Genomic DNA, 56,621 nt, shown 5'->3' with positions numbered 1-56,621 from the left:
TGGACGTTCAGATGCCGCGCCTGGACGGGGTGTCGGCGACCCGGCGGGTGGTCGAGGAGGGGCTCGCGGACGTCCTCGTACTGACCACCTTCGACCTCGACGAGTATGTGTTCGGCGCGCTGCGGGCGGGCGCGGCCGGGTTTCTGCTGAAGAACACGGAGGCGCGGGACCTGATCGAGGCGGTCCGTACGGTGGCCGCCGGCGAGGGCATCGTCGCGCCGGCCGTCACCCGCCGGCTGATCGCCGAGTTCGCGGCCGGTTCGGTACGGCCGTCGAAGGCCGATCCGGCGGTGCTGGAGGGTCTGACCCGCCGGGAGCGGGAGGTGCTCTCCTGTCTCGGTGAGGGGCTGTCCAACGCGGCGATCGCCGAGCGGCTGGACATGGCGGAGGCGACGGTGAAGACGCACGTCAGCCGGTTGCTGGGGAAGCTGGGGCTGCGCAGCCGGGTGCAAGCGGCGGTGCTGGCGCAGGACTTGGGGATCTAGCCGCACCACGGTCTGCGTGGTCCAGACCTATTGACCCATGGTCCAGACCTTTCTATTCTCGCCGCACCGTGGGCTGAAGGCTCAGTCATGCCCACGACACCCCACACCTCACAGAGGGAGGCGCAGCATGCGCTTCAGACACAAAGTGGCGGCCGGACTCGCCGCGCTGGCGCTTCCGTTGGCGGGACTGGTCGGGCTCGCGAGCCAGGCACAGGCCGCGACGAGCGCCACCGCCACCTACACCAAGGCATCGGACTGGGGCACCGGCTTCGAGGGCCGGTGGACGGTCAAGAACACCGGCACCACCACCATCAGCTCCTGGACGGTCGAGTGGGACTTCCCCTCCGGCACGTCCGTGACCTCCGCCTGGGACGCCGACGTCACCTCCTCCGGCACCCACTGGACCGCGAAGAACAAGTCCTGGAACGGCAGCCTCGCCCCCGGCGCCTCCGTCTCCTTCGGCTTCAACGGCGCCGGCACCGGCTCCCCCGCGAACTGCAAGCTCAACGGCGGCAGCTGCGACGGCACCACCGTCCCCGGTGACACGGCCCCGTCCGCGCCGGGCACCCCGACCGCCTCCAACATCACCGACACCTCGGTACGGCTGAGCTGGTCGGCCGCCACCGACGACAAGGGCATCAAGAACTACGACGTGCTGCGCGACGGCGCCAGGGTCGCCACCGTCACCACGACCTCGTACACCGACAGCGGACTGACCGCCGGCACCGACTACTCCTACTCCGTCCGGGCCCGCGACACCGCCGACCAGACCGGCCCGGCCAGCGGCGCGGTCTCCGTGCGCACCACCGGCGGCAGCACCGAACCCCCGACCCCCGGCAGCAAGGTCAAGCTCGGCTACTTCACCGAGTGGGGCGTCTACGGCCGCAACTACCACGTCAAGAACCTGGTGACCTCGGGCTCCGCCGCCAAGATCACCCACATCAACTACGCCTTCGGCAACGTCAAGAACGGCCAGTGCGTCCTCGACGACGCCTACGCGGCCACCGACAAGGCGTACACCGCCGACCAGTCCGTCAGCGGCGTCGCCGACACCTGGGACCAGCCGCTGCGCGGCAACTTCAACCAGCTGCGCCAGCTGAAGGCCAAGTACCCGCACATCAAGGTGCTGTGGTCGTTCGGCGGCTGGACCTACTCCGGCGGCTTCGGCCAGGCCGCGCAGAACGCGACCGCCTTCGCCAAGTCCTGCAAGGCCCTGGTGGAGGACCCGCGCTGGGCCGATGTCTTCGACGGCATCGACATCGACTGGGAGTACCCGAACGCCTGCGGGCTGACCTGCGACACGTCCGGCTTCGCCGCGTTCCGTACGCTGTCCCAGGCACTGCGTGCCGAGTTCGGGGCGAACTACCTGGTCACCGCCGCCATCACCGCCGACGCCTCGGCCGGCGGCAAGATCGACGCGGCCGACTACGGCGCGGCCGCGCGGTACCTCGACTGGTACAACGTGATGACGTACGACTACTTCGGCGCCTGGGACAGGACCGGACCGACCGCTCCGCACTCGCCGCTGACGTCGTACGCCGGCATCCCGAAGGACGGCTTCAACTCGGCCGCCGCCATCGCCAAGCTCAAGGCGAAGGGCGTCCCGGCGCCCAAGCTGCTCCTCGGCATCGGCTTCTACGGCCGCGGCTGGACCGGCGTCACCCAGTCCGCACCGGGCGGCTCGGCGACGGGGGCCGCGCCCGGCACGTACGAGGCGGGGATCGAGGACTACAAGGTCCTGAAGACCGCGTGCCCGGCGACCGGGACCGTCGGTGGTACCGCCTACGCACACTGCGGCAGCAACTGGTGGTCCTACGACACGCCCTCGACCATCGCCGGGAAGATGAGCTGGGCCAAGAACCAGGGTCTCGGCGGAGCGTTCTTCTGGGAGTTCAGCGGTGACACCGCGAATGGTGAGCTGGTCACGGCCATCAACAGCGGGCTGAACTGATTGTCCGCAGTATCGCGCCGCGGCGGGCCTTCGGGTTCGTTCGCGGCGCGGTCGTGCTTCGGGTGCGGTTGCGTTGTGGCTGGTCGCGCAGTTCCCCGCGCCCCTTGGGTTGGCAGACTCACGCCACGTTGACACGCTGGCCGGGGGGCGCTGCCTCCAGCCACGCGAGGAAACCTGTCAGCGCGTCTTCGCTCATCGCCAGCTCCAGGCGGGTGCCCCGGTGCAGGCAGGTCAGAATGACCGCGTCCGAGAGGAGAGCCAGCTCCTCCTCGCCCTCGGGGAGGCGGCGGCCGGCCACCTCGATCGAGTCGCGCTGGAGGATGCGGCGGGGGCGGGGGGCGTAGGAGAAGACGCGGAACCACTCGATGCGGTCACCGTTGTAGCGGGCGACGCCGTAGCTCCAGCCCTTGCCGCTGGTGTCGGGGTTCTCCGGCACGTCCCAGCGCAGGGAACAGTCGAAGGTGCCGCCCGAGCGCTGGATGAGTCTGCGGCGCAGGCCGAACACGAACAGCCCGAGCACCACCAGGGCCACGACGATTCCGCACACAGTCAGAGCGAGGACCATCGACACCGACCTCCTCGTCTCCTAGATCGCGGAACAGGTAACGGAACGTAAAAAACACCCGGATTCACCTCAGCCGCGGCTGGATCCGGATCGCTCCGGTTCCAGCCGCGGCTGAGTTGCGTCATCGCGTGGCGAGCTGTGGTCAGCGCACCGTCGCCGCCCGCAGGCGGACCTCGGCACGGCGCAGGGCGTGCGCGTCCTCGTCCGCCTTCGCACGCTCAAGCGCCCGCTCCGCGCGCTGGACGTCGATCTCCTCCGACAGCTCGGCGATCTCGGCCAGCAGCGACAGCTTGTTGTCCGCGAACGAGATGAAACCGCCGTGCACCGCGGCGACGACCGTTCCACCTTCACTCGTACGGATGGTCACCGGGCCCGACTCCAGCACACCGAGCAGCGGCTGGTGACCGGGCATGACGCCGATGTCGCCGGACGTGGTGCGCGCGACGACCAGGGTGGCCTCGCCGGACCAGACCTGGCGGTCGGCGGCGACCAGCTCGACGTGCAGCTCAGCAGCCAAGGGTGGCTCCTCGGGTCACCACCCGGCTCTTTCTCGCCGGGTGTCAGTTACAAGTCTAATGGGCGTGACAGAGGGGGCGGGACGACCCCGCCCCCTCATATGTCACACGAGCACCGGGGTCAGGAGACGCCCAGTTCCTTCGCGTTCTTCTTGAGGTCCTCAAGACCACCGCACATGAAGAACGCCTGCTCCGGGAAGTGGTCGAACTCGCCGTCGCAGATCGCGTTGAACGCGGCGATCGACTCGTCCAGCGGCACGTCCGAACCGTCCACGCCGGTGAACTGCTTGGCGACGTGGGTGTTCTGGGACAGGAAGCGCTCCACGCGACGGGCACGGTGGACGACGAGCTTGTCCTCCTCGCCGAGCTCGTCGATACCGAGGATCGCGATGATGTCCTGGAGGTCCTTGTACTTCTGCAGGATCGTCTTGACGCGCATGGCGGCGTCGTAGTGGTCCTGCGCGATGTAGCGCGGGTCCAGGATGCGGGACGTGGAGTCCAGCGGGTCCACGGCCGGGTAGATGCCCTTCTCGGAGATCGGACGGGACAGAACCGTCGTCGCGTCGAGGTGGGCGAAGGTGGTGGCCGGGGCCGGGTCGGTCAGGTCGTCGGCGGGGACGTAGATCGCCTGCATCGAGGTGATCGAGTGACCGCGGGTCGAGGTGATGCGCTCCTGGAGGAGACCCATCTCGTCGGCCAGGTTCGGCTGGTAGCCCACGGCGGAGGGCATACGGCCGAGCAGGGTCGACACCTCGGAACCGGCCTGGGTGAAGCGGAAGATGTTGTCGATGAAGAACAGCACGTCCTGCTTCTGGACGTCGCGGAAGTACTCCGCCATCGTCAGACCGGCCAGGGCCACGCGCAGACGGGTGCCCGGGGGCTCGTCCATCTGACCGAAGACCAGCGCGGTCTTGTCGATGACGCCGGAGTCCGACATCTCCTCGATGAGGTCGTTGCCCTCACGGGTGCGCTCACCGACACCGGCGAACACCGACACACCGTCGTGGTTGTTGGCGACGCGGTAGATCATCTCCTGGATGAGCACCGTCTTGCCGACGCCGGCGCCGCCGAACAGACCGATCTTGCCGCCCTTGACGTACGGGGTCAGCAGGTCGATGACCTTGACGCCGGTCTCGAACATCTCGGTCTTCGACTCGAGCTCGTCGAAGTTCGGCGCCTTGCGGTGGATGGACCAGCGCTCGCCGTCGTAGGACTCGTCGACGTTCAGCACCTCACCGAGGGTGTTGAACACCTTGCCCTTGGTGAAGTCGCCGACCGGGACGGTGATGCCCGTGCCGGTGTCGGTGACCGGGGCCTGGCGGACCAGACCGTCGGTGGGCTGCATGGAGATGGTGCGGACCAGGCCGTCACCCAGGTGCTGGGCGACCTCCAGGGTCAGCGTCTTCTTCTCGCCCGCGTTGGCCGGGTCGGAGACCTCGACGTGGAGGGCGTTGTAGATGTCCGGCATCGCGTCGACGGGGAACTCCACGTCGACGACCGGGCCGATGACCCGCGCGACGCGGCCAGTGGCCACGCCAGCAGGAGCGGTCGGCTCAACAGTGGTGGTCATTAGTTGTCACTCCCCGCGGTCGCGTCGGCCAGGGCGCTCGCGCCACCGACGATCTCGCTGATTTCCTGGGTGATTTCGGCCTGGCGGGCCGCGTTGGCAAGCCGGGAGAGCGTCTCGATGAGCTCTCCGGCGTTGTCGGTGGCCGACTTCATCGCGCGCCGCGTGGCGGCGTGCTTGGAGGCGGCCGACTGGAGCAGCGCGTTGTAGATCCGGCTCTCCACGTAGCGCGGCAGCAGGGCGTCGAGGACGTCCTCCGCCGAGGGCTCGAAGTCGTACAGCGGCAGAATCTCGCCCTTCGGCGTCGCCTCCGCCGCGACCTCGTCGAGGCTGAGCGGCAGCAGGCGGTCGTCGAGCGCCTGCTGCGTCATCATCGAGACGAACTCGGTGAAGACGATGTGGAGCTCGTCCACGCCGCCGTCGGCCGTGTCCTTCTCGATGGCCTCGATCAGCGGTGCCGCGACCTTCTTGGCGTCCGCGTACGTCGGCTCGTCCGTGAAGCCCGTCCACGACTCCGCGACCTTGCGCTCACGGAAGTTGTAGTGGGCCAGCCCGCGCCGGCCGACGATGTACGTGTCGACCTGCTTGCCCTCGCGCTCGAGGCGCGCGGTGAGCTGCTCCGCCGCCTTGATGGCGTTGGAGTTGAAGGCACCGGCGAGGCCACGGTCGCTCGTCAGGAGCAGCACCGCGGACCGCGTGACCGTCTCGGCCTGCGTGGTCAGCGGGTGCCTGGTGTTCGAGCCGGTACCCACCGCCGTGACCGCGCGGGTGAGCTCGGTCGCGTACGGCGTGGAGGCCGCCACCTTGCGCTGCGCCTTGACGACGCGCGAGGCGGCGATCATCTCCATCGCCTTGGTGATCTTCTTGGTCGCGGTGACGGATCGGATGCGACGCTTGTAGACCCGGAGCTGGGCTCCCATGAGTCAGGTCCCTTCCTTACGTCACTTGGAGACGCTGACGGCCGTGTCCTCGCCGAGCAGCTTGCCGTCCGAGGTCTCGAACTGCTTCTTGAACTCGGCGATGGCGTCGGCGATCGCCTGGATGGTGTCGTCCGACATCTTCGCGCCCTCCTTGATGGAGGTCATCAGGCCCTGCTCCTTGCGGTGCAGGTACTCGAGGAGCTCCTTCTCGAAGCGGCGGATGTCCGCGACCGGGACCTCGTCCATCTTGCCGTTGGTGCCGGCCCAGATGGAGACGACCTGGTCCTCGGTGGCCATCGGCTGGTACTGGGCCTGCTTCAGCAGCTCGACCATGCGCGAACCGCGCTCCAGCTGCGCCTTCGACGCGGCGTCCAGGTCGGAACCGAAGGCGGCGAACGCCTCCAGCTCACGGAACTGGGCGAGGTCGACGCGGAGCCGGCCGGAGACCTGGCGCATCGCCTTGTGCTGCGCGGAACCACCGACTCGGGAGACGGAGATACCGACGTTCAGCGCGGGACGCTGACCGGCGTTGAACAGGTCCGACTCCAGGAAGCACTGGCCGTCGGTGATGGAGATGACGTTGGTCGGGATGAACGCCGAGACGTCGTTGGCCTTGGTCTCGACGATCGGCAGACCGGTCATCGAGCCGGCGCCCATGTCGTCGGAGAGCTTGGCGCAGCGCTCCAGCAGACGGGAGTGCAGGTAGAAGACGTCACCCGGGTACGCCTCGCGGCCCGGCGGGCGGCGCAGCAGCAGGGAGACGGCGCGGTAGGCGTCGGCCTGCTTCGACAGGTCGTCGAAGATGATCAGGACGTGCTTGCCCTCGTACATCCACTGCTGGCCGATGGCCGAGCCGGTGTAGGGGGCGAGGTACTTGAAGCCGGCCGGGTCGGACGCCGGGGCGGCGACGATGGTCGTGTACTCCAGCGCGCCGTTCTCCTCCAGCGCGCGGCGGACCGACGCGATGGTGGAGCCCTTCTGGCCGATGGCGACGTAGATGCAGCGGACCTGCTTCTTGGGGTCGCCCGAGCGCCAGTTGTCGCGCTGGTTGATGATCGTGTCGACGGCCAGGGCGGTCTTGCCGGTCTGGCGGTCACCGATGATCAGCTGGCGCTGACCACGGCCGATCGGGGTCATCGCGTCGACGGCCTTGTAGCCGGTCTCCATCGGCTCGTGCACCGACTTGCGCTGCATGACCGTGGGGGCCTGCAGTTCGAGGGCGCGGCGGCCGGACGTCTCGATCTCGCCGAGGCCGTCGATCGGGTTGCCGAGCGGGTCGACGACGCGGCCGAGGTAGCCCTCGCCGACGGCCACGGAGAGGACCTCGCCGGTACGGGTGACCGGCTGACCCTCCTCGATGCCGCTGAACTCACCGAGGACGATGGCGCCGATCTCGCGCTCTTCCAGGTTGAGCGCGAGGCCGAGGGTGCCGTCCTCGAACTTCAGCAGTTCGTTGGCCATGGCCGAGGGCAGGCCCTCGACCTTCGCGATGCCGTCGCCGGCAAGGGTGACCGTACCGACCTCCTCGCGCGAGGCCGCGTCCGGCTTGTACGACTGGACGAAGGTCTCCAGTGCGTCCCGGATCTCCTCCGGCCGGATCGTGAGCTCCGCCATCTGGGTTCCCTGCTCTCCTTGTTGGGCCCGAAGTTTCACTTGGGGGGATGGGGGACTCCCCCCAATGAGAGGTGAATCCTCTGCACGGCCCAACCAGGGCCGTAAGTACGTTCTGTGGAATTGCTGCTAGCTCGCCATGCGGCGGGCGGCGTCCTCGATGCGGTCCGCGAGAGAGCCGTTGATGACCTCGTCGCCGACCTGCACCCGGATCCCGCCGACGACCGCGGGGTCGACGTCGAGGTTGAGGTGCATCGTGTGGCCGTACAGCTTGGCCAGGGCGGCGCCCAGGCGCTGCTTCTGTACGTCGCTCAGCGGCACCGCCGAGGTGACGACGGCCACGATGCGGTCGCGGCGCTCGGCGGCGAGCTTGGACAGGGAGTCCAGGCCCGCTTCCAGGCTACGACCCCGCGGCGCGGTCACAAGACGCGTCACCAGTCGTCCGGTGGCCGCGTCGGCCCGGCCGCCGAGCAGGCTGGCAAGCAGCTCGCCCTTGGCCGAGACGGTGGCCTTCCGGTCGGTCAGCGCGGCGCGCAGCTCGGTGTTCGAGGAGACGATGCGTCCGAAGCGGAACAGCTCGTCCTCGACGTTGTCGAGCGTGCCGGCCTGCTGGGCGGCGGTGAGGTCCGCGGTGTTCGCCAGCTCCTCCAGCGCGTCCACCAGGTCGCGCGACTGCGACCAGCGGGAGCGCACCATGCCGGCCACCAGGTCGGCGGCGGGGCCGCTGATCTGGCTGCCGAGCAGGCGCTGGGCCAGGTCGGCCTTGGCCTCGCCGGCCTGCGCCGGGTCGGTGAGGACCCGACGCAGCGACACCTCGCGGTCGAGCAGCGCGGTGACGGCCGCCAGCTCGTCGGCGAGCTGCGCCGCGTCCACGGACGTGGAGTCCGTCAGCGCGTCGAGACGCTCCCGTGCGGCTGCCAGGGCCTCGCGGCTCGCTCCGTGCGGCGATGTCATCGGGTTGCCTCGGCCTTCTCCTCGAGCTCGTCGAGGAAGCGGTCGATGACACGGCTCTGCCGGGCGTGGTCCTCCAGGGACTCGCCGACGAGCTTGCCGGCCAGCTCGGTCGCGAGCGTGCCGACGTCCTGGCGGAGCGCCTGCGCGGCGGCCTTGCGGTCGGCCTCGATCTGGGCGTGACCGGCGGCGACGATCTCCTCACGCTGCCGCTGGCCCTCCGCGCGCATCTCGGCGATGAGCGTGGCGCCCTGCTCCTGCGCCTCCTGGCGCAGACGCGCGGCCTCGTGCCGGGCCTCGGCGAGCTGAGCCTTGTACTGCTCGAGCACGCTCTGGGCCTCGGTCTGGGCGGCCTCGGCCTTCTCGATACCGCCCTCGATGGCCTCGCGGCGCTCTTCCAGAACCTTGTTGATGTTCGGGAGGAGCTTCTTGGCGAGGAAGCCGAAGACGATGACGAAGGCGAGCAGGCCGATGACAAGCTCAGGGATCGGCGGGACGAGAGGGTTCTCCCCCTCGCTCGCCGCGATGAGCAGCTGGCTCATGTGAGTGCCTTTCGTCTAGTCGGCTGGACTGGTGTCGCTGATCAGTAGCCGTAGACGAACGGCATGACCAGACCGATGAGGGCGAGCGCCTCACAGAAGGCGAAGCCGAGGATCTGGTTGGCACGGATCAGGCCGGCGGCCTCGGGCTGACGGGCCAGAGCCTGGGTGCCGTTACCGAAGATGATGCCGACGCCGACACCCGGGCCGATCGCGGCGAGGCCGTAACCGATGGAGCCGAGGGAGCCTTCAACAGCAGCAAGGGTCTGCATGCCAGTTCTTCCTTTTCTTTACGGACCGGTGGGGGTTGGCCACCGGACGAGTGGAGGTCTTGAGGGGGCGTGGCTCAGTGGTGCTCGGCCATGGCGCCCTGGATGTAGGTGCACGTCAGCAGAACGAAGACGTACGCCTGCAGGGCCTGGATGAACAGCTCGAAGGCGGTCATCACGATGACCATCACGAACGAGACGCCCGCGTAGGCGATGCCGAGGCCGTTCAGCATGTACCAGCTGGCGATGGTGAAGAGGACCAGCAGGGTGTGACCGGCGAACATGTTCGCGAAGAGTCGCACGGCGTGGGTGAACGGGCGGATCAGCAGGTTCGAGAAGAGCTCGATCAGCATGGCCAGCGGGAGGACGGCGCCGAGCGACTTGTCGTAGCCGGTGACGTTCTTCCAGAAGCCGACGAAGCCCTGCCGCTTGAAGGTCAGCGTCACCCAGGTGACGTAGACGATCAGAGCCAGGACCAGCGGGTACGAGATGATCGAGGTGACCGGGAACTGGGCGACCGGGATGATCGACCAGAGGTTCATCATCCAGACGAAGAAGAAGAGCGAGACGATGAGCGGGACGTACTTCTCGCCTTCCTTCTTGCCGATGGTCTCGTAGACGACGCCGCGGCGGATGAAGTCGTAGCCCGCCTCGGCCACCATCTGGAGCTTGCCCGGGACGACCTGCGGCCTGCGGAAGGCGGCCCAGAAGAAGCCGACGATGATGATCGAGCCGAGCAGCGCCAGCAGCATCGTCTTGTTGAAGTACAGGTTGCTGTCTCCGTCGCCCCACAGGGGCTGGAACAGGAACGAGTGCAGGCCCGGCGAGACCTCGGCGAAGCCACACCCGTCGAAGAGGTGGCAGTCGGTCTCGAAGGCGAGCACCTGCGTCGGGTCAGCACTCACCGCGGGCTCCTTCAGCGTGGCGCATAGGTACGGCAACCTCGTTGTGTCGGCGCGGCACGAGGCCGCGGTTCGGCACGGGACTGGTGTTACGGATGTGGGGGCGGCTGGGGGGCATCAAGCCTCGCGATCGAGCAGGCGTCAGCTCGGATGCCCGCGCCCGCGATGCCGCAGTTGGCACCGGACGATAGCAGGAGTTCTCAGGCGTCTTTATCCCGGCCCTACCTCTCACGACGAGTGCCCCGATTTATCGGGTTCGACGTAGAGGATCTTGGCCTTCATGTGCGCCCGCGTCTGCGCGGCGATCCAGACCAGGGTGCCGGCGAGCAGGGTGATGGCGAAGGCCCTCGGGTGGAACAGCGTGGTGTTCTTGAACGCGGCCAGGAAGACGAACAGCAGAAGAATCTGTGCCGCGTAGAGCATCAGCCCCATCGCCTGGAACAGATGGGGAAGCGATTTGGCGGTGCGCTGCAGGACGAAGAGACCGATCCCCATGAAGAGGATCACGATCACCGTCGCGACGACGGCCCCGATCGCCCCTTTGCCTCCCACGACCACACCGCTGACGACGGCGGCGATCGCGCCGGCGGCAGCTGTGGGCACAGCGGCCTGGGCAAGCATCCGGACGTCGTTGGACGGCATGGCGGCAACTCCGCTTTCAAAGGGGGGCAGGGGTGTCGTCATGGACGAGCGTAGTCCCCGGCGGAGGGGGTCGATACCTCACACCGACGGACCGTCGCACTACGGCCCTTCGGCCTTCCCCGGGGTTCTCGTGAACCGTATCACAAACTATTTGATGAGGTCTTTACCTGATGGGTGTGCTCGCTGTCACACGCGAGAGTGAGACTGCGCGTCTGAGCGAGAACCGCACCCTCTTGTCTGGTATTGGGGGTGTTCGTTCCCTCACGACTTGGTAATGCTCTAGTCAGATTCTTACCTAGGGCCGCGTGAGACGGCGGTCGCGCCATTGACGCCGGACACCCCGGCCGCCCCTGCCGCACCGGCGGCCACCGGAGTACGCGGCTCCTCCTCGGCCGCGGCCGGCTCCGCCGCCTCCACGACCGGCTTGCGCCGCCGGTAGCGCGGCGGCACGAAGGACTGCGCCCACAGCGGGGCACGCGGCGTGAACCGCGGCAGCAGAAGCAGCACCAGGCCGATCGCGCTGAGGAACACGATGCCGAGGACGATCCACATCGACGCCGAGTTGACCGAGTAGGCCAGCGCGCCGAACGCGATCAGCGCCGACCAGAAGTACATGATCAGCACCGCGCGGCTGTGCGAGTGGCCGATCTCCAGCAGCCGGTGGTGCAGATGACCCCGGTCCGCCGCGAACGGCGACTGACCGCGCCAGGTGCGCCGTACGATCGCCAGGATCAGGTCGGCCGCCGGGATCGCGATGATGGTCAGCGGCATCAGCAGCGGGATGTAGACCGGCACCATCTGGTGCACGGAGTTGCGCTCGGACCCGGCGAACAGGTTCATCAGGTCCGGGTCGATCTGCCCGGTGACCGAGATCGCGCCGGCCGCCAGCACCAGCCCGATCAGCATCGACCCCGAGTCGCCCATGAAGATCCGCGCCGGGTGCATGTTGTGCGGCAGGAAGCCCAGGCACATGCCCATCAGGATGGCGGCGAACAGCGTCGCGGGGGCGGCCGCCTCGATGGTGTAGCCGTACCAGATCCGGTAGGCGTACATGAAGAACGCCGCGGACGCGATGCACACCATGCCGGCCGCCAGACCGTCGAGGCCGTCCACGAAGTTCACCGCGTTGATCGTGATCACGACCAGCGCCACCGTCAGCAGCGTGCCCTGCCACTGGGTCAGCGCGACCGTGCCCACACCAGGGATGGGCAGCCACAGGATCGTCAGACCCTGGACGACCATCACGCCCGCGGCGATCATCTGCGCGCCCAGCTTGATCAGCGCGTCGATCTCGAACTTGTCGTCGAGGACGCCGATCAGCCAGATCAGGGCGGCCCCGGAGAGCAGCGCGCGCGGCTCGTTCGACTGCTCGAAGACCCCCTTGAGGTTGGTCAGATGGCTGGCCATCAGCAGGCCCGCGCACAGCCCGAAGAACATCGCGATCCCGCCCAGGCGCGGAGTGGGTTCCCGGTGCACGTCACGTGCCCGGATCTCCGGCATCGCCCCGGCCACGATCGCGAACTTCCGTACCGGCCCTGTCAGCAGATACGTCACCGCGGCCGTGATGCAGAGCGTCAGCAGGTATTCACGCACGGGCTTCCCCACAGGTCTCGCTGGCCATCTCAGCCCCACACCCTAGCGACGGGCGCATATGGTTGGGGACTTCCGGGTAGCCAGGATGGTTGCACGAGTGGCTGTGCGTCCGGTGGTACGGGCGTGCGCGTACCCCGGTTCAGCCGGGATACGGCGGAAATGCCGCCGTGAGATCGCGCACGTCCTCGCGGGCCCGCTTGGCCTCGGTCTTCTCCCGCAGCACCTCCGCCATCAGGGTCGCGATCCGCGCCATCTCCTCCTCCCCCATGCCCTGCGTGGTCACCGCCGCGGTGCCCAGCCGCAGGCCGCGGGCGTCGCCGTACGGCAGGGCGCAGCAGTCCAGTACGATCCCGGCGGCCGCCAGCCGGCCGCGCGCGGTGCGGCCGTCGACGCCCAGCGGGGCGGGGTCGGCGGTGATCAGATGGGTGTCCGTGCCGCCCGTGACGACGGCCATCCCCTCGGCGGCGAGCCCGTCCGCCAGAGCCCTCGCGTTGGCGACCACCTGATGGGCGTACGCGGCGAACGCCGGTGTTGCCGCCTCCCCGAACGCGACCGCCTTCGCGGCGATGGTGTGCATCTGCGCGCCGCCCTGGGTGAACGGGAAGACGGCCCGGTCGACGCGCTCGCCCAGCTCCGCGCCGCACAGCAGCATCCCGCCGCGCGGGCCGCGCAGCACCTTGTGGGTCGTCGCGCACACGATGTCGGCGTACGGCACCGGGCTGGGCGCCGCTCCCCCGGCGACCAGGCCGATGGGGTGGGCGGCGTCGGCGATCAGATAGGCGCCCACCTCGTCGGCCACGTCACGGAAATACCCGTAGTCGATGTGGCGCGGGTAGGCGATCGACCCGCAGACGATCGCCTTCGGCTGGTGCATCCGGGCCAGGGTGCGCACCTGCTCGTAGTCGATCAGCCCGGTCTCCGCGTCCACCCCGTAGGGGACGAAGTCGAACCAGCGCCCGGAGAAGTTCGCGGGCGAGCCGTGGGTGAGGTGGCCTCCGTGGGGCAGTCCGAGGGCCAGCACGGTGTCTCCTGGCCGCAGCAGCGCCGCGTACGCCGCCAGCACCGCCGACGAACCCGAGTGGGACTGCACGTTGGCGTGCTCGGCCCCGAACAGCGCCTTCGCCCTGTCCACGGCGATCCGCTCCGCGACATCGGCGATCTCGCACCCGCCGTGGTGCCGGGCCCCCGGATACCCCTCCGCGTACTTGTTCGCCAGCGGCGACCCCAGCGCGGCCAGCACTGCCTGCGAGGTGAAGTTCTCGGCCGCGATCAGCTGCAGCGTCCTCGCCTGCCGCGTCCGCTCCGCCAGCAGAATCTCGGCCATCTCGGGATCCTGCCGCTGCAGGACCCCGACCTCCTGGATATGACTGACCGTCATGATGCACTCCGGACGCGTCGACGCTGACGTACGTCCAATGTAGGCGGATTGCCCGGATACCGCCCCAGTTTGAGGTCCACCTGGCTGTGCGCAGTCGCCGCCCCGACCCCACCCGCCCCTGGCTGTGGACAATCGCCGCCCCCACCCCACCCGACCCACCAGGCTGTGGGCAGTCGTTCCGCAGGGCGGAACGGGTGGGCACAGCCCTCAGCGCCGGGCGCCGTACCGGCAGACCCCGGCAGTCACCCGGTCCGGGCCGGCACCCCGGTCAGCGCGGTCACCACCGGATCCAGCGCCTGGTGTATCTCGTCCCCGATGGACCGAAAGAAGGTCAGCGGCGCCCCGTACGGGTCATACACCTCGTCCGCCTCGGCAGTCGGCGCCAACAGCCACCCGCGTAGAGCCGCCGCAGCCCGCACCAACGCCCGCGCCCGCACCACCACCCCGTCCTCCAACGGCGGCAGCGTGGCCGGATCTATCGCCTTCACCAGCCGCGTGAACTCCTTCAGCGTGAAGGTCCGCAACCCCGCCGAATGACCCATGGAGATCACCTGCGCCCGATGATCCCGCGTAGCGGTCAGCACCAGATCCGCCATGATGACGTGCTCGTCGAGCAACTCCCGCCCCACGAACCCCGACGCGTCCGCACCGAAGTCGCCCAGCACGGTCTCCGCGTGGGACTCCATGGGCGCACCCTCGTGCCCCCATGTGCCCGCGCTCTCCACGATCAGCCCGCCGCCGAGCACGCCGAGCCGCTCCGCCACGAAATGGCGGGTCAGCCGCTCGGTGATGGGCGAGCGGCAGACATTGCCGGTGCTGACGTGGAGGATGCGGAAACTGTCGCGCGGAAGCCCGACGAACGTCGTCGTGATCTCCGCGGCACGCTCCCCGCCGCCTATGCCACGCCCCGCATCAGGGGCTGTCAATTGGCCACCTCGAGGTCGGGTACGACCTTCCGCAGCTCGTCGGCGGAGATCGCCCCTTCCCGCAGCAGCAGCGGCACCTCACGGCTGACGTCGACGATCGAGGACGGCACGATGCCGGGGGTGGGGCCGCCGTCGAGGTAGACGGAGACGGAGTCGCCGAGCATCTGCTGCGCGGCGTCGCAGTTCTCCGGCGCGGGGTGGCCGGTGAGGTTGGCGGAGGAGACCGCCATGGGACCGACCTCGGTGAGCAGCTCGATCGCGACGGGGTGCAGCGGCATGCGCACGGCGACCGTGCCCCGGGTGTCGCCCAGGTCCCACTGGAGGGACGGCTGGTGCTTGGCGACCAGCGTGAGCGCGCCCGGCCAGAACGCGTCGACCAGTTCCCAGGCCATCTCGGAGAAGTCGGTGACGAGACCGTGCAGGGTGTTGGGCGAGCCGATGAGCACCGGCGTGGGCATGTTGCGGCCCCGCCCCTTGGCCTCCAGCAGATCACCCACGGCATCGCCGGAGAACGCGTCCGCGCCGATGCCGTAGACGGTGTCCGTCGGCAGCACCACGAGCTCGCCACGGCGGACGGCGGACGCGGCCTCGCGCAGACCGGTCACACGGTCGGTCGCGTCGTTGGTGTCGTATCGCCGAGCCATAACTAGCGGGCCTCCTCGTACACGTACTGCGGAATGGAAGTCGGGGTGGTCACGGCAGCGCCTTGCGCGCGGTCGCGAAGCGCGGCCGGTTGTTGAGATCGGGGTGGTCGGCCGCGTCGGCCCAGCCCCGCTCCTCGGTGAAGATCCACGGCACCTGGCCGCCCTGGGTGTCGGCGTGCTCGATGACGACGACGCCGCCGGGGCGCAGCAGCCGGTGCGCGGTGCGTTCGAGGCCGCGGATCAGGTCGAGGCCGTCCTCGCCGGAGAACAGGGCCAGCTCGGGGTCGTAGTCGCGGGCCTCGGGGGCGACGTACTCCCACTCGGTGAGCGGGATGTACGGCGGGTTGGAGACGACCAGGTCGACCTGTCCGTCGAGGTCGTGGAAGGCGTCCAGGGCGTTGCCCTGCCGCAGGTCGACACGCGACCCCGCCATGTTCTTGCGGGTCCACACCAGGGCGTCCTCGGACAGCTCCACGGCGTGCACCCGCGAGCGCGGGACCTCCTGGGCGAGGGCGAGCGCGATGGCGCCGGATCCGGTGCACAGGTCGACGATGCACGGCTCGACGACGTCCATGGCGCGCACGGCGTCTATGGCCCACCCGACCACGGACTCGGTCTCGGGCCGGGGCACGAAGACGCCGGGGCCGACCTGGAGCTCCAGATAGCGGAAGTAGGCCCGCCCGGTGATGTGCTGCAGCGGTTCGCGCTGCTCACGCCGGGCGATGACCTCCCAGTACCGGGCGTCGAAGTCCGAGTCCTTCACGGAGTGCAGCTCGCCGCGCTTGACGCCGTGCACGAACGCGGCGAGCTCCTCCGCGTCGTTGCGCGGCGAGGGCACGCCGGCGTCGGCGAGCCGCTGGGTGGCCTGGGCCACCTCTGCGAGCAGCAGGTTCACGCAAGTCCTCCGGAAGTACTCGTACGTGCCGTTGTCGTGCGTTACGCGGCCGCCAGCTTCGCCGCCGAGTCCGCGTCGACGCATGCCTGGATCACCGCGTCGAGGTCGCCGTCCAGGACCTGGTCCAGGTTGTACGCCTTGAAGCCGACGCGGTGGTCCGAGATGCGATTCTCCGGGAAGTTGTACGTGCGGATCTTCTCGGAGCGGTCGACGGTGCGGACCTGGCTGCGGCGGGCGTCGGCGGCGTTGCGCTCCGCCTCCTCCTGAGCCGCCGCGAGCAGCCTGGAGCGCAGGATACGCAGGGCCTGCTCCTTGTTCTGCAGCTGGCTCTTCTCGTTCTGGCAGGAGGCGACGACTCCGGTCGGGATGTGCGTGATGCGCACGGCGGAGTCGGTGGTGTTGACGGACTGCCCGCCGGGCCCGGAGGACCGGTAGACGTCGATACGGAGGTCGTTCGGGTTGATCTCCACGTCCACCTCCTCGGCCTCGGGCGTGACCAGCACACCGGCGGCGGAGGTGTGGATACGGCCCTGGGACTCGGTGGCCGGCACGCGCTGCACGCGGTGCACACCGCCCTCGTACTTCAGCCGGGCCCACACGCCCTGGCCGGGCTCCAGCTGGCCGCGGGCCTTCACGGCGACCTGGACGTCCTTGTAGCCGCCCAGCTCGGACTCGGTGGCGTCGATGATCTCGGTCTTCCAGCCGACCCGCTCGGCGTACCGCAGGTACATGCGCAGCAGGTCACCGGCGAACAGCGCGGACTCGTCACCGCCGGCGCCCGCCTTGATCTCCAGGATGACGTCCTTGTCGTCACTCGGGTCGCGCGGGACCAGCAGGAAGCGGAGCTTCTCCGTCAGCTCCTCGCGCTGCTCGGTGAGGTCCTTGACCTCGGCCGCGAAGTCCGGGTCGTCGGCGGCGAGCTCACGGGCGGTCTCGATGTCGTCGCCCGTCTGCTTCCAGGAGCGGTACGTGGCGACGATCGGGGTGAGCTCGGCGTAGCGCTTGTTCAGCTTGCGCGCGTTGGCCTGGTCGGCGTGGACCGAGGGGTCCGCGAGCTTCTTCTCCAGGTCAGCGTGCTCGGTGACCAGTTCCTCGACGGCCTCGAACATCTTGGGCTCCTGTGCGTGTACGTGGGTGAAGTGGCGGGCGACCAAAAACGCCGGTCCAGGGCGCACCCCGGGCGGGGATGCGACCGTGGACCGGCGAAGAGGGGCTCGCTACTTCTTGGAGCCGGCGGCAGCCTTGCCGAAGCGGGCCTCGAAGCGGGCCACACGGCCACCGGTGTCGAGGATCTTCTGCTTGCCCGTGTAGAACGGGTGGCACTCGGAGCAGACCTCGGCGCGGATGGTGCCGCTCTCGATGGTGCTGCGGGTGGTGAACGACGCGCCGCAGGTGCAGCTGACCTGCGTCTCGACGTACGCGGGGTGGATGTCGCGCTTCAAGGTGTCTCCTAGGTTTCGGGAGGGCGCCGGGTCGCTGTCGCGGGCTGCGAGAGCGTGAACCGGAGCCGACGTACCAGTCTGCCAGGACTGGGGCCATCACCCCAAACCGGGGGTGGCGGTCGTCTATTCCCTGCGGGCCGGTGGGGGCTGGTCGCGCCCACGCGGCGGAGCCGCATATCGATACAGCACCGCGCCCCTCAGGGGGTGACCACGCCCTCTGCATCACCGGTGGCCGTTCCCTCGGTCGCCGTCCCGGGGATCGGACGGTCGTTCTTCAGCGCTGTCCAGACCTGCTTGGCCTTCGTCTGCTCCACGACTACACGATTCGGGTCGGCCGCGTCGTACCGCACCGGCATCGTGATCATCGTCATGTTCCTGGAGCCGATGTCCTTCAGGCCGTCCGCGAAGGACATCAGGGCGTGGACGGAGCCCAGGTCGGAGTCGGTGGTGACGGCCTTGGTGGCGGCGTCGGCGAGGTCGTAGAGCTTCTTGGGGTTGGTGAGGACGCCGATCTTTCCGGCCTGGTCGACGAGGGCCTTGAGGAACGCCTGCTGGAGCTGGATGCGGCCCAGGTCGGAGCCGTCGCCCACGGCGTGCCGGGTGCGGACCAGGCCGAGGGCCTGCTCACCGTTGAGGGTGTGGGTGCCGGCCTTGAGCCGGAGGTGGCTGTCGGGGTCGTCGATGTCCCTGGTCGTCGTGATCTTCACGCCGCCCAGTTCGTCGATCAGCTTCCGGAAGCCGGAGAAGTCGATCTCCAGGTAGTGGTCCATGCGGATCCCGGTGAGCGATTCGACGGTCTTGACCGCGCAGGCCGCGCCGCCCGTCGAGTACGCCGAGTTGAACATCACGCCGTGTGCGGCGGCGTGCGTGACGCCCTGCGGGTCGGTGCACCGGGGGCGGTCGACGAGGGTGTCGCGCGGGATGGAGACCACGCTCGCCTTCTTGTGGCCCTTGTACACGTGGATGATCATCGCGGTGTCGGAGCGGGCGCTGCCGTCGTCGGTGCCGCCGCCGAGCTTCCCGTTGGCGCCGGAGCGGGTGTCCGAGCCGAGCACGAGGATGTTCTCGGAGCCGTTGTCGAGCTTGGTGGGCCGGTCCGTGCCCAGCACCTGGTTGATGTCGACGCTCTTGATGTTGCCGTTGAGCTTGAAGTAGAGGTATCCGACGCCGGTGCCGCCGAGGACCAGGGCGCCCGCCGCGGCCCACGCCATGACCAGCAGGCTCCGCCGCTTCCCACGGGGCCTGCGGTGGCGGCGTATGCCGGACTCCGGCGTGCTCTCGGCACTCATGGGCTCCTCGGTTCTCTACGGCTCCATCATCGCTCCGACCGGTCAGAGGGGCCCACTCCGCAAGAGGTTGCACAGGCGGGACACAGGGAAGGGCCGCCCCCGGGGAAATCCGGGAACGGCCCTCGGTGCGTCCTGTCGGAGCGCGGTGCGCGGTCAGCCGAACAGGTTGAAGCCCTGCCAGCCCCAGCCCACCTTGACGCGCGTGCTGCCCGTGAACGGCGCCGAGGCCACACCGCGGCCGGGGTACAGCCACAGGTTGCCCGAGCCGTCCCGGGTGAGCAGGTCGGCCTTGCCGTCGCCGTTGACGTCACCGGTGGTGACGTAGGCGTTGAAGTTCCAGCCCCAGCCCGCCTTGATCCGGCTGCCCAGCGGCGTGCTCGCCACACCGCGGCCCGGGTACAGCCACAGGTCACCGTTGCCGTCCCGCGCCAGCAGGTCGGGCTTGCCGTCGTTGGTGTAGTCGCCCTTGCCGAAGATGGTCAGACCGCCCCAGCCCCAGCCGGCCTTGGTCCGGGTGCCGAAGAAACCGTTGCCCTTGCCGGGGTAGAGCCACAGATCGCCGTTGGCATCCTGGGCGAGCATGTCGGGCAGCCCGTCGCCGGAGAGGTCACCGGGGACCACGATGTTCTTCATCACGTTCCAGCCGCCGCCGATACGAGTCGTCTGGTAGCTTTCGACGCCGTCGAACCCGACGAAGTACAGGGAGCCGTCCGGGGTGCGGAACAGGTAGTCCTGGTAGAAGTCCCGGTCGAGGTCCGCCTGCCGGACGAGGTTGACGCCGCCCCAGTTGCCGAGCGACCGGCGGTCGCCCAGCGTGGCGCCGGGGCGGGCGTAGTACTCGAAGGCCTCGCCCGCGGACGTACGGGCGAACAGGTCCGCCAGTCCGTCGAAGTTGAGGTCGGTGTCGTCGATGCGCTCGTTGACCGCGCCCACGTAGGTCCGGGTCTTGGCGTAGACGCCGAACGCGCCCGCCTCCACGCAGTCCTCCACGCCCCACGACACCACACCGGCGATCCGACCGTTGACCACGAGCGGGCCACCGGAGTCACCGTTGCACGGCGAGACCGTACCGGTGTCCTGGCCGGAGGCCGGGTTGCCGGCGCAGGCCATCTGGCCGGCCTTGAAGTCGGAGCCGAAGTACGAGGTGCAGTACGAGTCCGACCGCATCGGCACGGTCGCCTTCTTCAGCGTCAGCGAGATGTCGTCGCTGGTGGAGCTGGTGCGCCCCCAGCCGTACACCGTCGCCGGGGTGCCGTTGTTGTACGAGACGGTGTCGGTGCTCGACGTCACCTGCAGCGTCTTGTACGGCAGCGGCTCCAGCAGCGTCAGTACCGCGAGGTCACCGCCGGCGACGGTGAAGTCGTTGTACGTCGGGTTGACCCACTGGCGGTACACGTTGACGACCCGGCCGCCGTGCAGGTCGTTGCCGTCCGGCAGCTGGCTGGTGCCGGCGAGGATGGCACCGTGCTTCGTCCAGTCCAGGCCGACCACGCAGTGCGCGGCGGTGAGGACCTTCGCCGGGGCGACCAGGGTGCCACCGCAGAAGTAGCCCTCGTCGTCGGCGGTGTCCGAGGTGCCCTTGTTGTCGTGGTAGTGCAGCTGCACCATCCACGGCGCCTCGGCGATGGTCGCGTCCGTACCGCCGATGATCTTCGGGTCGACGGTGGTGGACGCGGACGCCTCGGGGCTCTCGGTCTTGGACTCGGACGTCGGCGCGGTGGCGGCGTCGTCCTTCAGGGTGGCCTGCGCGCCCTGGACGCGGGCGAGCAGTTCGGCCTGCGAGGCGCCGGTCGGCTTCTCGGCGGCCTGCGGCGCCGGGAGCGGAGCCGTGTCGGCCGCTCCGGCCGGAGCGGCTGTGAGGACCGCGCTTCCCAGCGCGAGTGCGGCGGCGGCCGCGGGAAGAGCTCTGCGGGCTCTTCGGGAGGTAGATGTCACTCAGGATCTCCTGTCGCAGTAGGTGTGCACGCAGGAGAGAAGAACCAGAAAGCGTGTTCCCCCCCATTGCGATCCGCTGATCTTACAAGGCGCCTACATGGGCGAAGTCCCGCCCCTCACCGAGGTGAGGGGCGGGACTTCGGATCGCTGCGGAAGAGCGGAGGACGCCTCAGTCGCCGTTGCCCGGGGCCGGGGTCGTCTTCTGGATCTGCATCAGGAACTCGACGTTCGACTTGGTCTGCTTCATCTTGTCGAGGAGCAGCTCGATCGCCTGCTGCTGGTCGAGCGCGTGCAGCACCCGGCGCAGCTTCCAGACGATGCCGAGCTCCTCGGCGCCGAGCAGGATCTCCTCCTTACGGGTACCGGAGGCGTCCACATCGACGGCCGGGAAGATGCGCTTGTCCGCGAGCTTCCGGTCGAGCTTGAGCTCCATGTTGCCGGTGCCCTTGAACTCCTCGAAGATCACCTCGTCCATGCGGGACCCGGTGTCCACCAGGGCGGTGGCGAGGATGGTCAGCGAGCCGCCGTCCTCGATGTTGCGGGCCGCACCGAAGAAGCGCTTCGGCGGGTAGAGGGCCGTCGAGTCGACACCACCGGACAGGATGCGGCCGGAGGCCGGGGCGGCGAGGTTGTACGCGCGGCCCAGACGGGTGATCGAGTCGAGCAGCACGACCACGTCGTGGCCCAGCTCCACCAGGCGCTTGGCGCGCTCGATGGCCAGCTCGGCGACCGTGGTGTGGTCCTCGGCCGGGCGGTCGAAGGTCGAGGAGATGACCTCGCCCTTGACCGACCGCTGCATGTCGGTGACCTCTTCCGGACGCTCGTCGACGAGGACGACCATCAGGTGGCACTCGGGGTTGTTGTGGGTGATCGCGTTGGCGATCGCCTGCATGATCATGGTCTTGCCGGTCTTCGGCGGGGCCACGATCAGACCGCGCTGGCCCTTACCGATCGGCGACACGAGGTCGATGATGCGGGTGGTCAGCACGCCCGGGTCGGTCTCCAGGCGGAGCCGGTCCTGCGGGTACAGCGGCGTCAGCTTGTTGAACTCCGGGCGGCCACGGCCGTGTTCGGGCGCCATGCCGTTGACGGAGTCCAGGCGCACCAGCGCGTTGAACTTCTCGCGGCGCTCGCCCTCCTTGGGCTGCCGGACCGCACCGGTGACGTGGTCGCCCTTGCGCAGGCCGTTCTTGCGGACCTGGGCGAGGGAGACGTACACGTCGTTCGGGCCCGGCAGGTAGCCGGAGGTGCGGATGAACGCGTAGTTGTCGAGGATGTCCAGGATGCCCGCGACGGGGATCAGGACGTCGTCCTCGGCGATCTGCGGCTCGCTGCCCATCTCGTCGCGGCCACGGCGGCCACGGCGGTCGCGGTAGCGGCCGCGACGGCCACGGCGGCCGCCCTCGAAGTCGTCGTCGTCCTGCGGCCCGGCGTTACGGTCCTGGCGGCCGCCGCCCTGCTGCTGGCTCTGCTGACGCTGCTGGCCGCCCTGGCCCTGCTGCTCGTCGCCCTTGCCGCGGCGGTCGCGGTCGCGGCCGCGCTCCCGGCGGTCCCGGCGGCGGCCCTCGGCCTCGCCGTCGCCCTTGGCCTCGGCCTTCGCCTCGCCCTGCGGCTGCTGGGCGGCGGGCGTCTCGGCCTTCGGCTCGGTCCTGGCCTCGGCGGTGATGGTCTCGGTGGCGGTGCCCGCGGGGGCGCCCCCCTCGGCGGTGGCGCGGCGGCGGCCACGGCGCTCGGCGGGGGCGTCGGTGCCCGCCGGCTGGGGCTGCCCGGGGATCTCGATCTGCTGCTGGGCCACGGCCTTCTCGGCCGGCGCCTCGGCCGGCTTGGCCTCCGCCTTCTTCTCGGCGGCCGCCTCACCCGTACGGGTACGGGAGGTGGCGCGGCGCTTGGGCTTGGTCTCGGTGGCGGCGTCGGCCTGCGGAGCGGCGGTGGCGCCTCCCCCGGAGGGGGTGCCCCCAGCCGCCTGCGCCTCCTTGATGACCTCGATCAGCTGGCTCTTGCGCATACGCGCGGTGCCCCTGATTCCAAGGCCGGATGCGACCTGCTGCAGTTCGGCCAGCACCATGCCCTCGAGGCCGGTACCGCGGCGCCGCCGGGAGCCGGCACCGGTGGCAGGCGCGGAGGCGTCCGTGGCGGGCGCGGCAGCGGTCTCCTCGACACGTGCGCCCATCAGATCGGTGGTGTCGCTCACGAAGGGTCCTTCCCTGGAGCGGACGTCGGCCTGTCTGGCTCGGCGACCGGTTGTGCTGTCCGGATCCTGTCCTTGCTGTGCGGACGGAGCCGGGGCGGTGGTCCGCCAAAGCGGCGGAAGAGATTTCTGGTGATGGCGCTTCCTCGACGAGCCGTGGCACCCGGTGTCGGTGTCACGCGGCGCGGTCGCACCGATTCCGGAGCGTGCCCTGGGGACCGCTCAGCGCCGTTGTACGGCGTACTGCCCAGGTACGTCGTACGGAACGCAGTGCGGCTCGGGGAGCTCCCGGAAGAATGTCTGTCCCGGAGGGGGACACGAGGCACCTCGCCATGGTGGGGTCGGGTGCAGACTTGAGGTTAACACTACCGGATCCAACAAACATTCCCCCTCTCGAAATCCGGCAACCGTGCGTATCAGATGTCGCCGGAGGGTGTGTCACCTGCGGGTGCGAGCGGAAGCACGCTCGCACCCCGCTGGTCCAGGCTCAGCCGGTTGGCGGCCCAGTCCGCGCCGGCCAGGGCCTGCACCTTGTCGGCCGACTCGGCGTCGGCCAGGGCCATCACGGTGGGTCCGGCGCCGGAGATCACCGCGGGGATCCCGTCGGCGCGCAGCCGCTCCACCAGCGCCGCGCTCTCCGGCATGGCGGGGGCGCGGTACTCCTGGTGGAGGCGGTCCTCGGTGGCGGGCAGCAGCAGCTCGGGGCGCCTGGTCAGGGCCTCGACGAGCAGGGCGGCGCGGCCCGCGTTGGCGGCGGCGTCGACGTGCGGCACGGTGCGCGGGAGCAGTCCGCGCGCGGTCTCGGTCAGAACCGGCTTTCCGGGCACGAAAACCACCGGAACGATGGAATCGGCGGGCTCCATCCTGATCGCCCGCGCGGCGCCCGCCTCCATCCAGGAGAGGGTGAATCCGCCGAGCAGACAGGCCGCCACGTTGTCGGGGTGGCCCTCGATCTCGGTGGCCAGCTCCAGCAGCGCGGCGTCGTCGAGCTTGGACTCGCCGCCTATGGTCACGGCGCGCGCGGCGACGATGCCCGCGCAGATGGCGGCCGAGGAGGAGCCGAGGCCCCGGCCGTGCGGAATGCGGTTGGCGCAGACGATCTCCAGGCCGCGGGGCTGGCCGCCCAGCGCGTCGAAGGCGGTGCGCAGGGAGCGGACGAGGAGGTGCTTCTCGTCGCGCGGCAGTGTCTCGCTGCCCTCGCCCGCGATGTCGATGTGCAGCCCGGAGTCGGCCACCCGGACGACCACGTCGTCGTAGAGCCCCAGCGCGAGGCCGAGGGCGTCGAAGCCCGGGCCGAGGTTGGCGCTGGTGGCGGGGACGCGCACCCGGACGGCGGCGGCGCGGAACGCTGGACCGGCCATCGCTCGTTGACTCTCCTTGAGCTGCGGAACTGTCGAATGACATCCGATACGTACGGGAAACACCCGGGGCCGCCCCGAGACGGCGCTGTACAGCGGCAGATGCGAGCGCGCGAGCGAGGCATATGCGGCGGGCGGGTTCTTTACAGCCTATCGAAGGTAGGTTCTGTGGCGACATAGGGCGCACAGGAGGCGCACGATGCGTGTCGTAAGCCCCCTGTGCACCCCTTATGGGGATTACCCGGGTCTCGGGTCTTCCCGGACTGCCCTCAGGCGAGGCCGAGGCGCTCGGCCGCCGTCGCCGCGTCGACCGGGACGGTGACCGGCTGCGGGGCGCCGGCGACGGCCCAGTCGGGGTCCTTCAGGCCGTTGCCGGTGACCGTGCAGACGATGCGCTGGCCGGGGTCGACCTTGCCCTGCTCGGCGGCCTTGAGCAGGCCGGCCACGGACGCGGCGGAGGCGGGCTCCACGAAGACGCCCTCCTGCGCGGCCAACAGCCGGTAGGCGCGCAGGATCTCACGGTCCGTCACCTCGTCGATGAGGCCGCCGGACTCGTCGCGCGCCGCCAGGGCGTACTGCCAGGAGGCGGGGTTGCCGATGCGGATCGCGGTGGCGATGGTCGACGGGTCCTTGACGACCTCGCCCCGCACGATCGGGGCACTGCCGGACGCCTGGAAACCCCACATTCGGGGGGTCTTGGTGGACACGCCGTCGGCGGCGTACTCCCTGTACCCCCGCCAGTACGCGGTGATGTTGCCCGCGTTGCCGACCGGCAGGACGTGGATGTCGGGCGCGTCGCCGAGCATGTCCACGATCTCGAACGAGGCGGTCTTCTGCCCCTCGATACGTACCGGATTGACCGAATTGACCAGTGCCACCGGGTAGTTCTCGCTCAGCCCGCGGGCGAGGGTCAGACAGTCGTCGAAGTTGCCGTCGACCTGGAGGATCTTCGCGCCGTGGACGAGTGCCTGACCCATCTTGCCGAGGGCGATCTTGCCCTGCGGCACGAGGACGGCGGACACCATGCCGGCGCGCACCGCGTACGCGGCGGCGGAGGCGGACGTGTTGCCCGTGGAGGCGCAGATGACGGCCTTCGCGCCCTCCTCCTTCGCCTTGCTGATGGCCATGGTCATGCCGCGGTCCTTGAAGGACCCGGTGGGGTTCGCGCCCTCCACCTTGAGGTGGACCTCGCAGCCCGTGCGCTCGGAGAGCACCTGCGCGGGCACGAGCGGCGTGCCGCCCTCGCGGAGCGTCACGACCGGCGTGGTGTCGGAGACGGGCAGCCGGTCCCGGTACTCCTCGATGATTCCGCGCCACTGGTGGGTCATTGCTGCCTACTCTCCTTCAACCCGCATGATGCTGGCGACACCCCGCACGGTGTCGAGCTTGCGCAGCGCCTCGACGGTCCCGCCCAGGGCGGCGTCGGAGGCCCGGTGGGTGACGACGACGAGGGACGCCTCGCCGTCCTTGCCCTGCTGCCGAACCGTATCGATCGAGACCCCGTGCTCCGCGAACACGGTGGCCACCTGGGCGAGAACACCCGGTTTGTCGGCGACGTCCAGGCTGATGTGGTAGCGCGTGACGACGTCGCCCATGGGCGAGACGGTCAGCGCCGCGTACGCCGACTCGCCGGGCCCGGTGGCGTTGCTGAGCCGGTTGCGGCAGACCGCGACGAGATCGCCGAGGACCGCGGAGGCGGTGGGCGCGCCGCCGGCGCCGGGGCCGTAGAACATCAGCTGGCCGGCTGCGTCCGACTCGACGAACACGGCGTTGTACGCCCCGCGCACGGAGGCGAGCGGGTGCGTGAGCGGAATCATGGCCGGGTGCACGCGCGCGGTGACCGACCGGCCGTCCTCGGCCCGCTCGCAGATGGCGAGCAGCTTGATGGTGCAGCCCATCTCCTTGGCGGAGGCGAAGTCGGCCGCGGTCACCTCGGTCATGCCCTCGCGGTAGACGTCGTCGAGGCGCACACGCGTGTGGAAGGCGATCCCGGCGAGGATGGCCGCCTTGGCGGCGGCGTCGAAGCCCTCGACGTCGGCGGTGGGGTCGGCCTCCGCGTACCCCAGGGCGGTGGCCTCGTCGAGGGCCTCCTGGTATCCGGCGCCCGTGGAGTCCATCTTGTCGAGGATGAAGTTGGTCGTGCCGTTGACGATGCCCATCACCCGGTTGATCTTGTCGCCGGCGAGGGACTCGCGCAGCGGGCGGATCAGCGGGATGGCTCCGGCCACGGCGGCCTCGTAGTAGAGGTCCTTGTTGTGCTCTTCCGCGGCGGCGTGCAGGGCGGCCCCGTCCTGGGCGAGCAGGGCCTTGTTGGCGGAGACGACGGAGGCGCCGTGCTCGAAGGCGGTGGTGATGAGGGTCCGGGCAGGCTCGATCCCACCGATCACCTCCACCACGACGTCGATGTCGCCGCGTTTGACGAGGGCGGTGGCGTCGGTGGTGACCAGCGCCGGGTCGATGCCCTCACGGACCTTGGAAGGCCGCCGTACGGCCACACCCGCGAGCTCGACCGGGGCGCCGATCCTGGCGGCGAGGTCGTCGGCGTGCGTCGTCATGATGCGCGCCACCTCTGAGCCGACCACTCCACAGCCCAGCAGCGCCACCTTCAGCGGACGCGTACGCATCATCCGACCTCGTTTCCTCATACCGTCTAGGTTGAACCAGTCTCACCCACCGGACCGGAGTTTCTGCCCTCGGTCCGGATCGTGAGACGTCTATTTCATTTTCGCAGGGGCGGTGAACAGGAGATCTTCCGCGCTTCCCGGGTCGGGCTCAGCCGACGTCGAGACGCAGCAGGTCCTCCTCCGTCTCGCGGCGGACGATCACCCGCGCCTCGCCGTCGCGCACGGCGACGACCGGCGGGCGCAGCACATGGTTGTAGTTGCTCGCCATGGACCGGCAGTACGCACCCGTCGCCGGTACGGCGATGAGGTCACCCGGTGCCAGGTCGGCGGGCAGGAACGCGTCCCGTACGACGATGTCACCGCTCTCGCAGTGCTTGCCGACGACACGGGTCAGCATCGGCTCGGCGTCGGAGGTGCGGGAGACGAGGGCGACGCTGTACTCGGCGTCGTAGAGGGCCGTGCGGATGTTGTCGGACATGCCGCCGTCGACGGAGACGTACGTCCGCAGCCCGTCGAGGGGCTTGATCGTGCCGACCTCGTAGAGGGTGAACGCGGTGGGGCCCACGATGGCGCGCCCCGGCTCGACGGAGATACGCGGCGTGCGCAGGCGTGCGGCCTCGCACTCCCGCGTGACGATCTCGGTGAGTGCCTTGGCGATCTCGTGCGGCTCGCGGGGGTCGTCGGCGCTGGTGTACGCGATACCGAGACCGCCCCCGAGGTCGATCTCGGGCAGCTCCACGCCGTGCTCGTCGCGGATGTCCTTGAGCAGCCCGACCACGCGGTGGGCGGCGACCTCGAAGCCGGACATGTCGAAGATCTGCGACCCGATGTGGGAGTGGATCCCGATCAGCTCGATCCCGTCGAGCCGCAGCGCCCGCCGAACGGCCTCGGCGGCCTGCCCGCCCGCGAGCGGAATGCCGAACTTCTGGTCCTCGTGGGCGGTCGCGATGAACTCGTGCGTGTGCGCCTCGACGCCGACGGTGATCCGGATCTGGACCTTCTGGACCCTGCCCAGCTCGTGCGCGATGTGGGCGACGCGGACGATCTCCTGGAAGGAGTCCAGCACGATCCGCCCGACGCCGGCCTCGACGGCCCGGCGGATCTCCTCGGGGGACTTGTTGTTCCCGTGGAAGGCGATGCGGTCGGCGGGCATGCCGGCGGAGAGGGCGGTGGTCAGCTCGCCGCCCGAGCAGACGTCGAGGTTGAGCCCCTCCTCGTGCAGCCACCGCACGACGGCTCGCGACAGGAACGCCTTGCCCGCGTAGAAGACGTCCGCGTCCTGGCCGAAGGCGGTGCGCCAGGCGCGGGCGCGGGCGCGGAAGTCGGTCTCGTCGAGGACGTAGGCCGGGGTGCCGAACTCCTCGGCGAGCTGCTTGACGTCGATCCCGCCGACGGTGACGACACCGTCGGCACCGCGGTCGACCGTCTGCGCCCAGACCTTCGGGTCGAGGGCGTTGAGGTCGGCCGGCGGGGCTGTGCTTGCTACGGAGCGCCCCTCCGGGAGCACGTCGGCGTGACGGGGCCCGGCGGGGTGTGCGGAACGGCTCATGACTTCTGGCGTGCTCTCTCAGAGGTGGTCGGGTGCGTCGATGCCGAGCAGGGACAGGCCGCCGGCCAGCACCGTCCCGGCGGCTTCGGCGAGGGCGAGCCGGGCACGGTGGGCGGCCGAGGGTTTCTCCGCACCGCGGGGCAGGACGGTGGGGAGGAAGGCGAGGGTGCCGTCGGCGAGGGCGAGGAGGTGGCGGGTGAGGCGGGAGGGGGCGGCGGGGTCGGGGACGGGGGCCGCGAGGGAGGTGCCGGTGCCTGTTCCTGTGCCCGTTCTTGTTTCTGATTCTGTTCCTGTGGCGTCCGCGGGTCGGGGGTGGGTGACGGCGGAGGCGAGGAGGCGGGGGTGGTCGGCGAGGAGGGTGAGGAGAGGGGTGGCGTCGGGGCCGATGGCGGCTGGAGCCATGGGACCGTCGTCGGCGGCGGCTGCCTGGTCGGCTGCGGCGGCTTCGGGGCCGTAGTGGGCGCTGAAGCCGAGGTCGGCGGCGTTGCGGCTGATGGCGCGGGTGCGGGCGTGGGCGTAGCGGACGCGGAAGAGGGGGTTGCTCTCGTGCTGGACCAGGTGGTCGGCGGTGATCCGGGGCCGGTCGTGCGGGGCGGGGTGGAGCAGGGCCCACTGGGAGGCGTCGGGGCCGAGCGGGGCGGGGTCCTCCGGTGCCGGCACGGGCCGCAGGTTCACCGGTTCCCGGTGATCGATCTCGACGCGGCCGCCCTGCGACTCGATCATGCGGGCGAGGGCGTCGGCGAGGACCTCGGCGCGTACGTCGTGGGGGACGCGGATCTCGATGACCTGCCCGGCGAGGCGGTCGGAGTGCCCGTGGCGCGGCCCGTCCCGAAGCACCCCGCGCACCAGCTCGGCACCGGCGCCCCGGTCGAGGCTGATGTTCAGGAAACCGGGCCCGGTGATCTCGACGCCGGCGACACCGTGCGCACGGGACAGATACGGCCGGAGCACCTCGGCGACCCGCAGCGGCGGCTGTCCGGCGGGCCGGGCGAGCTGGAGGGCCACATTGGTGGCGTAGTCCCCGCATCCCCCGGGCCCCGGCGGTGTGACGGACACCCGCGACGGCAGCGCCGGCGCCTCCACACGCAGCTCACCGGCGTCGACGGCACGCCGGACGGCGTGCAGCACGCTGCGGGAGAGCTCGACGGGGGTCACGGGACAAGCGTATGGGAGGAGGGGGGTGGGAAGGCGAGTCCGTTTACCGGAGGTCCCGCGATGTGGACGACGGCAAGGGCGCCGGTGAGGACGACGTGAATGACTGGACCGTGAATGACAGGACACGGACACGGACGCCCCCGCCGCCCCTCACCCCTCGACCGCCAGCCGCCCCGGCCCGCTGCCCTCCCCAAGCACGGACCCCCGCTTCCCGCGCGACCGCTCCATCAACCTGCGGACCATGTCGACGAGTTCGGCGGGCTCGAAGGGCTTGGGGAGGAAGGCGTCGACGCCGACCTCCAGGCCGGCCTCGATCTCGTACTGGGTGCAGGCGCTGATGATGGCGAGCGGGAGATCACGGGTCCGGGGGTCCGACCGCAGCCGGGCGGCGGTCCGCAGCCCGTCCAGGCGGGGCATCACCACATCGAGGGTGACGAGATCGGGCCGAACCTGATGCACGACGTCCAGACACTCGGCACCATCGGCCGCGGTCACGACCTCGAGACCCTCCAGCTCGAGATTGACCCTGATCAGCTGGCGGATGACCTTGTTGTCGTCCACGACAAGCACCCGCCCCGACGCGCCTGGCACAACTCGAGAGTAGGTCCGCACCGGCCACCGCGTCCGGGTTTTCCCCACTTCCACCCCCTGCAGACGACCTCGCCTCCCCCACCCCCCGGAAACCCGTTCCTGACCACCCCGGCAGAGCTGGTAGTGTTCTACCCGTCGCCGCGAGCAACAAGCTCCACACCGACACGCCCCCGTAGCTCAGGGGATAGAGCAACGGCCTCCGGAGCCGTGTGCGCAGGTTCGAATCCTGCCGGGGGCACTCGCCGGTCAGAGACCCAAAACCACCTTCTGACCAGGGCGGATGCCGACAGAAAAGGGCGGGAGTCAGTCTCACTGACTCCCGCCCTTTCTCGCTGTCTCTCACGGTTCGCGTGTGAGGAGCGTGTGAGCCACACGCGGGCTCACGCGCTCTCTGGCCCCCACCCCATGGTCTTTTCGATCTTCTTGTTGTTCTCCTCCTCGCTGTCGTCGATGACGCCCGCGTAGCGGCGGTGGATGACCTCCGGGGAGTTGCCGGCGCGCCGGGCCACCTCGGCTACCGGGAGGCCTGCGCGGAGCCAGTTCGTGATGCAGGTGGCCCGGAGGTGGTACGGCTTCCGGGCCAAGGGCGAGTCCACCTTGTCCGGCGGGAGCGCCAGCGGTCTGGCTTCCTGCCACACCCTCCAGTAACTGGACGTGCCGAGCAGGTCCCCCCGTTCGTTGGGGAAGAGTCGCCCGTCTTTGGCGGTGCCGAACTCCTTCAGGTGTGCTCGGAGCATCGCCACAAGCACGGGCGGAATCGGTACCGGCCGGTCTGTGCCAGGCTCCCGTGACTTCAGGCCCCGCTTGTCGTGCCGCTCACCCGAGTCGGTCCATTTCTTGCCTGAGATCGGGCGTGTCTCCCAGAGAGTGAGGGTCCCCCATCCTTTTTCAGGGAGATGGCAGTCAGACAATCGGAGTCCGACCACTTCGGCCGGGCGCATCGCCGCGTACAGGATGCAGCCGAAGAACGCGACAAGGCGCCGCCCCCGGTTGCGGTGCACCGAGCCGACGTACGAGACGGCCGTAAGGAGCTGCCTTCCCTGCAACTCATTGACCAGGACCCGCGGATCCACGGCATCGCCCCCATTAGAGGTGGGCCGCTTCACTCCGGCCAGCGGATTCCTTTCTAGGTATCCCTCCTGAATCGCGTACTCCATGGCCGTGTTGAATCCGCGACGGCGACGCTTGTACGTATCCGCTGCCGCTGCTTTGCCATCCAGCTTGAAGGACAGTCGGTAGTGGACGTCACGCACAACCTTGGAGTCATGGAGAGCCGACAGGGGAAGAGAGTGGCTCGCCAGCCACGCACAGACCTTCTCCAGCTCCGGCGGGGGTTCTTCATCCTTGTGAGCCGGTACGACGGCCCACCGTACGGCGCGCCGTACGTCCTCAAGCTCCGGCGCCCCGGGGCTTTCCCCCATCATGCCGAGAGCTGCGGTAGCGAGACTGTCCGCCAGCCCCTCACGCGTCTTCGCCGCGGCAGTGCGCCAACGCATTGCCATGTACTCGCGAGAGAAGTCCCACCATGAGGGGTCCGGCTTGGTACTCGCCTTCTCTACTGCTGCCCGAAGCTCCGATTCGGGCAGCCCAGTTTCCACGTCGAAGGCTTCGCCCTTACGCATGGCCCGCCAGAGCTCCGAACGGCGGCTCTCTGCAAGCGCGGACGTCGTGAAAGTCGCATGGCGGACTTTCCCAGCGACCACCCAACGGAGTTGGTAAGGCGCCGTCTTGCTGGAAATCTTGCTGACTTTCCAGATACGGACGTCGGTGGAAAGCGTGGGTTCTTCAGGCCCGGCCGGGCGCTCGCCTTCACGAGCGCCCGGAGTTGCGCCACTCTTGCGATTGGTCACGCGGCTTCCTCCAGAGCTGCAATCCAGCGCTCCAGTTCCGAGCGGCGGATTCGTACGGCGCCGTTCGGGAGCTTGATTGCTTTCGGGCCTTTCCTCTGCTGTCGCCAGCGGTAGAAGGTCGACAGCGGTACGCCGATTTCCTCAATCACCTGAGGGATCGTGAGCATCTCGTCACGCTCCACGGTCAGTTCCCTCCGAGTTCTCGCCAGCGGGACGGGAGTCGGACAGCTGGGACAATCCCGATTCCGGCTGTCCCACCTGTTCGTGCAGGTCAGAAGGGGTATTGGGACAGTCGGACAGCTGGGACACCTCGGGCGTGCCCTGTGTCCGGGTCTCGGTGTCCGGGTAGTACCGACCCCCGGCGTCCTTGGTCAGTTGCCCGTCCGCGGCCATGCGCGAGCAGGTACGACGGACGTTCTCGGCATCGAGGTGCGGCAGCGCGGCCACGATGTCCTTGGGCCGGGCGCCGGGGTGGGCACGGACGTGCCGGAGGATGGACGCGCGGGTGTCGCCGATGGTGTGGTCGGTCACCGGGCCATCGAGCATCTGCCAGGCACCGGAGGCGGCTTGGAACTGAAGCGCGTACTCGGCTTCGTCGACGTCGCGCCCGGTGACGTGCAGGATGCCGTCCGCCTGCCCGCGCGCCCGCTTGAGCACGAGCGTGGCGTCTGCGGCTCCGGCGATGCCGTTGGTGCCGGACACCTCGGTCAGAAAGTCGTCCGATCCTGCCTTGCGGACGTGGTGGACGAGCACCACGGCGATGCCGTAGTGGTCGGCGATCCGCTTGGCGTAGCCGACGGCGACGTAATCCGCGTCGTAGGCGGACACGCCCTGCGGGGCGAGGCCGCGCATCTTGGCGAACACGTCGATGACGACCATGCGGGCGGCCGGGTTGCGGTCCAGCCATCCGGCGATGGCGTCGCTTCCGCCCTGTGGGAAGGGCGGACACTCGGTGACCAGGGTCAGCCCGGCCGGCGCCGCTTGCCCTCCCAGCATCTTGCCCATGCGGGTCTGGAGACGGCGCGGGGTGTCCTCCAGGGCGAGGTAGAGCACCGGACCGCCGTCGACCGGCAGCGAATCGAACGCATGGCCCCCGGAGGCGACCGCAAGAGCCAGACCGAGGGACAGCCACGACTTGCCCACCTTGGGCGGACCGGCGAGCAGGTTCACACCCTCGGCGAGGATGCCGGGAACGGCCCACTTCGGCTCCGGGAAGTCCGCGGCCATGAGCTGATCCGCGGTCCACGCGGTGCGCGGACGCTCTCGCTTCGGTTGCTCCTGAGGGGTCGCCTCGGGGTCGCTGGGCACGGAGTACAGGTGCAGCGGGGGGATGGGGTTGCGGCTCTTGCCGTTCTCGTCTGAAGGCGGGGGAACGGGGTTGCTGTTCATGCCGCGACCTTCCGAGGGCGGTTGGCTCCGGCACGCAGGCCGGACGCGATGGTGCGGCGTGCCTCGCGCTCGCCCTGGCCGACGCTGAGCGCTGCGTCGGTGAGCTTCTCGGTCACCTCGTACGCGTCCAGCTCTCCCCCGGCGACCAGCTGACCGAGAGCAACCGAGGCGATGTAGAGCGCGTTGTTGTGCTGGTGCTCGCCGGAACCGGTGACCCGCGCCAACTCGCCGTTGACCGCGGCGTTCAGGAACTTGCCGCGCCGGTCGCTGGCCGTGAGCGGGACCGTGACCGGTCGCTGCGGGGGCAGCGGCGCCGGGCGTAGCAGTTCGGCGAGCCAGCCCGGCAGCGGGGCCACGGGGGCGTTGCGAGCCACCGTGTAGGGCTCTCCGGCGAAGGTGCTGCCCGCGCCGACGACGAGTCCGCCGACGGCGCGGGTGTCGACCTTCCAGCCGAGCCCGCGCGCGCTGTCCCCGGCGGTGTTGCGCAGCGGCTCGCCCTGGGGTGCGGCGAAGTACAGGTGCGTGCCGCCGCTCCAGGTGCGGACCGAGTACGTGTCGGCGGGGAAGGGCTGGCTGTGGCGCTCGCAGAGCAGGGCGAGCACGTCGGCGCCGTCGGTGACGCCGTGCTCGGCCCATTCGGCCGGCGGGGTGTCGTCCGAGCCCTTGGGGGTGTCGAGGTCGACGACGATGAGCCCGGAGGGGCCGGTGGCGATGCCGACGTTGTAGGGGGCGTGCGTCCAGCACCGGGTGATGCGCTCATGGTCGGTGGTGGCGCGGGTCTCCCAGTTGCGGACGGCGGGGCGCTTGGCGCCGGGGATGAGGGGGAAGACGTGCCAGCCGCGCGACGCAGCGTCAAGCGCGGCGCTGAGCTGGGCAGAGCCGTCCAGTTGAGGCATGCTGGGGGTTCTCCTGTTCTGTCGAAGGGACAAGGGAGCCGGGGCGGGCGCGGTCTTGTGGTGAGAGGCGCCCGCCCCGGGCGTGTCTAGAACGGGGGTTCGTCGCTGAACCCGGAACCGGGGCCCTTAGCGGCTCCGGCCGCGGCGGGGGCGGCGGTACTCCACGCGTCGGTGGCCGGGCCGGAGGCGGTGCCGTTGCGCTGGACGCGTTCGACCTTGGCCGTGGCGAAGCGGAGCGAGGGGCCGATGTCGTCGACTTCCAGCGCGAGCATGGAACGGTTCTCGCCCTGCTCGTTCTGCCAGTTGTGCTGACGCAGACGGCCGGTGACGACCACGCGCGTGCCCTTGGTCAGGCTCTCGGCGACGTGGTTGGCCAGGTCGCGCCATGCGGTGCAGCGCAGGAACATCGCGGTGCCGTCGCGCCACTGGCCGGTGGCCTTGTCGTAGGTGCGCGGGGTGGAGGCGACGGAGAACCGGGCGATGGCGTCGCCCCCGGTGGTGAAGCGCAGTTCGGGGTCTGCGGCGAGGTTGCCGACGATGGTGATGGGGGTCTCTCCCACGGACATGTGGATCACTCGCTTTCGGTGTGGATGGGGTTGGTGCTGGAGTCGCGGTGGTCGGCGGTGAAGTACAGCCGGGTGCGCTTGCCGTCGCGGGTCGGGTACTGGCGGGCCGGGTCGGTGTCGAACGCGGTGGCCAGAGCGGTGCTGACGCGGTCGGCGTCGTCCGGCGTGCAGATGATGCGGATCTCGAACACGGCTCAGTCCGTCTCGGCGGCCATGTCGTCGACCTGCATGAGCAGGTCTCCGAGGTGGCGGCGGGTGAGGTCGCGGCTGTAGGTCTCGGGCAATCCGTCGTTGTCCCAGCGCAGTTCGACGGTGACGATCTCGTCCGGGTCGATGTCCACGTCATTGCTCCTTGCTCGTGTCGAGGGCGGGCAGCTCGGGCAGTCCCGCGCGTTCCAGGGCGGTGGGGTCGAAGCCGGGGAGCGCGGCGCGGGTGACGAGTGCCTGCGCGAGTTGTTCGGCGTAGGCGGCGCCGGTGCGGGCCACCTCGATCTGTGTTGTGCCGCGGATGGTCTCGACACGCTCGATGTGGGCGCGTTCCTCGCGCCGGTCGCTCATGTGCCGCTCGTAGGCGACGCGCTCGCGCCGGTCGGTGCGCCAGTAGCGCGCGGCGAGCCCGTAGGCGACGGCGGTGGCCAGCGCCCACAGCAGCAGCGGCAGTGACCATCCGTCGGCGTATCCGGCGACCCCGGCGAGGGCGAGCCCGCCGGAGGCGGCGAACGCGGTCCCGGCGAGCACGGGGTCTCCGGCGCGGCCGACGCTCGCGCACGCGCCGGCCGCCGCGGCAGCGAGAGACAGGGCGGTCATGAGCACGGCGTTGCCGACGGAGTGTTCGGCGCCGTTGGCGTTCCAGATCCGGGCCAGCGCGAGCACGGTCGTGGTGGCGATGGCGGGCGCGGCCTTGGGCGCGGCGGCGGCGAGCCAGTGCCGGGCGACGATGGGTTCGTTCACGGCCGTACTCCTCACAGGTCCGGGAGCGCGTTGACGATGGCGCTCATGAGCTGGTTGACGGTGTCGGCGGCTCCGGTGGAGGCGAGGTAGAAGCCGAACATCACGGCCACGAACGCGCTGCCGGGGCCGAGGGTCTTGGAGCGCAGCAGCATGAAGAGCACGAAGCCGAAGAGCAGGGCGAGGGAGATGGTCACGGCCATGCCGCAACCTCCTTTCTGCGGGGTGGGGTTGGGGGTCAGCGGGTGCCTGCGCGGTAGGTGCGGGCGGCGCGGTTGTAGAGCCAGCGGCCGACGCGTATCCGCTTGCCGTGGCCCTTGCAGCGGCGGCAGTTCTTGCCGCGCTTGGGCCGTCCCTTGCGGTCGGTGGTCATGGCGAAGCCGAAGCCGTTGCACTTGCGGCAGGTGCCGAACGGGCTCGCCGCACACACCGATGCGTAACCGAGCGTGACGAACAGCAGGAGTGCGATAGCGAGCAGGATCGGGGTCACGAGAGCCCTCCCAGGACAGGTTTCGGGGGTTTCCGCAGATGGGGCCCTATCGGCTAGCGTGCTGATCAGGGCCCGTATGGGGCGCTAGCGGGACCTCTAGCGCTAGAGGGTCTGGCCCCTAGCGCTAGAGGCCCCTCGGAGTCAGCCCGCGTCCCGGTTTCGGTCACGCTCCGCAATCGCCGTGACGATGTGGGCGCGCTCGAACCCGGTCCGGTTGACGGTCTTGCCGTTGATCCGCCGGGCCACCTGCCCGGTGGTCACGCCGTACGGCTTGAGCGCGGTGGTGAGCTGCCGCGCCTTGTCGGCCGGGGCCATCTCGCCCCACGGCCCGTACTTCTCCGGCCGCAGTTCGGCGAGCCGGTCGACGGTGACGTCGTTCCACGGCTTGGCCTCATCCGCCGGGACGACGGCGAGGATGTCCTCAAGCAGCGGATCGACCGCCTCGCGCCGCTCCGGGGTCTCGCCTGCGGCGATGCCGCGCAGCGTGCCCGCGTCGATGCGTGCCTTGCGGGCGCGTTCGCAGATGGCGTCCGCGGCCGGGTTGTCGAGGTAGTAGCCGCGTACGATCTGCGGGTCGTCGGCGGCGCCGACCAGGTAGCCGATGCCCTTGTCGGACTTGGTGAACGACGTGGCGCGGATGCCGTTGCGGTACATCGATGTGCCAAGGATCATGTCGTTCTCGATCTGGCCCATGACCCGCAGGCAGAACCGCGTGCCCACGTTCGCGCTGATGGCGGGCGGGAGCGAGTCCTTGTCGGGGCGCTGCGTGGCCAGCAGCAGGATCACCCCGAGCGCCCGGCCGCGCTTGATGATGGCCGTGCACAGCGCCCCGGCTTCCTTGCCGTACTTGTCGTGGCTGAACAGCTCCTGGCACTCGTCAATGGCCAGCACGAGCGGGTGCAGCCCGAGGGAGCGGTTCGCGGCCAGGGACGGGATGACCTTGTTCTCCGGGCACTTGTCCTTGGGCAGGGAGCTGATGACCTTGGCGCGGCGCTCCAGGTCCTTGTAGACGTAGCGGATCGAATCCAGCGTGGCGGCGCACGTGTCGTCGTCCGGGCCGGAGCCGTAGTCGGCCGCCACCTTCTTCAGCGGGTCCAGGTCGCCGGTGCCCTTCAACTCCCAGATCAGCAGCTCAGCCGTCACGTCCAGCGCCGCGGCGAGCAGCGGCGTACGCAGGCTGAACGTCTTGCCCATGCCGGGCATGGCGCCGATCAGGACGTTGTCGTACATCAGCGTCAGGTCGACGTTCCGGCCGCGCTGGTCAGTGCCGAACGGCAGCGGCTTGAACAGCGACGCCGCACCCGACTTGGCCAGCGGCCAGGCGGGGGCGGGCACCTTGTTCAGCGCCCTGTCCCCGACCCACAGCATCATGCGGCCGGCGTGCTCATCCGCCACCGGCTCCGGCCACACGCACCCCAGCGGGCGGCGCAGGCCAGAGGCGAGCTTCTCGCGCCGGTCGAGGATGTCCGGCACGGTCACGCCGTAGGGCAGGTCGACGTCCGCGCGCCAGCCGGGGCCGTCGCGGGTGATCGGGGCGGGGAACTTGATGCCCTCCCCGCCCTTGGCGAGCGCCTTGTTGATCTCGGCAATGCCCAGCGCCCCAAGGGCCCGTTCCACGATGCCGCTCGTCAGCCGCTCGACTTCGGTCGTGACGACCGCACGGGAGATGACGGGCTTGTCGGACGGCGCCCCGAGGAAGCCGAACCCGGCCGTCAGCAGGGCCAGCGCCAGGACCTCAAGCCAGGTCGGGGCGAGCACGAACAGCACGATGGCCAGCACCGGACCGAGGATCATTCCGAGCAGCATCACGATGCCGCGCAGCTTGACCCGGTTGTCTCGCTGCCGGGACAGCTTCAGGTACTCCTCGACGTTCTCGCGCCGCGCGGCGACCTGCCGCAGCGGCTCGCCCTCGGTGTCGGCGACCCAGCGCATGGCGCCGCCGACGAACTTCGCGACCCCGGCCGGGGCCTGGAAGGCGAGCCGGAGGGAGTACCAGGGCAGGCGCACCGCGTGGAAGGCGGTGGTGTGCCAGGCGTAGCCACCCAGCCAGCCCAGCGCGGTGACGAACTCCGGCTTGGACTTCGCCCACGCCGGGATCACCTCGCGCCGCTGACCCGACCGGAGTCGGTCCATCAGGCCCGGACCGGCCGGGGCCGGACCGTCGACCATGACGGTCGACTTGCCGTCGGTGTCGTCGTCGACCGAGTCGGCCGACCGGTCGGCGCTCGGGTCGGCCGACTCGGTCGGCCGGGAGTCGGCAGTCGAGTCGGGGGCGGGGCCGGTCGACTCGCCGCGTGCCGATCGGGCCTTGTTCAGGTCGACTACCTCGGCGCCGGAGTCGGCGGCCATCTCGGCTTCGAGTCGGTGGAACAGTTCGTTGTCGTCGGGGTGGTTCACTGAGGTTCCTTCCACTTTCGGGTGTGAGGGAGAGCGGGCCCGGCCGTCGCTGTAGGAGGTGGGAGGCCGGGCCCGTGTAGCGATGCTGAGCGCCGTACGCGGCAGGAGAGGACCGGAATCCGGTCTCTAGAACGCGCGTGCGCTACAGGTCGAACAGGCCGCACTGATCCGTAGAGGCCGCGGGCAGCCGCTTACGGGCGAGCCGAGCCGCGGCGCCGCGGCAGTCGGGGCACCACGCGCGCAGCTCGCTCGCCGGGAGGCGGGCGGCGGCGACGTCGGTGGCGAGCGGGTCGACCGGCGCGGCCATCAGCCGTACCCGGCGCCCGTGCTTGCTCGTGTAGTGGTCGTGCTCGTGCTGGCACCGGCCGTCGCCCTTGGCGTGCGCGTTGCCGCACTCGCCCTCGCACTGGCAGCGGTAGTCGGCCGCCTCCATCACCGCGGTGAACACGGCGGCGCCGACGATGGGCTGTGACTTCACGCCGCCACCCCCACTACGGGCGAGTCTTGGCGGGCGCCGATCCGGCCGGCGCGGCGGCCGGTGACGGTGGCGAACAGCCAGCCCAGCCCCGCGCGGCGGGTACCGGCGCGAGCCTGCTTGGCCGCATACATCGCCTCATCTGCGCGCCGGAGCAGCCCGGACAGGTCATCGACGGGAAAGTCCGCGGCGCGCACCCAGCCGAGCGAGACCGTGGTACGGACGGCCGGGTCTTGGCCGTCGACCGGCCGGGCGAGCACGCCATGCAGCACGGCGAGCAGGTCCCCGGCGGTCCCGTGGTCGTCGATGAGGACGGCGGCGAACTCATCGCCCCCAAGCCGTCCGGCGACCCCGGAACGGCCGACGTGGTGGGCGAGCCGGTCGGCGGTTGCCTTCAACAGCGCGTCCCCGGCCGCGTGCCCGTGGGTGTCGTTGATGTGCTTGAACTTGTCCACGTCGGCCAGCACGACGACCGCGCGCGGGTCCTTGAGCAGGGCCGTGGCGCGGCGGGTGAAGCCGTCGCGGGTGCGTAACCCGGTGAGCGGGTCACGCCGGGCGGTGTTGAGGCAGCCTCGCAACCACCACACATGGGCGGCCCACCCCGCGGCGAGGGGCATCGCGGGCAGCAGGGCTGTGGCCAGGGTGTTCACGCTGCCACCCCCTCGGCTCCGTCCCCGGACGCGTCGTCGTCGGGAGCGCCCACGGGGTGCAGGGCGCGGCCGTCGGACCGTTCGGCGAGCAGGGCGTCACGCACCTGCCGGGCGGGGCCGGAGCCGCAGTGCAGTTCCTTGCGCAGCGCCTCGGCGTTGATCTGGCTGTCCTTCCAGTCGGCCGTGATCGTGCGCGCCTCGGCGAGCAGTTCGGCCGTCGTGCGTTGCGCCGTCTTGGCCTTGCCGGTCGTCGACCGCTTGCGCGGCGACTTCGGAGCCTCGCGCTTCGGCTTCTCGGGAGCCTGCTCCGGCTTCGGCTCCGGGTTGACCGGTGCGCCGTTGTCGGCGGGGGCCAGCTCGCCCGTGCGCAGCATCACGCGCTCGCGCCGCGGCGTCTTCCAACGCCACTTCCAGCCGTACCGCTCGTGCAGGTCCGCGCGGGCCAACAGCCGCTCACGCTCGCAGGCAAGCGCCCGGCTGTAGGAGGTGACCTCCCACAGCGTCATGCGCCGCCACAGCGCGAACGTCGACAGCGGGGCCAGGAACCAGCGAGAGAAACGGATCTTTTCCATGCGGCGACCGGTGGCGGCGCCGATCCGGACGGCGTAGATGTGCGCGCCGATCTCAGAGAACACCACCCACAGCAGCGGCATCGTGCCGTGCGCCACCTTCGCCCACACATCATGTCCGGCCGCGACGTTCAGCCCGCACGTGACCAGAGTGAGCGCCCAGGGCACGAACCGAACCCACGCAAGCGCCATGTCCATCCGGATCAACAGCAGGTTGGCCACGGTGAACACCGGAATGGCCACGTCGATACCGACCGGCAGCATCCACGGCTCACCGAAACCCCAGCGGACAGCGGCAGCCGACACAGCGTCGAACGAGGAGATGAGTCCCAGTGCGCCGACCCCGGCGGCGGCCAGCGCCCCGAGTCCGGCAAGGCCCATCTCCGGGTGGGTCAGCGGCGGCACAGCCGGACGCGCGTTGGTCTGCTCGGTCGTCATGCCGCACCCCCGACCGGTACCGGGGTGCAGACGTCGCCGTAGCCGACCAGTTCCAGTTCCGCGCCGGCGTGGGCGGTGAGCGTGCGCAGGACACCCGTGCGGCCATCGCACTGCACGGAGAAGTCCACGGCGTCCGGCGCGATGCCCAGCGCCTCGCGCCAGACCTCGAAGCCGTGCAAACCGTCGCGGTGAAGCGCCAGCTCCAACCGGTTCGGGTAGATCGGCGAGACGTTCACAGTCGGCGCGGGCAGGTGCCCGAAGTCCGCGGCCAGCAGCCGCAGCACCCGCAGCGGCGCGGACAGGCCGTCCATCGTGAGCAACTCGCTCATGCCGCCGCTCCCTTCCGGGAGGGCCGACGGCGCCCGGCCGGACGGGTCAGCGGGACAACGTTGAACAGCTCCGGGGCGTACGCCTCGATCACCTCGGCGGCGATGCGGGCCACGTCGTCCGGGAGCTCCGGGTTGTCGGCGAGGATGTCGCGCGCCGCGTCCAGCCGGGCGGCGCGCTCTTCCTCGGTCTCGCCCTCCTCCCCCAGCCACAGTTCCGGCGGGATGCCCAGGGCCAGTTCGATGAAGTCGTTGGCGGAGACGGCCTGATGGCCGCCGATGTAGGCACGCATGCAGCGCTCCTGATGTCGAAGGGACAGAGGGATGCCGGGCGGTCGTGGCCTGGTGGTGAGAGGCGACCGCCCGGAGAGCAGGCAGTGAAGTGCGTTCCGGCTCCCCCTCGGCGCTGCTCGTACGAGACGAGCAACGGAGGCAACCGGCTGCAGCGCAGGTGCATGACGCTGCGGAGGGGTTGGAGTCGCGCGGTCTTGCATCCGCGCGGCCGTCACTTCGGGGGAGACGGCTCAGAGGCCCACTTATGTGCGCCTGTGACCAGGCGTTTCTCAAAGACCAGCCGCTTCCTTCAGGCCCGTTTCACGGGGCCCTCCGGGCGTGAGTTCAGATTGACTTATGTCAATCTCGCTGTCAAGGAGGTCCGACGGGAAAGCCGAGATTGACTTAGTCCGGCTACTCTCGAACCCATGGAGCACAGCTCAGAAGCGCCCAGGCAGGCGCCCACGGCCAAGGACATCGCTGCGGACTTCCGAGCGAAGATCACAGGCCCGAAGCCCGAGTACGAACCGGGAGATCGACTCCCCGCGGCTCGCACTCTCGCCAAGCAACTTGGCGTGCAGCTCCTGACCGTTCAGAGCGCGTACGGCCAACTCCGCGACGAGGGGTTGGTCCTCACCCAGCAAGGCCGCGGGACGTTCGTCCGAGACCCCTCGATGCCGCTCGGCACCGAGCCGGGCAGTAGCCCCGCCTTCACTGCACTGGCCGCAGAGCTCAGCTCGATTCATGACGCTCTTCGTCTGCTCGGTGAGCGACTCGACCGCCTTGAACAGCTTGTCGGTGACGGGACTCCACCCTCGCCGTGAGTTCGTCCGCACGCCGCAGCAGTCGTTCAACCGTGGCGCGCGCCTCGCTCAAACTTGCTTCGATCAAGGCAAGTTCCGTGGGAGTCAACCCTCCCAACTCCCCGCTTTGCTCATTGATCCCTGACATGGCAATGAGCATGCGGCCGGAAATGGAAGAGGACCCGGACAGACTGTCCGGGTCCTCTTTCCTTGCAGGTCAGGCAGGTTGACGACTCGTCATCGAGTGGCTTCCTCCACGGCGTCCAGCACTGCGGCCCATGGGAGTTCGCGCCCCGCCGGCGCCTCCCTCGGCTCATACAGCGGCCAGACGTGCGGGCCGTAGACGACGTGCACTCCCCCAGCACGCAGAGCCTCGATGTGCCCTTGCCACGCGGGATGGCGCGCGTGCGCCGCGTTCACCCGTGGGAAGACGACGACTGGCAGACCAAGCGTGCCGATAGCCTCGCCAACCTGGGTCAGTGCCTGATTGTCCATCACGCCAGTCGCGAGCTTTGCGACCATGTTGGCGGACGCAGGAGCGACCACGTAGCAGTCAACTGGCGGATGCGGCCGGGCCTCACCAGGCAGGCGCGGTTCGTCACGTACGGGTAGGCCGGTGAGCTTCTCCAGCCGCTCAACCTCCCCGCTCATCCGCAGCCACTGACCTGCGGTCGGCGTCAGCGTGACGGCAACCTGCCATCCGCGGTCCATCGCGGGTTCGACGAGACCGGTACGCAATGCCTCTACGCCCCCGGCCGCCGACCCGACGACCCCGAGAACCCCGCGCTTGCCTGAACTCACTGCACCGCCCTGCACCGTTGCGCCATCACGAACACCTCGGACGAACGCGAACCGCCGGTCACGGGAGACTGCTTGATCAGGTCCCGCAGCGTCTCGCGCACCCTCGGATTGTTGCGTACGAGCTGCGGCGACGTGCGCTCAGCCGTACGCAGCTCGGCAAATGCCTCGTCTCCCTGGCCGGCGAGCGACAGAGCCCGCGCATAGTCGATGCGGTGGGAGACGCTGCGCTCCTGCGGCATGTGGTCGACGTTGATCCGGCCGTGCTCCACCACGTACGAGACGTTGTCGAGGTCCAGCTCAACGGACAGGCGATGGAGCAGGACGTTCGTCGGCCCGAATCCGGTCTGCCAGTAGTTCTCATCCGACCCGAGGTCGTCCGCGAGCGCTTCGGCACGGTCCAACAGCCCCGTGGCGGTGGGCCGGTCCTGATGCCGCGCCGCCGCGACTGCGGCACGCAGGTGGATCATCCCGAGCAAGCTGAGCGCGGCCGGGTCGTTCTCTGTCACCTGGGACGACAGCCACCTTGCCGCCGTGTTGCCCAGTTCGAGAGCGTCGTCGTAACGCCCGTTGGCAAGCAGAGCATGCGTGCCGGATCGGGCCGCGGAGGCCAGCACGAGCGGGTCGTCCGACTCGTCAGCGGCTCGCATCGCGCGCTCGGCGGCGAGCCATGAAATGTCGGACTCACCGATCTTCGCGAGCGTCGTAGCGGCGAGATGGTGCGTACGGGCCGACACCGCCCAACAATCGCTACGATCGTCGCCGCGACGCGCCGCACGATCCTCCAACTCCTGCGCGGTCTGAAGCAGCGCAGGAAGAGCGGCGATGACACTGCCGAGCCGTCCGCCCTGGTAGTCATTCCATGCCTGCTCCACCCGTACGGCCACTGGGGCGGGTGTCGGCAGCTGCGTCTCAGCCTCGGGACCGAAGAGCAGACGCGAGAGGCGGCGCGGGGTCATGAGGGCGTCGCGTACGGCGGGGACGTCGTCCTGTTGGCGCTCGTCTTCCATGAGGACGGTCTGCCCGAGCAGGTCCCCGAGGGGCACGCGCAGGATGCGCGACAGCTCCGCGAGCATGTCGATACGGGGCGGCTTCCGGCGCCCGGTCTCAATCTTCGCCAGCCAGTCAGTGCTACGACCGACCAGACCGGCCAGCACCTCTTGCGTGTAGCCACGGCGCTTCCGGTAGAACGCGATGCGCTCGCCGATGCTGAGGTGATCTCCAAGACCACGCATGGAGTGCTGCCTCCTGCTACTGGTAGGGGCGACCTTAACGGTACCGATGTATGGCGCTGCGGAACATGTGAGGCGAACGGCTAGGCGCCACAGACAAGGGTGGGACAGGACCCGTGAGCCATGCCGGACAAAGTGTCCGGGTGCCGCTCTTTCCGGCCGGGCACGTCCGTGCTGTCCGCCCACATGGACCCCACCCGCTATTGCAGCAACTCAGTCACAAGCCTTGGAACCTCCTGGGTGCAGGAAACTCAGTGAATCGCGCATCACCCGAGGTCATACGACGTTCCATCCAACAACTCGAACGATCTTGCGACTAGGCATAGAGGCCTGTTTCGATACCTCTCACAGCGGAGCCTCCTAGGGCTGCATCGAACTGAGCGACTGTCAATACCGCACCCATTTGGTCAAATTGCAGCACCCTGCCGAGAATCCGTCAGAACACAGATCACAGATGTAGTCCGGCTTGTACGATCCCTCCCGTCGCATCAGTGACCACTGGGGGGAGTGGGACGTGGCACGACCCGTTGAATCCGTGAGCGGCCCTACCGAGCAACTCTTGGAGCACAAGACGGCGATCCTGGAACTCCAGGACAAAATTCGGACGCGAAAAATCCAGCTCCGATCCCTTTACGGCAGCGGCCTCATTACCGCCTTCAACATTCTCGCAATCTACATTGCCACAGTTGCCACGTGGCGTACCGTCGACATCGGAAAGGTGAACAGAATTGCGATTCCCTTGACCATCGCATGCGGAATCGCATATATAGTCCAAGCAATCAGGGAGAGCGATCGCTTGGAGCGCAAGTCCGTCAGGCAGCTCGAACTTGAGCTTGAGATAGCCGAAGAACGCAGACTCCTTCAAGCCAAACAGCTTGACTTCCCGGTTGATCAGCGACAGTTCACCTATAAGGATTCTCTCCCCCGGGAACTCGACCAGCTACGCTCCGAGGCTCAGCACTACCGACGAATTCACAATGCGTTTCAATCCATAATCATCGTCGGGTCACTTGGGACGACCACAGCCGCCAGCTTGGCCGACACACCTTCATACCTGAAATGGGTGACTGTGGGCCTTAGTTTCGCTGTCGGAGTGTCAGCCGGGTTCACCGGCTACTTCAAGTACCGGGAACGCAGCTTCTATCTACAGCAGACAGCTGATGCTATCGAGCAGCACGCTACCGCTTTTGAGCTGGGAATTCCGCCATACGTCGGGGAAGAGACCGACAACTTGGCCAAGCTGACCAAGGAAGTGGAAGCCCTTCGCGTCGAGCAACGAAAGCGACAGCAACAACTCGACCAGCCTCACGAAGGTAGGGACGGAACGGTCTAGGCAACGTCCATACCGACCGCCACCGATCAGAGGTTTCTGAACTGATGCAGCTCTCCACGAAACGATGGCTCTTGTCCCCGATCACGCAATGGCGCGCATACCGGTTCATGGAAAAGCAGAGAGCGGGTATGACCGTCGAGACAGCATGGATTCTCGTACGACTCAGGAGAAACCCCGCAGAAGCTGACTACGCCCTAGCGCAAAGCGGTTTACCCGTAAGCGCCAATCCAGGACTTCACTTCGACGATTGGTGCTCTCTCCCGCAAGATGAGAAGGAACGCCGCGACTCCTGGCTCAGACGTCACGGGCGTTCCCCCTTCCAACAACTTGGGATCAGCGAGCGGTTCCTCATACGCGCCGGCCTCAGCGTGACGGACTGGGGTCTTCCACGGAACGAAGCGAATGGCAGCTAATGCGTCCTGTCCCAGCTGTCCGACTGTCCCAGAACCCTCTCTGACCTGCACAAATAGGTGGGACAGCGAGATTCCCCGGTGTCCCACCTGTCCGGCCCGAGTGCAGGGCTGCAACACCCACGGGGTGTTGCAGCACGTCACGTCGTCGCCTCCCGTCGAACCTCAGCAGTCGGAGGCGACCCCCGCCCCTCCCCCTTGCGCGCGCGTGAGGGGCGTGTGAGCGAGACGAGAAAACTCGACCTCTGCGGCTCCCTTGCAGGTCAGGGCCATACTCAAGCAGGTCATGAGCATGCTCTCCGGAGCCGTGTGCGCAGGTTCGAATCCTGCCGGGGGCACTCCGGAAAAGACTCCTGACCTGCAGAAATACAGGTCGGGAGTTTTGCGTTCACGTCAAAACGCACACGGTCTTTTAACCGTTCCTTTTTTCGAGGCAGTCACTGCCCCACAGCTTGTGGATAACCCTTTTCCCGGGCGGATTTCCGCAGGTCAACAGCTCACCGCCAGGCATTCAGTGATCTTGCTGCCCAGCAAATGCCGGCCGAACCACGTCGCGGGAACTTTGGGGTCGATTTCCTTCGTACATGGCGCGCTACCTGCGTTGATGTGACTGACGGCACACGGAACCGCAAACGGTCTGGTGGGTCGTTGCCGTTCAGCCCGGATTCCTCCGTTCCCCTTCGGACGGCAGGGAGGAGGCCGGCCGCCGTGGCAGCGTGAAGGCGTAGAGGTCGAGAATGGCAGGCCGGGCAGCGATGCCGGGGCCCCTCCCGCTGCTACCCATGCGGCGACGTCCTCGGTCGCGTCCGGGTCGTTGACGGCCGAGCCAGACGGGGCGAGCGCCGGCGGCGGACAGCTGGATGACGATCACGTTGGTTTGGTCGCATACGTCGAGGCAGGCTGGGACACGGACGGGTGCAATCTGGGCGAGGCGAGTGGTCTGTGCCTCGCGGGGTGAGTCTGGGTCTGCCGCCATGTGTCCGCATCGCCTCCTGTCCGCTGGTTCGTCCATGACCAGGGCCCACTGTCAGTGTCTGACGGCACAATCGAGCTCATGCGCGACCACCGCAACTTCAGAAGCCGAGGGCGCAGAAATCGTCGGCCGCCAACGTGATGCGTACGAGATGCGGATCAGCATCCCGCTCGACGAGGACGGCTTCCTCGGACGCCAGTGCCCGGACTGCTCGCTGCTCTTCCGCATGGACGCGCAGCAGTGGTGCGTCTACTGCGGCCACCACGCCGAGCACTCCGAGTTCGTGACCGCCCAGCAGCGCGAACGCCTCATGCAGGCCGTGGGCGACCTCGGCATGCAGATCGTGAGCCGGGAACTGGACCGCGCCTTCAGCGGCCTGTCCCGCCGCAACTCCCGAGGGAGTGGGGTGTCGATCACCTATCGGTCGCAGCCCTACTACCCCCGTCCCCTGCCAGGCATCAGCGAAGAACGCCTCGCCCGCATCCGCACCTGCCCCGGCTGCCAGGACCGGTATGCGGTCTTCGGGGAACACCGCTACTGCCCAGTCTGCGGACAACTCCCCGCCGGTTCCGTGGCGTTCGACGCCCTGGAGGCCGACAAGGCACGACTGGACGCCTTGGAGGCCCTTCCGCCCGAAGCCAAGGCGCCGCTGCGCGAGCAAGGGGTCTTCACCCGCAACTGGGTGGACACAATCGAGAACATGGTGGGCGCCGTCGAGTCGCTTGCCTCCGCCATCTTCCGCACGGCCGTGCCCAATGCGGAGGACCACCTCAGGGGCAAGGGAAACGTCTTCCAGCGCCTCGACGACACGGCGGATCTGTTCGTCGCCGCCGGACACGCGGACATCCGCACCGCTGTCGGGCCCGCGAAATGGCAGCGGCTGACGGAGACCTGGGCTACCCGCCACGTCTTCACGCACAACGACGGGGTCGTGGACGCGCGATACCTGGCCAGAGTCCCCGCGTCCACTGCCCGCGTCGGGCAGCGCCTCGTCGTCACCGGTGAAATGTGCCGCCAGGCGCTCGACGACACCACTACCCTCTGCGAAGCCCTCGTGGCGCTCGCACCCTGATCCCGCACCGCGCCCGGCAGGACGACGAGCCCGCCCGATGCCACGTAGGTCGCGGGACGACGCGAATCTAGGAGGATGGAAGGTAGGATAGGTAGCATGAGTGAGCCTACCGGCAAGTACTCGATCACTATGCCGCGCGACATCGCCGAAGCCGCCAAGGCCCGCAGCGGCCCCTCCGGCCTGTCCGCCTACGTCGCCGCAGCCGTCGCCCGCCAGATCGAGCGCGACAACCTCAACGAGCTCATCGCCGTCGCCGAGGCCGAGCACGGCCCCGTCACGGACGAGGAGATCCAGACCTTGCGCGACCAGCTCCACCAGGCCCGCGACAACCAGGCGACGGACGGAGCGAACGCCGCGTGAGCCGCTCCCCCGCCGTCCCCGGCGGCACCCTCGTGCTGGACAGCGAAGGACTGGCCAAGGCCGTCCTCCGCGACCGCACCGTCACCGCCTGGCTCGCCCTGGCCCGCGCCGACGACCTACGCGTGATCACCGCCGCAGCCACCCTGGTGGAAGTCGTCCACCCGCGGATCAACCGCCCGGCCCTGGAATGGACCCTCTCCCGCCTCGTCGTCGAACCAGTCACCGAACCCATCGCCCGCCACGCCGCCGCCCTCCTCGCCGACGCCGGCCTGCACGGCCACAAGTACGCCATCGACGCCATGCTCAGCGCCACCGCCCTGGCTGCCCCCGGCCCTGTCACGATCCTCACCTCCGACCCCGAGGACCTGACCTCCCTGTGTGGTGGGCGCGTCACCATCATCAAGATCTGACCCAACCCCCTTCCGCAGACGACGCGCTTACCGGTCGGCTCCCGTGGCACCGTGCGGACCAGCCGTCCCAGGCAGCCTTCCTCCCGCTCACCGCCGCCCTCTTGCGGTTCGCGGTGCATAGCCCGCGGTCCGTTCCGCCGGACCGGTTGTCAGTGGTGGGCCTTACGGTGCATTCGTGGCTGTCGAGGCAATTCCGCACACAGCCATGCAGGCATGGGCTTCCCTTCAAGTGGGGCGTGCGCCAGGCCATCGGCATGTGGCGCGGTCGCGTCATGGGGCAGTAGGTAAGGGCGGGTTGCATGGACTTGGGCTACGACCGTCTGGTCGCTCTACGCAAGCAGAGCGCCGCCTGGCGGCTACTGACGGCCACCAATGCGGCGCTGGTGCTGAGTTTTCTCAACAAGGTCTTCGTCGAGCAGGGGATACGGTCGATCGCTGGTTCGGAGCTGATCGAACGTCTGGACGACGAACTGTTCGCCCTCAACGAGCGGCTGGGTCAGGAGACGTTTCGGCAGTCCGCCCGGGAGTACCTGGATGACTGGTCGGCGCCGAAGAACGGCTGGCTGCGCAAGTACTATCCGCCGGACGCGGACGAGGCGCACTACGACGCCACCGTGGCGGTGGAGAAGGCCATCTCGTGGGTGCGGTCCCTGCAGGAGCGCTCGTTCGTCGGTACGGAATCGCGACTGAACACGATCTTCGACCTGCTGCGGCAGATGACATTCGGGGCCGAGACCGACCCCGAGGCACGGCTGGCCGAACTGATGCGGCGCCGGCACGACATCGACCGCGAGATCGAGCGTGTCCAGGCCGGCGAGGTGGACGTGCTCGACAGCGCAGGGCTGCGGGACCGCTACCAACAGGTGACGACGACAGCCCACGGGCTGCTGGCCGACTTCCGCGAGGTCGAGGCGAACTTCCGTGAGCTGGACCGAGAGTTGCGCCGAAGGATCGCGGTGTGGGACGGCTCGAAGGGCGAGCTGCTGGATGAGGTCCTGGGCAGTCGCGAGAGCATCGCGGAATCTGATCAGGGCCGGAGTTTTCAGGCGTTCTATGACTTCCTGCTGGCGCCACGCAGGCAGGAGGAGCTCAAGCGGCTGCTGACCGAGGTCGAGACGATGGACGCCATCGGGGAGCCCGACCCCCGTATGCGGCGCATGTCCCGGGACTGGCTGGAGGCGGCGGAGCGCACGCAGGCCACGGTCCGGCAGCTGTCGGAGCAGCTGCGCCGGTTCCTCGACGACCGCGTACGGACGGAGGACCGCCGTGTCATGGAACTGATGCGCGGCATCGAGACCCACGCCCTCGCCCTGCGCGATGTGGCAGATGTGCATCTGGTCGCCGAGATCGACGCCGCGGCGCCGGCCATCGTGCTGCCGATGGAGCGGCCCCTGTACACGCCGGTCGCCAAGACACCGATCGACAGCACCGGTATCCAGGCGGGTGACGAGGAGTTCGCCGCCGACGCCCTGTTCAAGGCGGTGTACGTGGATCCCGCCCGGCTCAGCGCAGCCGTGCGCAACGCGCTCGGCTCCCGGGTGCAGGTATCCCTGTCCGAGATCCTGCGTGACCATCCGCTGGAGCAGGGGCTCGCCGAGCTCGTCACCTACTTCGCGCTGCCGGACGACGGCTTCACCACCGTCTTCGACGACCGCCGCCAGGAAGAGATCACATGGCTGGGCGACGACGGCGCCCGGCAGGTCGCGACAGTGCCCGTCGTCACCTACGCCCGCACCAGCCCCGGCGTCGCCTGGGCATCGAGCCAGAAGGAGCAGCGATGACCACGCCTCCCATGCCCGCCCAGGGGTCGGCGTACACCCTGTCCCTGCCGGTCAACCAGCTGCTCAAGGGACCAGTCTTCCGCGACCAGCATGAGCGGGCCTGGGAGGCGCTGCTCCGCCTGCGCGCCCGCGTCCAGGACCATGTCGACGTCATGGGTCTGCGGGTCGTGATCGACGAGACGGAAGGCTACGCGTTCCTCCAGTCCAAGCCCGACGGCGATGAAGACAGCGATCCCAGCACCGCACCACCGCGGCTGATGCCACGCCGGTCGCTGTCCTATCCCGTCAGCCTGCTGCTCGTGCTATTGCGCAAGCGGCTCGCCGAGTTCGACGCGGGCTCCGGCGAAACCCGGCTGATGATCACCCGCGATGCGATCATCGAGATGATCCGCACCTTCCTGCCTGCCAGCAGCAACGAGGCGCGCCTGGTCAACCAGATCGATGCCCACATCAACAAGGTGGTGGAGCTGCAGTTCCTGCGCCGGGCGCGCGGCCAGGAGCACCTGTTCGAGGTGCAGCGGATCATCAAGGCGTTCGTGGACGGGCAGTGGCTCGCCGACTTCGAGACCAACCTGGCCCAGTACGCGGCCACACACGCTCCCCAGGAAGGACTGCAGTGATCCCCAGCCAGCCCGGCCCGCTCCCCACCGGTTCCTCTCCGGACCTCGGCCGGGCCGGGTTCCGGCTCGATCGGCTGGAGGTCTACAACTGGGGCACTTTCGACAAGCACGTGTGGTCCTTCGGTGTCAGCGGCGCCAACGCTCTGCTGACCGGCGACATCGGCTCCGGCAAGTCCACCCTGGTCGATGCCGTCACCACGCTGCTCATGCCCGCCCACCGGATCGCCTACAACAAGGCCGCCGGGGCGGAGAGCCGCGAACGCAACCTGCGTTCCTACGTGCTCGGCTACTACAAGTCCGAGCGCAACGAGACCACCGGCGCCACCCGGCCGGTCGCTCTGCGCAAGCCCGGCAACTACTCGGTCATCCTGGGCGTGTTCGCCAACCCCGCGCTGGAGGCGACGGTCACGCTCGGGCAGGTGTTCTGGCTGCCCGACGCCAACGCCACACAGCCGGATCGGCTGTTCCTGGTCGCGGACCGTGCCCTGTCCGTGGCGGACGACTTCGCCGACTTCGGCACGGAAGTCAGGGCGCTGAAGAAACGGCTGACGGCCTGTGGGGTGCGGGTTCAGACGACGTTCCCGCCCTACAGCAAGGACTTCCGGCGCCGCCTGGGCATCGAGTCCGAGCAGGCCCTGGAGCTGTTCCACCAGACCGTGTCGATGAAGGCCGTCGGCAGCCTGGACGACTTCGTCCGCAGCCACATGCTCGAACCCTTCGACGCGCTCGCCATGACCGACAACATCGTCGCCCACTTCGACGCCCTGACCACCACCTACGACTCCGTCCAGCGGGCACGTGCCCAGATCGAGGCCCTCACCCCGCTGCTGACGGACTGCGACCGCTACGACCGCCTCGGAACCAGCATCGACGAGGCAGACGCCCAGCAGGCCGCCCTGCGCTACTTCTTCGCCCAGCGCACCTCCCTCCTGCTGGAGACAGAACGTGAACGTTTGGAACGCGAGCTGAGCCGCCACACCAGCGCGCGGCAGGCGGCCAGTGAGCAGCTGGAGGGCCTTCGCGCCCAGCAGCGCGGATGGGAACTGCAGCGTGCGGGACTGGGCGGCGGCCGCCTGGGCGAACTGGAACGTCAGATCGAAGAGGCATCCCGCCTGCGTACCGCGCGGCAGCTGCGCGCCAAGAACCACACCGTACTACTGGAGCAGGCCGGCCTCGCCCCGGTCACCGACGCCGAGGAGTTCACCGACCGCCTCCAGGACATCGCCCGCGCGCAGGAAGACGTCGCCACGGCCAAACAAGAGTCCCGCGAAGCCCTGGAGGTCATCGCGGTCGAGTCCGACCGCCTGCGCCAGCAGGCCCAGGACCTCAACGACGAGTTGGTCAGCCTGCGTTCGCGGCGCAGCAACATCCCCAGGAAGCAGCTGGAGCTGCGCGCTCGTCTGTGCCAAGAGCTGGGCATCGAGGAGAGCACGCTGCCCTTCGCCGGCGAGCTCATCCAGGTCCGTGAGGACGAACAGGCATGGGCCGGCGCCGCCGAGCGGTTGCTGCGCGGGTTCGCACTGTCCCTCCTCGTTCCCGGGGACCAATACGGCCGCGTGTCTGGATGGATCAATGATCATCATCTGGGGACGAGGCTGGTCTACTTCCGCGTCCCCGACAAGATCCCGCCTCGACGCACCCAGTACGCCACCTCGGCCGCGCTGTTCACCAAGCTCGAGGTCAGGCAGGACTCGCCGTTCGCCCTGTGGCTTGCCGGTGAGCTGGAACGCCTCGCCTCGCACGAATGCGCCCAGACCATGGAGGACTTCCGGCGTGCAGACCTGGCCGTCACCCGCCAAGGGCTGATCAAGGGAGCCCGCGGCCGTCACGAGAAGAACGACACCAACCGCATCGACGACCGCAGCTCCTACGTGCTGGGCTGGACGAACCAGGCGAAGATCGACGCGCTTCTCGACCGGGCGGGCCACATCCACGCATCCCAGCGGAGCGTCGCGGAGAAGAAGCACGGTCTGGAGGCGGCCCACGACGACAGCATCAGCCTCGACAAGGTCCTGGCCCAGCTCGCGGCCCTGCACGACTACAGCGAGATCGACTGGGCCTCCGCCGTCCGGCACATCACCGAACTGAACGAAGAGAAGCAGCACCTGGAGGCCGCGTCAAAGGACCTCGACGAAATCTCCCGCTGCCTGGAGGGCATCGCCAAGGACATTACCGAGCAAGAAGACGCGTGCGCGACGGCGGACCAGGCTCTGGGCCGGCTCTCGGGCGAGCTGGAGGCGGCCGTCCGTACCCGCGATGCCGCCCATGCCCTGCTCGACGAGCCGGCCGCCGCCGACGCTCAGGTCCACTTCTCTGCCGTCGAACGGCGCCTGGCCGAATCCCGCCTTCGGTGCCGGACCACCCAGGAGTGCGCACAAGCCGAGGCCCGCCTGCGTGAGGACCTGGCCACCGCGAAGACCCGCTGGGGCAGGGAGCAGACCCGCCTCGCCCAAACGATCGCCTCCCAGATGGGAACCTTCCGCAACCGCTACCCGGCCGAGACAGGCGAACTCGACGACTCCGTCAGCTCAGCTCCCGGCTACCGCGAACTGCACCGGCGCCTCGTCGCCGATGACCTGCCACGATTCGAGGAGCAGTTCCGGCACTACCTGAAGACCAACGTGATCCGGGAGATCGCGGGCTTCCACGCCCAGCTGAACAACTGGGCCGACGAGATCGGCGATCGCATCGCCACCATCAACGAATCCCTGGCCGGCATCGACTACAACCCCGGCCGCTACATCATGCTCAAGCCCGAGCGGACCCCCAACACCGAGATCCGGGACTTCACCACGGAACTGCGGGCCTGCACGGACGACGCCCTGTCCGACGACGACCCCGATCTGTACTCCGAGGAGAAGTTCCGCCAGGTGCGGCGCCTCATCGAACGCTTCAAGGGCCGCGAGGGACACACCGAAGCCGACCGCGAGTGGACGAAACGCGTCACCGACGTCCGTCATTGGTTCGTCTTCAGCGCCAGCGAGCGGCGCCGCGACGACGACACCGAGTACGAGGTGTACTCCGACTCCGGCGGCAAGTCAGGCGGCCAGAAGGAGAAACTCGCCTACACCATCCTGGCCGCCTCCCTCGCCTACCAGTTCAAACTCGACAACGACCGCCCCCGAACCTTCCGGTTCGTCGTCATCGACGAAGCCTTCGGACGCGGCTCCGAGGAATCCGCCCGCTTCGCCCTGGACCTCTTCAAACGCCTCGGCCTGCAACTGCTCATCGTCACCCCACTGCAGAAGATCCACGTCATCGAGCCCTATGTGTCCGCCGTCGGCTTCGTCGACAACCCAACCGGACACCACTCACGCCTGCGCACCCTGACCATCGCCCAATACCGGCAAGAGCGCCTCGCCCACGCGCTGTCCGCGGCCACCCCCACCACCGGACAGGGGGCCTGACATGGCAGCGCCCCCCGACTGGACCACACCCCACGCAGTCATCGCTCGCCTGCGCCGGCGCTGGGACACCGGCGTCTACCTCACACAACTCGCCGAAGCGGCACCCTGGGAGCCCATCGGCATCCCCCTGCGCGGGCCCAAAGCTGACGACATCACCGGCCGCTACGAGGCAGCTCGGGCCTGGGCCCAGTCATGGGCCCCCGACGCGCACAAACGGCTGCGCATCGAGTACCGCCACGTGGGAGGACGCCGCGCCGGCGTGAACCACGCCCCCCACCAGGTCTGGATCGACCACCGCGAAGACCTGTGGAACCTCCTGGGCGTCACCGGCACGGTCAGCCGTTTCCAAACCCTCCTCCTCTCCGCCCGGGCCGCAATTCCCCCTCTTGCAACCTGGATGGCAGCCCACCCCATGAAGGTCGTCAAACTCGAAGCCGAGTGGCCACGCCTGGAAGCCACCATCCGCTGGATCGCCGACTACCGAGGACCGGCCGTCTACCTGCGCCAGATCGACGTACCAGGCGTGGACACCAAATTCATCGAACACCATCGCGCCATCCTGACCACCTTGCTGGAACACTGCCTGCCGGCCGAGCGCATCGACCCCGTAGCCCCGCGCACGAACTTCGCCGCCCGCTTCCGTTTCCTCCAGAAGCCCTCCTACCTCAGATTCCGGCTCCTCGGCAGTGAAGCGCTGGCGGGCTTCAGGGAACTCACCGTCCGCGCCGAAGAATTCACCGCACCACCGCCCGGCATCACAACGGCGTACGTCATCGAAAACGAAACCACGTACCTGGCATTTCCCCGTCAGCCCCACAGCATCGTCCTCCACGGGGGCGGCTACGCCGTCACCCTGCTCTCCAGCCTGCCCTGGCTCCAAAACATCCGGCTGGTCTACTGGGGCGACCTGGACACACACGGGTTCGCCATTCTCGACCGACTGCGCAGGGTATTCCCCCACACGGAGTCAATCCTGATGGACAGGGACGTACTGATGTCCCACCGCGACCAATGGGTGAAAGAAGCGTCACCCACCTCCGAACACCTCAGAACCCTCACACCCGGGGAAGCCGACCTCTATCAAATTCTCACGGAAGGGGAGTTCGGCAACAACGTGCGGCTCGAACAGGAGCGCGTACGTTTTCACCTGCTCGAAACAGCACTCCACGACCTACAACAGGGCAGTCGGCCATTCACCCCGCCCTACGACGGCAACGGCGACAGCACAGCCTGCTGATCGGCCCCCAACCGGCCAACGGATCGTCGATTACGAACGTTCAAATGGTGTCCTGGGGACTGACGGGCTGTGATCGCTGCGGAATGGCGTGGGGCAGGGGAGCGTTCGGCGACCCGATGGCCCACGCGGAGGGACACCTACGTCGGTCCACACGCACCGGCCTTCCGCTGTCGCGAGACCCGCTCGAAAGCCGGGTTGACCCTCGACCTTGTTCAGGGCCCAGAGTGCCGGGTGTGGAGAACGACATGCGCAGCATTGGCGAGATGGCCCGTGACAGCGGCCTGGGCGTGAGCGCCCTGCGGTTCTACGACCGCGCCGGTGTGCTGGTCCCGGCCTGGGTGGATCCAGTGAGCGGTTACCGCTGGTACGAACCCGAGCAGCTCGAAGACGCCCGGGTGCTGGCCCGCTTGCGCCGGGCGGGGATGCCGCTGGCG

General features: G+C 69.0%; 56 protein-coding genes, 1 tRNA gene and 1 pseudogene (2 of these 58 only partly in view). 13 read left to right on the top strand and 45 right to left on the bottom strand.

All coding sequences use genetic code 11. From position 1 onward, the window contains the following. Positions 1-485, top strand: the 3' portion of a protein-coding gene (locus ACH5AC_RS03860) for a response regulator (protein WP_398859976.1). Its footprint begins 157 nt before the window's first position; only the last 485 of its 642 coding nucleotides appear in the window; its start codon lies off the left edge, out of view; it ends in the stop codon at positions 483-485. Between the two features lie 127 nt (positions 486-612). After that, a complete protein-coding gene (locus tag ACH5AC_RS03855; protein WP_398859975.1) occupies positions 613-2,436 on the top strand; it encodes a glycosyl hydrolase family 18 protein in 1,824 nt (607 codons plus the stop codon). 118 nt (positions 2,437-2,554) lie between these two features. On the opposite strand, the gene ACH5AC_RS03850 is transcribed toward ACH5AC_RS03855, so the two are convergent. The 26 genes from ACH5AC_RS03850 to ACH5AC_RS03725 all read right to left on the bottom strand — a co-directional run bounded on the left by ACH5AC_RS03850 (position 2,555) and on the right by ACH5AC_RS03725 (position 30,454). Continuing rightward, positions 2,555-3,001, bottom strand: a complete 447-nt coding sequence (locus ACH5AC_RS03850; protein WP_398859974.1) for a DUF2550 domain-containing protein — start codon at positions 2,999-3,001, stop codon at positions 2,555-2,557. A 142-nt stretch (positions 3,002-3,143) separates the two neighbouring features. After that, entirely contained in the window at positions 3,144-3,518 is a 375-nt protein-coding gene (locus ACH5AC_RS03845) for a F0F1 ATP synthase subunit epsilon (RefSeq protein WP_398859973.1), read from the bottom strand. A 119-nt stretch (positions 3,519-3,637) separates the two neighbouring features. After that, entirely contained in the window at positions 3,638-5,086 is a 1,449-nt protein-coding gene (gene atpD / locus ACH5AC_RS03840) for a F0F1 ATP synthase subunit beta (RefSeq protein ID WP_398859972.1), read from the bottom strand. Further along, on the bottom strand, positions 5,086-6,003 hold the full coding sequence (locus tag ACH5AC_RS03835) for a F0F1 ATP synthase subunit gamma (protein WP_398859971.1): 918 nt from the start codon (positions 6,001-6,003) through the stop codon (positions 5,086-5,088). The genes atpD and ACH5AC_RS03835 overlap by 1 nt, the downstream gene beginning before the upstream one ends. Positions 6,004-6,024: 21 nt before the next feature. Continuing rightward, positions 6,025-7,617: a F0F1 ATP synthase subunit alpha gene (gene atpA, locus ACH5AC_RS03830; RefSeq protein ID WP_398859970.1), complete on the bottom strand. Its 1,593-nt coding sequence runs from the start codon at positions 7,615-7,617 to the stop codon at positions 6,025-6,027. 126 nt (positions 7,618-7,743) lie between these two features. Beyond that, positions 7,744-8,568: a F0F1 ATP synthase subunit delta gene (locus ACH5AC_RS03825; RefSeq protein ID WP_398859969.1), complete on the bottom strand. Its 825-nt coding sequence runs from the start codon at positions 8,566-8,568 to the stop codon at positions 7,744-7,746. Continuing rightward, positions 8,565-9,107: a F0F1 ATP synthase subunit B gene (locus tag ACH5AC_RS03820; RefSeq protein ID WP_398859967.1), complete on the bottom strand. Its 543-nt coding sequence runs from the start codon at positions 9,105-9,107 to the stop codon at positions 8,565-8,567. Before ACH5AC_RS03820 ends, ACH5AC_RS03825 begins: the two co-directional genes overlap by 4 nt. Positions 9,108-9,148: 41 nt before the next feature. Then, positions 9,149-9,376 (bottom strand): ATP synthase F0 subunit C, encoded by a 228-nt coding sequence (gene atpE, locus ACH5AC_RS03815; RefSeq protein ID WP_398859966.1) that lies wholly within the window; start codon positions 9,374-9,376, stop codon positions 9,149-9,151. 74 nt (positions 9,377-9,450) lie between these two features. After that, positions 9,451-10,278 carry a F0F1 ATP synthase subunit A gene (gene atpB / locus ACH5AC_RS03810; protein WP_398859965.1) on the bottom strand — a complete coding sequence of 276 codons (828 nt, stop codon included), beginning with the start codon at positions 10,276-10,278 and terminating at the stop codon, positions 9,451-9,453. A gap of 225 nt (positions 10,279-10,503) precedes the next feature. Then, the gene (locus ACH5AC_RS03805; RefSeq protein WP_398860073.1) at positions 10,504-10,917 is read right to left on the bottom strand and encodes a hypothetical protein; all 414 of its coding nucleotides are present in this window, start codon (positions 10,915-10,917) and stop codon (positions 10,504-10,506) included. Positions 10,918-11,208: 291 nt separating this feature from the next. Next, a complete protein-coding gene (locus ACH5AC_RS03800; RefSeq protein ID WP_398859964.1) occupies positions 11,209-12,510 on the bottom strand; it encodes an MraY family glycosyltransferase in 1,302 nt (433 codons plus the stop codon). A gap of 139 nt (positions 12,511-12,649) precedes the next feature. Further along, positions 12,650-13,888, bottom strand: coding sequence for a serine hydroxymethyltransferase (gene glyA / locus ACH5AC_RS03795; protein ID WP_398859963.1), 1,239 nt, complete (start codon positions 13,886-13,888; stop codon positions 12,650-12,652). A gap of 242 nt (positions 13,889-14,130) precedes the next feature. Further along, positions 14,131-14,814: a protein-tyrosine-phosphatase gene (locus ACH5AC_RS03790; RefSeq protein ID WP_398859962.1), complete on the bottom strand. Its 684-nt coding sequence runs from the start codon at positions 14,812-14,814 to the stop codon at positions 14,131-14,133. Next, on the bottom strand, positions 14,811-15,458 hold the full coding sequence (locus tag ACH5AC_RS03785) for an L-threonylcarbamoyladenylate synthase (RefSeq protein ID WP_398859961.1): 648 nt from the start codon (positions 15,456-15,458) through the stop codon (positions 14,811-14,813). The genes ACH5AC_RS03790 and ACH5AC_RS03785 overlap by 4 nt, the downstream gene beginning before the upstream one ends. Positions 15,459-15,507: 49 nt before the next feature. After that, positions 15,508-16,353: a peptide chain release factor N(5)-glutamine methyltransferase gene (gene prmC, locus ACH5AC_RS03780; protein WP_398859960.1), complete on the bottom strand. Its 846-nt coding sequence runs from the start codon at positions 16,351-16,353 to the stop codon at positions 15,508-15,510. 41 nt (positions 16,354-16,394) lie between these two features. Then, positions 16,395-17,462 carry a peptide chain release factor 1 gene (gene prfA, locus ACH5AC_RS03775; protein WP_398859959.1) on the bottom strand — a complete coding sequence of 356 codons (1,068 nt, stop codon included), beginning with the start codon at positions 17,460-17,462 and terminating at the stop codon, positions 16,395-16,397. A 108-nt stretch (positions 17,463-17,570) separates the two neighbouring features. Continuing rightward, a complete protein-coding gene (rpmE, locus tag ACH5AC_RS03770; protein ID WP_014675000.1) occupies positions 17,571-17,795 on the bottom strand; it encodes a 50S ribosomal protein L31 in 225 nt (74 codons plus the stop codon). A gap of 197 nt (positions 17,796-17,992) precedes the next feature. Further along, positions 17,993-19,084: an LCP family protein gene (locus ACH5AC_RS03765; RefSeq protein ID WP_398859958.1), complete on the bottom strand. Its 1,092-nt coding sequence runs from the start codon at positions 19,082-19,084 to the stop codon at positions 17,993-17,995. 153 nt (positions 19,085-19,237) lie between these two features. Continuing rightward, a complete protein-coding gene (locus ACH5AC_RS03760) occupies positions 19,238-21,019 on the bottom strand; it encodes a trypsin-like serine protease (protein ID WP_398859957.1) in 1,782 nt (593 codons plus the stop codon). Positions 21,020-21,188: 169 nt separating this feature from the next. Then, a complete protein-coding gene (gene rho, locus ACH5AC_RS03755) occupies positions 21,189-23,210 on the bottom strand; it encodes a transcription termination factor Rho (RefSeq protein WP_398859956.1) in 2,022 nt (673 codons plus the stop codon). Between the two features lie 413 nt (positions 23,211-23,623). Then, complete coding sequence (thrB, locus tag ACH5AC_RS03750; RefSeq protein ID WP_398859955.1) at positions 23,624-24,568, bottom strand: homoserine kinase; 945 nt, start codon at positions 24,566-24,568, stop codon at positions 23,624-23,626. A gap of 266 nt (positions 24,569-24,834) precedes the next feature. Then, entirely contained in the window at positions 24,835-25,893 is a 1,059-nt protein-coding gene (gene thrC / locus ACH5AC_RS03745; RefSeq protein ID WP_398859954.1) for a threonine synthase, read from the bottom strand. 6 nt (positions 25,894-25,899) lie between these two features. Then, positions 25,900-27,192 (bottom strand): homoserine dehydrogenase, encoded by a 1,293-nt coding sequence (locus ACH5AC_RS03740; RefSeq protein ID WP_398859953.1) that lies wholly within the window; start codon positions 27,190-27,192, stop codon positions 25,900-25,902. Between the two features lie 145 nt (positions 27,193-27,337). Continuing rightward, complete coding sequence (gene lysA / locus ACH5AC_RS03735) at positions 27,338-28,738, bottom strand: diaminopimelate decarboxylase (protein WP_398859952.1); 1,401 nt, start codon at positions 28,736-28,738, stop codon at positions 27,338-27,340. An 18-nt stretch (positions 28,739-28,756) separates the two neighbouring features. Further along, on the bottom strand, positions 28,757-29,893 hold the full coding sequence (gene nrtL / locus ACH5AC_RS03730) for an ArgS-related anticodon-binding protein NrtL (RefSeq protein ID WP_398859950.1): 1,137 nt from the start codon (positions 29,891-29,893) through the stop codon (positions 28,757-28,759). Between the two features lie 150 nt (positions 29,894-30,043). Beyond that, positions 30,044-30,454 (bottom strand): response regulator, encoded by a 411-nt coding sequence (locus ACH5AC_RS03725; RefSeq protein WP_398859949.1) that lies wholly within the window; start codon positions 30,452-30,454, stop codon positions 30,044-30,046. Positions 30,455-30,650: 196 nt separating this feature from the next. On the opposite strand from ACH5AC_RS03725, the gene ACH5AC_RS03720 reads away from it, so the two are divergent. Continuing rightward, positions 30,651-30,722, top strand: a tRNA-Arg gene (locus tag ACH5AC_RS03720). Between the two features lie 142 nt (positions 30,723-30,864). Here the strand turns inward: ACH5AC_RS03720 and ACH5AC_RS03715 are convergent. The 16 genes from ACH5AC_RS03715 to ACH5AC_RS03640 form a co-directional block, all read right to left on the bottom strand. Beyond that, complete coding sequence (locus ACH5AC_RS03715) at positions 30,865-32,334, bottom strand: tyrosine-type recombinase/integrase (RefSeq protein WP_398859948.1); 1,470 nt, start codon at positions 32,332-32,334, stop codon at positions 30,865-30,867. Continuing rightward, positions 32,331-32,522: a helix-turn-helix transcriptional regulator gene (locus ACH5AC_RS03710; RefSeq protein ID WP_398860072.1), complete on the bottom strand. Its 192-nt coding sequence runs from the start codon at positions 32,520-32,522 to the stop codon at positions 32,331-32,333. The genes ACH5AC_RS03715 and ACH5AC_RS03710 overlap by 4 nt, the downstream gene beginning before the upstream one ends. Further along, a complete protein-coding gene (locus ACH5AC_RS03705; protein WP_398859947.1) occupies positions 32,506-33,723 on the bottom strand; it encodes an AAA family ATPase in 1,218 nt (405 codons plus the stop codon). The genes ACH5AC_RS03710 and ACH5AC_RS03705 overlap by 17 nt, the downstream gene beginning before the upstream one ends. Next, positions 33,720-34,619 carry a bifunctional DNA primase/polymerase gene (locus ACH5AC_RS03700; protein ID WP_398859946.1) on the bottom strand — a complete coding sequence of 300 codons (900 nt, stop codon included), beginning with the start codon at positions 34,617-34,619 and terminating at the stop codon, positions 33,720-33,722. Before ACH5AC_RS03700 ends, ACH5AC_RS03705 begins: the two co-directional genes overlap by 4 nt. A gap of 86 nt (positions 34,620-34,705) precedes the next feature. Further along, the gene (gene ssb, locus ACH5AC_RS03695) at positions 34,706-35,185 is read right to left on the bottom strand and encodes a single-stranded DNA-binding protein (protein WP_398859945.1); all 480 of its coding nucleotides are present in this window, start codon (positions 35,183-35,185) and stop codon (positions 34,706-34,708) included. A 5-nt stretch (positions 35,186-35,190) separates the two neighbouring features. Then, positions 35,191-35,376: a hypothetical protein gene (locus tag ACH5AC_RS03690; protein ID WP_398859944.1), complete on the bottom strand. Its 186-nt coding sequence runs from the start codon at positions 35,374-35,376 to the stop codon at positions 35,191-35,193. A 3-nt stretch (positions 35,377-35,379) separates the two neighbouring features. Further along, positions 35,380-35,526 (bottom strand): hypothetical protein, encoded by a 147-nt coding sequence (locus ACH5AC_RS03685; RefSeq protein ID WP_398859943.1) that lies wholly within the window; start codon positions 35,524-35,526, stop codon positions 35,380-35,382. A 1-nt stretch (position 35,527) separates the two neighbouring features. Further along, positions 35,528-36,136, bottom strand: a complete 609-nt coding sequence (locus ACH5AC_RS03680; RefSeq protein ID WP_398859942.1) for a hypothetical protein — start codon at positions 36,134-36,136, stop codon at positions 35,528-35,530. A gap of 11 nt (positions 36,137-36,147) precedes the next feature. Further along, positions 36,148-36,336 carry a hypothetical protein gene (locus ACH5AC_RS03675; protein ID WP_018087415.1) on the bottom strand — a complete coding sequence of 63 codons (189 nt, stop codon included), beginning with the start codon at positions 36,334-36,336 and terminating at the stop codon, positions 36,148-36,150. Between the two features lie 35 nt (positions 36,337-36,371). Continuing rightward, entirely contained in the window at positions 36,372-36,623 is a 252-nt protein-coding gene (locus ACH5AC_RS03670) for a hypothetical protein (RefSeq protein WP_398859941.1), read from the bottom strand. Between the two features lie 141 nt (positions 36,624-36,764). Then, the gene (locus ACH5AC_RS03665; RefSeq protein WP_398859939.1) at positions 36,765-39,020 is read right to left on the bottom strand and encodes a cell division protein FtsK; all 2,256 of its coding nucleotides are present in this window, start codon (positions 39,018-39,020) and stop codon (positions 36,765-36,767) included. Between the two features lie 142 nt (positions 39,021-39,162). Further along, positions 39,163-39,498 (bottom strand): hypothetical protein, encoded by a 336-nt coding sequence (locus ACH5AC_RS03660; RefSeq protein ID WP_398859938.1) that lies wholly within the window; start codon positions 39,496-39,498, stop codon positions 39,163-39,165. After that, positions 39,495-40,145, bottom strand: a complete 651-nt coding sequence (locus ACH5AC_RS03655; RefSeq protein WP_398859937.1) for a GGDEF domain-containing protein — start codon at positions 40,143-40,145, stop codon at positions 39,495-39,497. The genes ACH5AC_RS03660 and ACH5AC_RS03655 overlap by 4 nt, the downstream gene beginning before the upstream one ends. Then, positions 40,142-41,152, bottom strand: coding sequence for a DUF2637 domain-containing protein (locus tag ACH5AC_RS03650; RefSeq protein ID WP_398859936.1), 1,011 nt, complete (start codon positions 41,150-41,152; stop codon positions 40,142-40,144). The genes ACH5AC_RS03655 and ACH5AC_RS03650 overlap by 4 nt, the downstream gene beginning before the upstream one ends. Then, positions 41,149-41,481, bottom strand: coding sequence for a hypothetical protein (locus tag ACH5AC_RS03645; protein WP_398859935.1), 333 nt, complete (start codon positions 41,479-41,481; stop codon positions 41,149-41,151). Before ACH5AC_RS03645 ends, ACH5AC_RS03650 begins: the two co-directional genes overlap by 4 nt. Further along, positions 41,478-41,771 carry a hypothetical protein gene (locus ACH5AC_RS03640; protein WP_398859934.1) on the bottom strand — a complete coding sequence of 98 codons (294 nt, stop codon included), beginning with the start codon at positions 41,769-41,771 and terminating at the stop codon, positions 41,478-41,480. Before ACH5AC_RS03640 ends, ACH5AC_RS03645 begins: the two co-directional genes overlap by 4 nt. 408 nt (positions 41,772-42,179) lie before the next feature. On the opposite strand from ACH5AC_RS03640, the gene ACH5AC_RS03635 reads away from it, so the two are divergent. Beyond that, positions 42,180-42,575: a GntR family transcriptional regulator gene (locus ACH5AC_RS03635; RefSeq protein ID WP_100109133.1), complete on the top strand. Its 396-nt coding sequence runs from the start codon at positions 42,180-42,182 to the stop codon at positions 42,573-42,575. 216 nt (positions 42,576-42,791) lie between these two features. Here the strand turns inward: ACH5AC_RS03635 and ACH5AC_RS03630 are convergent, their stop codons facing one another. Continuing rightward, positions 42,792-43,355, bottom strand: coding sequence for a flavoprotein (locus ACH5AC_RS03630; protein ID WP_398859933.1), 564 nt, complete (start codon positions 43,353-43,355; stop codon positions 42,792-42,794). Continuing rightward, entirely contained in the window at positions 43,352-44,587 is a 1,236-nt protein-coding gene (locus tag ACH5AC_RS03625; RefSeq protein ID WP_398859932.1) for a helix-turn-helix domain-containing protein, read from the bottom strand. The genes ACH5AC_RS03630 and ACH5AC_RS03625 overlap by 4 nt, the downstream gene beginning before the upstream one ends. Positions 44,588-45,098: 511 nt before the next feature. Between ACH5AC_RS03625 and ACH5AC_RS03620 the strand changes: the two genes are divergently transcribed. Continuing rightward, a complete protein-coding gene (locus ACH5AC_RS03620) occupies positions 45,099-45,917 on the top strand; it encodes a DUF4231 domain-containing protein (protein ID WP_398859930.1) in 819 nt (272 codons plus the stop codon). Between the two features lie 1,065 nt (positions 45,918-46,982). Here ACH5AC_RS03620 and ACH5AC_RS03615 read toward each other — a convergent pair. Next, positions 46,983-47,303 (bottom strand): annotated as a pseudogene (locus ACH5AC_RS03615) (hypothetical protein). Between the two features lie 148 nt (positions 47,304-47,451). Between ACH5AC_RS03615 and ACH5AC_RS03610 the strand changes: the two are divergent. From ACH5AC_RS03610 to ACH5AC_RS03575, 8 genes are all read left to right on the top strand, one after another. Beyond that, the gene (locus ACH5AC_RS03610) at positions 47,452-48,372 is read left to right on the top strand and encodes a hypothetical protein (RefSeq protein ID WP_398859929.1); all 921 of its coding nucleotides are present in this window, start codon (positions 47,452-47,454) and stop codon (positions 48,370-48,372) included. Between the two features lie 96 nt (positions 48,373-48,468). Next, positions 48,469-48,732: a CopG family transcriptional regulator gene (locus ACH5AC_RS03605; RefSeq protein WP_398859927.1), complete on the top strand. Its 264-nt coding sequence runs from the start codon at positions 48,469-48,471 to the stop codon at positions 48,730-48,732. Continuing rightward, positions 48,729-49,142, top strand: a complete 414-nt coding sequence (locus ACH5AC_RS03600) for a DNA-binding protein (RefSeq protein ID WP_398859926.1) — start codon at positions 48,729-48,731, stop codon at positions 49,140-49,142. The genes ACH5AC_RS03605 and ACH5AC_RS03600 overlap by 4 nt, the downstream gene beginning before the upstream one ends. 299 nt (positions 49,143-49,441) lie before the next feature. Continuing rightward, on the top strand, positions 49,442-50,923 hold the full coding sequence (locus tag ACH5AC_RS03595; protein ID WP_398859925.1) for a DUF3375 domain-containing protein: 1,482 nt from the start codon (positions 49,442-49,444) through the stop codon (positions 50,921-50,923). Then, positions 50,920-51,543, top strand: coding sequence for a DUF4194 domain-containing protein (locus ACH5AC_RS03590; protein ID WP_398859924.1), 624 nt, complete (start codon positions 50,920-50,922; stop codon positions 51,541-51,543). The genes ACH5AC_RS03595 and ACH5AC_RS03590 overlap by 4 nt, the downstream gene beginning before the upstream one ends. Next, positions 51,540-54,950 carry an ATP-binding protein gene (locus ACH5AC_RS03585; RefSeq protein ID WP_398859923.1) on the top strand — a complete coding sequence of 1,137 codons (3,411 nt, stop codon included), beginning with the start codon at positions 51,540-51,542 and terminating at the stop codon, positions 54,948-54,950. Before ACH5AC_RS03590 ends, ACH5AC_RS03585 begins: the two co-directional genes overlap by 4 nt. A gap of 1 nt (position 54,951) precedes the next feature. Beyond that, the gene (locus tag ACH5AC_RS03580; protein ID WP_398859921.1) at positions 54,952-56,187 is read left to right on the top strand and encodes a Wadjet anti-phage system protein JetD domain-containing protein; all 1,236 of its coding nucleotides are present in this window, start codon (positions 54,952-54,954) and stop codon (positions 56,185-56,187) included. A gap of 245 nt (positions 56,188-56,432) precedes the next feature. Then, positions 56,433-56,621, top strand: partial view of a MerR family transcriptional regulator gene (locus ACH5AC_RS03575; RefSeq protein WP_398859920.1) — the 5' end (the start) only. Its footprint extends 879 nt past the window's final position; only the first 189 of its 1,068 coding nucleotides appear in the window; the start codon lies at positions 56,433-56,435; the stop codon falls past the right edge of the window.

It is taken from the genome of Streptomyces sp. NPDC018693 (assembly GCF_044391385.1).
In the GTDB taxonomy this organism is placed as follows: Bacteria; Actinomycetota; Actinomycetes; order Streptomycetales; family Streptomycetaceae; genus Streptomyces.
The sequence above is the reverse complement of the archived record's forward strand: the minus strand, read 5'-3'. Positions and strand labels throughout refer to the sequence as shown.

Bases quoted from the DNA above. Each gene is read 5' to 3' on its own strand.
- atpD (WP_398859972.1), bottom strand. From the start codon at position 5,086: ATGACCACCACTGTTGAGCCGACCGCTCCTGCTGGCGTGGCCACTGGC.
- ACH5AC_RS03580 (WP_398859921.1), top strand. From the start codon at position 54,952: ATGGCAGCGCCCCCCGACTGGACCACACCCCACGCAGTCATCGCTCGC.
- atpE (WP_398859966.1), bottom strand. From the start codon at position 9,376: ATGCAGACCCTTGCTGCTGTTGAAGGCTCCCTCGGCTCCATCGGTTAC.
- ACH5AC_RS03595 (WP_398859925.1), top strand. From the start codon at position 49,442: ATGGACTTGGGCTACGACCGTCTGGTCGCTCTACGCAAGCAGAGCGCC.
- ACH5AC_RS03825 (WP_398859969.1), bottom strand. From the start codon at position 8,568: ATGACATCGCCGCACGGAGCGAGCCGCGAGGCCCTGGCAGCCGCACGG.
- ACH5AC_RS03645 (WP_398859935.1), bottom strand. From the start codon at position 41,481: ATGAGCGAGTTGCTCACGATGGACGGCCTGTCCGCGCCGCTGCGGGTG.
- ACH5AC_RS03820 (WP_398859967.1), bottom strand. From the start codon at position 9,107: ATGAGCCAGCTGCTCATCGCGGCGAGCGAGGGGGAGAACCCTCTCGTC.
- prfA (WP_398859959.1), bottom strand. From the start codon at position 17,462: ATGTTCGAGGCCGTCGAGGAACTGGTCACCGAGCACGCTGACCTGGAG.
- ACH5AC_RS03675 (WP_018087415.1), bottom strand. From the start codon at position 36,336: ATGGCCGTGACCATCTCCCTCGCCCTGCTCTTCGGCTTCGTGCTCTTC.
- ACH5AC_RS03785 (WP_398859961.1), bottom strand. From the start codon at position 15,458: ATGGCTCGGCGATACGACACCAACGACGCGACCGACCGTGTGACCGGT.
- ACH5AC_RS03590 (WP_398859924.1), top strand. From the start codon at position 50,920: ATGACCACGCCTCCCATGCCCGCCCAGGGGTCGGCGTACACCCTGTCC.
- ACH5AC_RS03610 (WP_398859929.1), top strand. From the start codon at position 47,452: ATGCGGATCAGCATCCCGCTCGACGAGGACGGCTTCCTCGGACGCCAG.
- glyA (WP_398859963.1), bottom strand. From the start codon at position 13,888: ATGACGGTCAGTCATATCCAGGAGGTCGGGGTCCTGCAGCGGCAGGAT.
- ACH5AC_RS03700 (WP_398859946.1), bottom strand. From the start codon at position 34,619: ATGCCTCAACTGGACGGCTCTGCCCAGCTCAGCGCCGCGCTTGACGCT.
- thrC (WP_398859954.1), bottom strand. From the start codon at position 25,893: ATGACCCACCAGTGGCGCGGAATCATCGAGGAGTACCGGGACCGGCTG.
- ACH5AC_RS03640 (WP_398859934.1), bottom strand. From the start codon at position 41,771: ATGCGTGCCTACATCGGCGGCCATCAGGCCGTCTCCGCCAACGACTTC.
- lysA (WP_398859952.1), bottom strand. From the start codon at position 28,738: ATGAGCCGTTCCGCACACCCCGCCGGGCCCCGTCACGCCGACGTGCTC.
- thrB (WP_398859955.1), bottom strand. From the start codon at position 24,568: ATGGCCGGTCCAGCGTTCCGCGCCGCCGCCGTCCGGGTGCGCGTCCCC.
- ACH5AC_RS03835 (WP_398859971.1), bottom strand. From the start codon at position 6,003: ATGGGAGCCCAGCTCCGGGTCTACAAGCGTCGCATCCGATCCGTCACC.
- ACH5AC_RS03850 (WP_398859974.1), bottom strand. From the start codon at position 3,001: ATGGTCCTCGCTCTGACTGTGTGCGGAATCGTCGTGGCCCTGGTGGTG.
- ACH5AC_RS03625 (WP_398859932.1), bottom strand. From the start codon at position 44,587: ATGCGTGGTCTTGGAGATCACCTCAGCATCGGCGAGCGCATCGCGTTC.
- ACH5AC_RS03805 (WP_398860073.1), bottom strand. From the start codon at position 10,917: ATGCCGTCCAACGACGTCCGGATGCTTGCCCAGGCCGCTGTGCCCACA.
- ACH5AC_RS03635 (WP_100109133.1), top strand. From the start codon at position 42,180: ATGGAGCACAGCTCAGAAGCGCCCAGGCAGGCGCCCACGGCCAAGGAC.
- ACH5AC_RS03605 (WP_398859927.1), top strand. From the start codon at position 48,469: ATGAGTGAGCCTACCGGCAAGTACTCGATCACTATGCCGCGCGACATC.
- ACH5AC_RS03740 (WP_398859953.1), bottom strand. From the start codon at position 27,192: ATGATGCGTACGCGTCCGCTGAAGGTGGCGCTGCTGGGCTGTGGAGTG.
- ACH5AC_RS03765 (WP_398859958.1), bottom strand. From the start codon at position 19,084: ATGAGTGCCGAGAGCACGCCGGAGTCCGGCATACGCCGCCACCGCAGG.
- ACH5AC_RS03705 (WP_398859947.1), bottom strand. From the start codon at position 33,723: ATGAACAGCAACCCCGTTCCCCCGCCTTCAGACGAGAACGGCAAGAGC.
- ssb (WP_398859945.1), bottom strand. From the start codon at position 35,185: ATGTCCGTGGGAGAGACCCCCATCACCATCGTCGGCAACCTCGCCGCA.
- ACH5AC_RS03650 (WP_398859936.1), bottom strand. From the start codon at position 41,152: ATGACGACCGAGCAGACCAACGCGCGTCCGGCTGTGCCGCCGCTGACC.
- ACH5AC_RS03855 (WP_398859975.1), top strand. From the start codon at position 613: ATGCGCTTCAGACACAAAGTGGCGGCCGGACTCGCCGCGCTGGCGCTT.
- atpA (WP_398859970.1), bottom strand. From the start codon at position 7,617: ATGGCGGAGCTCACGATCCGGCCGGAGGAGATCCGGGACGCACTGGAG.